This is a genomic window from Pseudomonas sp. GW822-FHT03F04 (genome assembly GCF_058801405.1).
Genome location: NZ_JBXANF010000006.1, coordinates 1 through 57,289, shown reverse-complemented (window position 1 = coordinate 57,289; position 57,289 = coordinate 1). Strand labels below are relative to the sequence as shown.

The following is a 57,289-nucleotide window of genomic DNA, read 5'->3' as shown; positions in this document are numbered from 1 at the left end:
GCTCAGTGCCGGCAAGAGCGACGTGCCGATGCCTGAAATGCGCGACTACACACCGCGTCGCTATGACCTCGACAAGCTTGAGCTAGAGATCGACTTTGTCCTCCACGGAGACGGCCCTGCCTCGACCTGGGCGGAACAGGCCAAGCCTGGGCAATTCCTGCACATCGGCGGCCCGCGCGGTTCGATGATCGTGCCGGACATCTTCGACAGCTACCTGCTGATCGGCGACGAAACCGCCCTGCCCGCCATCGCCCGCCGCCTCGAAGGCTTGGCGGCCAATCGCAAGGCGCTGGTGGTGATCGAAGTGGAAAACGGCAAGGAGCAGCAAACGCTGGAAAGCGCGGCGCAGGTCAACGTGATCTGGGTGTTGCGCGGAGACAACAAGGACAGCCTGCTGACCACCGTGAAACAGTTGCAGGTGCCCAAAGGCAATCTGTATGCGTGGGTGGCGACCGAGACGAAGGTTTCGCGGCAGATTCGCCGGGTATTGCTCGATGAGCATGGGCTGGACGAGCAGTTCGTCAAAGCCGTCGGTTACTGGCGCGCCGAAGGCTCCGAAGAGGAGTGAATACGAGCGGCGGCGCTGTTAAAGGCGCCGCCCTTGCCAGCGATCAATTCCGATCACCAACAACGCCATCAGCACAAACCCCAACAGAATCCCTCCTGCATTGACGAACACCTGTGGATAACCCAGCAGCGCCACGTCAATGAACGGATAGGCGTAAGCCCCCAGCAGATGCCCGCGCAACAGCGCATAGGCGAAGTACACCAGCGGATAGATCAGCCACAGCGGCAGGTGCTTCAGACGCAAGCTGCCCTTCGGCACGCAAAACCACCAATAAGCCAGGAACAGCAGCGGCATCACGTCGTGGAGCAATTCATCGGCGATAAACTGCCAGCCCTGCGGATGCCACAGATGCCGCAGCAAAAGGCTGTAGGCCAGGCCCACCACGGCAATGCTCACGGCAATCCCGCTGCTGACCCAGGGTTGCAGAAACCAGCGGCGCGCAGCGGATTCGCGATTCGTTACCGCGCAGGTCAGCACCACCGCCACCAGGGTGTTGGTGATCACGGTGAAGTAACTGAAGAAACTCACCAGCCCGCCCAGCAGACTGGCGCCAACGCTCAGGCGAGCGAAGAAAATCAGGTACAGCTGAATCCCCAGCCCGGCCCAACCCAGCACCGCGGCCGAAGTGATCAGGCGTCGCCGCCGCACGGCGTTCATCTCAGAGCGGGCGCTTGGTGCGCATCAGCTTCACGTACAGACGTTCGACTTTCTCCCGTGCCCATGGCGTCTTGCGCAAAAAGGTCAGGCTCGACTTGATGGTCGGATCGCTCTTGAAGCAACGGATGTCGATGCGCTCGGCCAGGCCCGACCATTCGTAGTGGGTCACCAGTGCATTGAGGATCTGTTCGAGAGTTACGCCGTGCAGCGGATCGGGGTTGTGGTCGTTCATGCCGGGCCTTTGGGCGAAGTGAAAATGCAGAAGCCGCGCACCTTAGCCGAGGGGCTGTGCCGGTGGAAGGCCTTCCTTCAAATGTAGGTGAACCGTGCAAGATCGCAGGCTCGATCAACCCCGGCAATGTGATCGATTGCCGCACTGTTACCGAATCCGAAAGGGTTCATGTCTGCAAAAGCACTTTGTGTTTTTGTAACGGGACATTATCCTGCCGCCCTTCTGCTGAATCGCTTCACTGCCTGCGTCAAATCGTAGCGGTCAGCCCATCCCCCCAAAAAGATCAAGAAAGACCCATTTCATGCCTGATTTTCCGTTCTCCCGAGACAGCGCTATCTCAACCCTGCGCCTGATCGGCGGCTGCACCGCCCTTGGCCTCGCCACCTGCACCCAGGCCGCTCCGGCCTTCGACAGTGAATCACCGTATATGCTCGGTGACTGGAACGGCACCCGCAGCGAACTCTCGGCCAAAGGCATCGACTTCAAGCTCGACTACACCGGCGAAATGGGCAGCAACCTGCACGGCGGCTACGACCACGACCGCACCGCACGCTACAGCGATCAATGGGGCCTCGGTACGCATCTGGACCTGCAAAAGCTGCTGGGCTGGAACGACGCCGAATTCCAGTTGACCGTGACCAAGCGCAGCGGCAACAACATCAGCAATGACCGCATCAACGACCCGCGCGTCGGCGGCTTCACCTCGGCCCAGGAAGTCTGGGGCCGTGGCCAGACCACCCGCCTGACGCAGATGTGGTACCAGCAGAAATTCTTCGACCAGAAGCTCGACATCAAGGTCGGCCGCTTCGGCGAAGGCGAAGACTTCAACAGCTTCCCGTGCGACTTCCAGAACCTGGCGTTCTGCGGCTCGCAGGTCGGCAACTGGGTGGGTGGCATCTGGTACAACTGGCCGGTCAGCCAATGGGCGCTGCGCGTCAAATATCACCTGACACCAGAGTTGTACGCGCAGGTCGGCGCCTATGAGCAGAACCCGTCGAACCTCGATCGCGGCAACGGCTTCAAACTCAGCGGCAGCGGCACCCAGGGCGCGATCCTGCCGATCGAACTCGTGTGGACGCCGAAACTGAACGGCCTGCCGGGCGAATACCGCGCCGGTTACTACTACAGCAACGCCAAGGCCACTGACGCCTATAAAGACAGCAACGGCCAGCCGGCGGCCCTGAGCGGCGAGGCCTATCGCAGCGCCTCGAGCAAACACGGCGTGTGGCTCGGCGTGCAGCAGCAGATCACCAGCGTCGCCAGCGACAACTCTCGTGGCCTGAGCGTGTTTGCCAACGGCACGATGCACGACAAGAAGACCAACGCCGTCGACAACTACGTTCAGGCCGGCGTGGTCTACAAAGGCCTGTTCGACGCTCGCGCCAAGGACGACATCGGCTTTGCCCTGGCTCGCGTCCACGTCAACCCGGCCTACCGCAAGAACGCCGAGGCGACCAACCAGGCCCGCGCCGTCTACGACTACGACGATCCGTCCTACCTGCCGCCGCAGGACACCGAATACAGCGCCGAACTCTATTACGGCGTGCACGTCACCAATTGGCTGACCGTGCGCCCGAACCTGCAATACATCCGCCATCCGGGTGGTGTGGACAAGGTCGATGACGCGCTGATCGGCGGGATCAAGATCCAGTCGTCGTTCTGACCGGTACCCGCAGAAGATTCACTTAGCTGAACAAGTTTTATATGAACCATGCCCGCGCCCAATCGTCATCTACAGTGACTACAGCGCGGGACTACTTGAAACGTCACGGAGAACCACACTATGAGCACCGAAAGTGCTTCGAGTCGAGGCCGTCTGCTTCCGAGCCTGCTCGGCATTCTGCTTCTACTGATGGGCCTGGCCATGCTGGCCGGGGGAATCAAGCTGAGCACGCTCGGCGGCTCGCTGTACTACCTGCTGGCCGGTATCGGCATCACGCTGACCGGCATTCTGATGCTGATGCGTCGCCGCGCAGCACTGGGCCTGTACGCCATCGTGCTGTTTGCCAGCACCGTATGGGCGCTGTGGGAAGTCGGTCTGGACTGGTGGCAACTGGTGCCGCGTCTGGCACTGTGGTTTGTCCTCGGCTTCGTGATGCTGCTGCCGTGGTTCCGTCGTCCGCTGCTGCTCAACGGTCCTGCACCGATGGGCACCGGCGGCCTGACCGTGGCCGTGATCCTGGCCGGCGTCACCGCCCTGGCCAGCCTGTTCACCCACCCGGGCGAAACCTTCGGCGAACTGGGTCGCGACACCGCCGACACCACCAGCACCGCGCCAGCCATGCCCGATGGCGACTGGCAGGCCTATGGCCGCAGCGAATTCGGTGACCGCTACTCGCCACTGAAGCAGATCACCCCGGCCAACGTCGGCAAGCTGCAAGAAGCCTGGCGCATCCAGACCGGCGACCTGCCGACTGCTGATGACCCGGTCGAGCTCACCAACGAAAACACTCCGCTGAAAGCCAACGGCATGCTCTATGCCTGCACCGCTCACAGCAAAGTGCTGGCGCTGGACCCGGACACCGGCAAGGAACTGTGGCGCTTCGACCCGCAGATCAAAAGCCCGGTCGGCTTCAAGGGCTTCGCCCACATGACCTGCCGTGGCGTGTCGTACTACGACGAAGCCGCGTACGCCAAGTCTGCAACTGCCGCTTCCGCCGTCATCTCCGAGGCCGGCAAAGCCGTCGCCCAGGCGTGCCCGCGTCGCCTGTACCTGCCGACCGCCGATGCGCGCCTGATCGCACTGAACGCCGACACCGGCAAGATCTGCGAAGGCTTCGGCAACAAAGGCGTGGTTGACCTGACCCAGGGCATCGGCCCGTTCACCCCGGGTGGCTACTACTCCACCTCGCCAGCCGCGATTACTCGTGATCTGGTGATCATGGGTGGCCACGTGACCGACAACGAATCGACCAACGAGCCGTCCGGCGTGATCCGCGCCTACGACGTTCGCGACGGTCACCTGGTGTGGAACTGGGACAGCAACAACCCGGACGCCACCGAACCGTTGGCCCCGGGCCAGATCTACAGCCGCAACTCGGCGAACATGTGGTCGCTGGCCAGTGTTGATGAAAAACTCAACATGGTTTACCTGCCACTGGGCAACCAGACCCCAGACCAGTGGGGCGCCGACCGCACCCCGGGCGCCGAGAAATTCAGCGCCGGCGTCGTCGCCCTGGACCTGACCACCGGTAAAGTGCGCTGGAACTACCAGTTCACCCACCACGACCTGTGGGACATGGACGTTGGCAGCCAGCCAACCCTGCTGGACATGAAAACCGCCGACGGCATCAAGCCTGCGCTGATCGCCCCGACCAAACAGGGCAGCCTGTACGTCCTCGACCGTCGTGACGGCACGCCGATCATCCCGATCAAGGAAATCCCGGTTCCGCAAGGCGCCGTGAAAGGCGACCACACCGCACCAACCCAGGCCCGTTCGGACCTGAACCTGCTGGCCCCGGAACTGACCGAAAAAGCCATGTGGGGCGCCAGCCCGTTCGACCAGATGCTGTGCCGCATCCAGTTCAAGGAACTGCGCTACGAAGGCCAATACACGCCTCCGTCGGAACAGGGCAGCCTGATCTATCCGGGTAACGTCGGCGTGTTCAACTGGGGCGGCGTCTCGGTCGACCCGGTTCGCCAGATGCTGTTCACCAGCCCGAACTACATGGCCTTCGTCTCGAAAATGGTGCCACGCGCCGAAGTTGCCGCCGGCAGCAAGCGCGAGAGCGAAACCGCTGGCGTGCAACCAAACACCGGCGCGCCTTATGCGGTGATCATGCACCCGTTCATGTCGCCACTCGGCGTACCGTGCCAGGCCCCGGCCTGGGGCTACGTCGCCGGTATCGACCTGACCACCGGCAAAGTCGTCTGGAAACGCAAGAACGGCACCAGCCGCGACAGCTCGCCAATCCCGATCGGCTTCACCCTGGGTGTGCCTAGCATGGGCGGCTCGATCGTTACTGCTGGCGGCGTCGGCTTCCTCAGCGGCACCCTCGACCAGTACCTGCGCGCCTACGACGTGAACTCTGGTAAAGAACTGTGGAAATCGCGCCTGCCTGCGGGCGGCCAAGCGACCCCGATGACCTACACCGGCAAGGACGGCAAGCAATACGTCCTGCTCGTGGTGGGTGGTCACGGCTCGCTGGGCACCAAGATGGGTGACTATGTGATTGCGTACAAACTGCCGGAATAAGTTGTAACGGCAGTAAGGAAAAAGGCGATGCCCTGTGAGGGGTGTCGCCTTTTTTTGTGGACTGCGTTTTTACACGGGGTGTGTATGTCCTACAGACAGGGTGTTTGGAGGGGATGTTTCTGACATGTCGCGTCGGTTGTGGCTCGGAAACGGGGTGGATAGGCTTTGGGGGTCGCTGCAAATTCAGCGAACGGGCGTCGCGGCCCGACTTCTGAGGCATAATTGCCGCCGCTTAACAGCAGCACCTCAAGTGCTTGTTTATGGTGGCTGTGCGCGGGATACCTTTGGGTATGCCGAATGCCTCAGGTCGGTCCGCGAACCCGCGTACAGCTGCCACCCCTCTTTTTGCGTCGCGGCAATTAGAGGAATGGACCAATTCCTGAGGAGTAAAAAATGAAAAAACCAACACCCAATCCCCCCGAATCAAACGACGCATCGCCCTACGAATCGCCAGACTCCAAAAAACTCCACGACGCTGCCGAGCGCGCGCTCGACCACTACCTGAAACCCAACACCACCACCCTGCGCTTCCATAAACCCAGCACCATGTTCCAGGTCGCACCCGATCAGGACAGTGAAAGCCTGCTGGTCCACGCCTGCGAATCACTGGCACAGGCCAGCCTCATGACCAGTGACATCGCCTCACACATCGACCTCCCGCAGCGGCGGACAATTCTGGCCATTCAGCAAATCATCATGCTGGCTGAACTGGCGGTGAATCGGGTGCTGGATAACGTCGAAGTACAGCGCTACCCAACACACAGCTGAATCGCCCTGACGAAATCGACCTGCCAGCCACAGACCACATTCGCTGGCAGATCGATTGGGACGCGGAGCGTCCCGGGCTGCATTCCTACGCGGAGCGTGGGAACGATCACGTTACAGCCATGCGCGGGAGGGCCTACGCCCTGCCAGGTTCCATTCCCCGGTCGACCAACCCGCGCATGGCTCCCCCAAACAAACCGGATGAGCGTTAGCTCGACAACGCTTTTGATCTTGATCCACCCGCCCCTTCGGAAGGCTGAGTGGAGGTGTTCATCCGGGGATTGGCGCGCAGCGCCGTTTGGCGAAGCCGAACTCATCGACGAAGTCGATGCCCCCGGAGGGACGCCGGAGCGAAGGGACCCGAGCTTGCGAGGGCCGAACGCCGGGGCGAGACCTTTTGGTTCCTTTTGGGGCGTTTGCCAAAAGGGACTCGCCGTAAGGGCGAAACCGCCAGCCGCAGCACCCGAAGCAACGGATATTCACCCAAAACACCCAGAGCATGGTCGGCCCAGAGGCCGCCAAGCCCAAAGCCCAAACCCTGTCAAAACCCTGAACACACAACCAGAAACACCCACCCCCATTGAAACCACCAAAACCCTGCCCCATCTAACACCCATACCCCATTGCGCAGGTGCCCCATGAGCGACCAGCAAGAATTCCCCGAGAACCCCGACGACATCACCGAAACCGACGCCGAACACATCGAACACCACGTCCCCGGCAAAGGCCTCGCCCTGCCCGGCCAGAACCTGCCGGACAAGGTCTACATCATCCCGATCCACAACCGCCCGTTCTTCCCGGCCCAGGTCCTGCCGGTCATCGTCAACGAAGAACCCTGGGCCGAAACCCTCGAACTGGTCAGCAAATCCGACCACCACTCCCTGGCCCTGTTCTTCATGGACACGCCCCAGGAAGACCCGCGCCATTTCGACACCAAGGCATTGCCGCAATACGGCACCCTGGTCAAGGTGCACCACGCCAGCCGCGAAAACGGCAAACTGCAATTCGTCGCTCAGGGTCTGAGCCGCGTCCGCATCAAGACCTGGCTCAAGCACCATCGCCCGCCGTACCTGGTGGAAGTCGAATACCCACACCAGCCCACCGAGCCGACCGACGAGGTCAAGGCCTACGGCATGGCGCTGATCAACGCGATCAAGGAACTGCTGCCGCTCAACCCGCTGTACAGCGAAGAGCTGAAGAACTACCTCAACCGCTTCAGCCCCAACGATCCGTCGCCGCTGACCGACTTCGCCGCCGCCCTGACCTCCGCCACCGGCCCCGAGCTGCAGGAAGTGCTCGACTGCGTGCCGATGCTCAAGCGCATGGAAAAAGTCCTGCCAATGCTGCGCAAGGAAGTCGAAGTCGCGCGCCTGCAAAAAGAAATCTCCGCCGAGGTAAACCGCAAGATCGGCGAGCATCAGCGCGAGTTCTTCCTTAAAGAACAGCTCAAGGTCATCCAGCAGGAACTCGGCCTGACCAAGGACGACCGCAGCGCCGACCTCGAGCAGTTCGAGCAGCGTCTGGAGGGCAAGGTCCTGCCGACGCAGGTGCAAAAGCGCCTCGAAGAAGAGATGAACAAACTGTCGATCCTCGAAACCGGATCGCCGGAGTACGCGGTCACCCGCAACTACCTCGACTGGGCGACCTCGGTGCCGTGGGGCGTGTACGGCGAGGACAAACTCGACCTCAAGCACGCGCGCAAGGTGCTGGACAAACACCACGCCGGTCTGGACGACATCAAGGACCGCATCCTCGAATTCCTCGCGGTCGGTGCCTACAAAGGCGAGATCAGCGGTTCCATCGTGCTGTTGGTCGGCCCGCCCGGCGTGGGTAAAACCAGCGTCGGCAAGTCCATTGCCGAATCCCTCGGCCGGCCGTTCTACCGCTTCAGCCTCGGCGGCATGCGCGACGAAGCCGAGATCAAGGGCCATCGCCGCACCTACATCGGCGCGCAGCCGGGCAAACTCGTGCAGGCGTTGAAAGACGTCGAAGTGATGAACCCGGTGATCATGCTCGACGAGATCGACAAGATGGGCCAGAGCTACCAGGGCGACCCGGCCTCGGCGCTGCTGGAAACCCTCGACCCGGAACAGAACGTCGAATTCCTCGACCACTACCTCGATCTGCGGATGGACCTGTCGAAAGTCCTGTTCGTCTGCACCGCCAACACCCTGGATTCGATTCCCGGCCCGTTGCTGGACCGGATGGAAGTGATTCGCCTGTCGGGTTACATCACCGAAGAAAAAGTCGCCATCGCCAAGCGTCACCTGTGGCCGAAACTGCTGGAAAAGGCCGGCGTGTCCAAGGGCAGCCTGAGCATCAGCGACACGGCGCTCAAAGCCTTGATCGACGGCTACGCCCGTGAAGCCGGCGTGCGCCAGCTGGAAAAGCAGATGGGCAAACTGGTGCGCAAAGCGGTGATGAAGCTGATTGATGAGCCGAAAGCGGTGATCAAGATCGGCCCGAAAGACCTCGAAGCGTCCCTCGGCCATCCGGTGTTCCGCAACGAGCAAGTGTTGTCCGGCACCGGCGTGATTACCGGTCTCGCCTGGACGAGCATGGGCGGCGCGACCTTGCCGATCGAGGCCACGCGGATTCATACCCTGAACCGAGGTTTCAAACTTACCGGGCAATTGGGCGATGTGATGAAGGAGTCGGCGGAGATCGCCTACAGCTACGTCAGTTCGCACCTGAAATCCTTCGGTGGCGATCCGAAATTCTTCGACGAGGCTTTCGTCCACCTGCATGTGCCGGAAGGCGCAACACCGAAAGATGGCCCGAGCGCCGGCGTGACCATGGCCAGTGCCCTGCTCTCCCTCGCACGCAATCAGCCGCCGAAAAAAGGCGTGGCGATGACCGGCGAATTGACGCTGACCGGGCATGTACTGCCGATTGGCGGGGTGCGTGAGAAGGTGATCGCGGCGCGGCGGCAGAAGATTTTCGAGCTGATTCTGCCGGAGCCGAATCGGGGTAACTTCGAGGAACTGCCGGATTACCTGAAGGAAGGGATCACCGTGCATTTCGCCAAGAAGTTTGCGGATGTGGCGAAGGTGCTTTTCTGATTACGACTTGAGTTAAAGATCGTTCCCACGCAGAGCGTGGGAACGATCACACCCTCCCCCGACTGTCACACTTTGTCTCATCTTCAGTTATGCTCGCCGTTCGTCGCCAACGCCGGAGCCGCTGAGCCTATGTCCCCCACTCGCCTGTTTGTCCCGCTGTCCCTCGCCCTGCTGGCCGCCTGCGCCACGCAACCGAAAACCAACGTGACCGTGGAAAAACAGAGCGAATGCCCGGTACGGCTGACCAACGGGCAAAACCTGATCGTCATGCTCCCGAGCAACCCCACCACCGGCTATCGCTGGGCCATTCAAGACTCGGCCGGCGGCGTGCTGCATGCGCTGAGCCCCGAGGTTTACAGCAGTCCGAAAGATTCCGGCATGGTCGGCGCGGGCGGTTTCTCCACCTGGCGCTTCCAGGCCTTTGCTCCCGGCACCGGGCGCTTGCGTCTAACGTCACAGCAACCCTGGGAGCCAGAAGTCGAGCCGGTGGAAACCTTTGACTGCGCGATCTCGGTGAACTGACCGTGGGCTGGCTGATCCTCGCGCTGATGGGCGCAGCGACCTTTCTCTATGGCGTGAGCACCCACGCGGCGTTGCTCTGTCTGCTGGTCAAACCGCTGCCGGTACTGGCGTTGCTGGGCTGGCTGCATGATGCACCGCCCAGCGACTATCGCCGCTGGATCAGCCTCGGTCTGATTTTCTCGTTGATCGGCGATGTGTTGCTGGCGTGGCCGGGGGATCTGTTCGTGTTCGGCCTCGGTGCGTTTCTGGTCGCGCATCTGGCGTATCTCAAGGCTTACCTCAGCGATTGCCGACGCTTGGCCCTGCTCCCGCTGATCCTGGCGCTCAGCGTCGGCGCCGTGCTGTTGGGCATATTGATCGGCAGCGGACTCGGTCCGTTGACCGTGCCGGTGATCGTTTACGGAACAGCCATCAGCGCCATGCTCTGGCGCGCACTGGCCCGACTCGGCAGCGGCGTACCGCAACGTTCGGCGCTGCTGGCGGCTGGCGGCGCGGTAGCGTTCGTGTTCTCCGACAGCGTGATCGGCATCAATCGGTTTGTCTCCCCTTTCAATGCAGCGCCCTACATCATCATCCTCAGCTATTGGCTAGGGCAGTGGGGGATTGCGGCATCAGCGTTTTCCCAAAGCAAACGTCCGGAGCTGTGAGACGGCGGTTTATCAGACAACCCGCGCATCTGCGCGCCAGTTTGGCTAAAATGCCGGCCTTTTCATCGACACCGCCGGAACCGCCGTGAGCAAAGAACCCGATCGCATTTTCGCCCAGCCGATGGCCCAGGTGCCTGACTTCGCCTTCAACGAAGACGTGGTGCGGGTGTTCCCGGACATGATCAAGCGTTCGGTGCCGGGCTACCCGACCATCGTCGAGAACCTCGGCGTGCTTGCGGCGCAGTTCGCTCAGCCAAACAGCGTGCTCTACGACCTCGGCGCTTCGCTGGGTGCCGTGACTCAGGCCCTGCGCCGACATGTACGCACAGACGGTTGCCGGGTGATCGCGGTGGATAACTCGGCAGCGATGGTCGAGCGCTGCCGTGAATACCTCAACGGTCAGGATTCGATGTTCCAGGAGTTGCTACCGGTCGAGGTGATTGAAGGCGATATCCTCGCCCTCGATTTCAAACCGGCCTCGGTGGTGGCGCTGAACTTCACCCTGCAATTCATCGCCCCGGAACAGCGCACGGCGTTGCTGTCGCGCATTCGCCAATCGTTGCTGCCGGGCGGCGCGTTGATTCTGTCGGAGAAGCTGCGCTTCAACGATGCCGAAGAACACGCGCTGCTGACCGATCTGCACGTCGCGTTCAAACGCGCCAACGGCTACAGCGAACTGGAAATCGCCCAGAAGCGCAGCGCCATCGAAAACGTCATGAAGCCCGACAGCCTCGAAGAACACCGCGAACGCCTGCTGGCCGCCGGGTTCTCGAAAGTCGTGCCGTGGTTCCAGTGTCTTAACTTTGCCTCGTTGATTGCCTTGCCATGATTGATCTGTCCCCCCTCGCCCGCCGTCTGGCCGGCTCGCCGCTGGCCGAATGGGCCAACACCCTGCAAGCACAGCTCGACAAGAAAATGGAGAAGGGCCACGGCGATCTGGAGCGCTGGCAAAGTGCGCTGGACGCCTTGCCGAAAATCCAGCCGACCGAAGTCGACCTGCTCGATGGCCTGAAGCTGGACACCGATTGCGACGACGAAACCCGCGCGCAGATGCGCACCGCGCTGATGGGCCTGTCGCCGTGGCGCAAGGGGCCGTTCGATCTGTTCGGCGTACACGTCGACACCGAATGGCGCTCGGACTGGAAGTGGTCGCGAGTCGCTCCGCATCTGGACCTGAAAGGCAAACGCATCCTCGATGTCGGTTGCGGTAACGGCTATTACATGTGGCGCATGCTCGGTGCCGGCGCCGACAGCGTGATCGGCGTCGATCCGAATTGGCTGTTCTTCTGCCAGTTCCAGGCGGTGCAGCGTTATCTGTCAGAGCCGAATGCCTGGCACTTGCCGTTCCCGTTTGAAGACCTGCCGCCGAATCTGGAAGGCTTCGACACGGTGTTTTCCATGGGCGTGTTCTATCACCGTCGTTCGCCGATCGAGCATTTGCTGGCGCTGAAGGATTGCCTGGTCAAGGGTGGCGAGCTGGTGCTGGAAACGCTGGTGGTCGAAGGCGACAAGCATCAGGTGCTGGTGCCGGAAGACCGTTATGCGCAGATGCGTAACGTGTGGTTCTTGCCGTCGGTGCCGGCGCTGGAATTGTGGCTGCGTCGTGCCGGTTTCACGGATGTGAAATGCGTGGACGTGAGCACCACCACTGTTGAAGAGCAGCGCGGGACCGAATGGATGAAGTATCAGTCGCTGAGCGATTTCCTTGATCCGGAAGATCACAGCAAGACGATCGAAGGGTTGCCGGCGCCGATGCGGGCGGTGATTGTCGCGAAGAAGTAAATCCTCCGAACACCAAAACACCTGTGGGAGTGGGCATGCTCGCTCCCACAGGTATTTTTTCAGTCTGCCGGTTTCGCGCGTCGCGCCCTGAAGAACTCGGTCAGCACGGCGCCACACTCTTCCGCCAACACCCCGCCTTCATACAGCACTCGATGGTTGAGAAAGCCCTGGGTGAAGAACTGTCCCTGACTCTGCACAATCCCGGCCTTGGGCTCTAATGCGCCATAAACCACGCGAGCAATCCGCGAATGCACGATCAGCCCGGCGCACATGCTGCACGGCTCCAGCGTCACGTAGAGCGTGCTTCCCGGCAGGCGATAATTGCTGACTGCCTGAGCGGCGGCACGGATAGCAACCATCTCCGCATGCGCGCTCGGATCGCTCCCCGTGATCGGGCAGTTGAAACCGCGACCGATGATCTCGCCGTCCTGCACCAGCACCGCGCCCACCGGCACTTCGCCGAGGGCTGCGCCTTGTGCCGCCAACGCCAGGGCCTCGCGCATGAAGTCGCGATCACGGCTGCGGTCGATGATCGCCGCTGGGCGAATCTGACGCATTACTTCACCTCGATGGCGGCCATCAGGCCGGTTTCCATGTGGTCGATCACGTGGCAGTGGAACATCCATACCCCCGGGTTATCCGCCACTAGCGCCACTTGCGCGCGCTCGTTCTTGCCCAGCAGATAAGTGTCGGTGAAATACGGCACGATCTTGTGCCGGTTCGACGCAATCACCTTGAAGCTCATGCCGTGCAGGTGGATCGGGTGCTGGTACTGGGTCATGTTCTTCAATTCGAAAATATAGCTCTGGCCCAGTTTCAGGCTGGCAATCGGCCGGTCGGCGCAAGTCTTGTCGGTGATGTCCCAGGCCTTGCCGTTGATCTGCCACAGGCTCGGCGGCTTGCCGTTGTCGACATTCACCGACACCGAACCGACCCATTCGAAATTGAAGTTGAGTTTCTCGGCATTGGCCAGGTCCGGCTCGGCGACCGGGTTGGCGGGTAATGCCTTCGGCCAGTCGGTCGGCGCGTCATTGTTGGCTACCGAACGCAGAGTGCCCAGACGCACCGGGCCGTTACGCAGCGACAGTTCCTCACCGGCCGGCGGTGCCTTGATCGCCAGGCAGATGCGCATGCCCGGGCCGAGCCAGTATTCCTTGCCCAACGGCCGCGGCTCGACCGGGTTGCCGTCCAGCGCATAGATCTGCGCTTCGACACCGGGAATATTGATGCGATAGGTCAGGGTGTTGTCAAGATTGAGCAGGCGCACGCGGGTGATCTGCCCGGCCGGCAGCTCGATGACCGGCGCAGGCACGCCGTTGATGGTCGACAGTCGCCCCGCCGTACCGCCACGGGCCGCTTCGCGCGGAATGCTGAACTCGACGAAGTTGCCCTCGTCGTCGATGTGCCAGTTTTTCAGGCTCAGGGTTTTTTCGTATTTGAATCCGGTCGGTTCGCGCTCTTCGACAATCAACGGCCCGACCAACCCACGACCGAGTTCCTCGCTGCTGCTGACGTGCGGGTGATACCAATAGCTGCCGGCATCCGGCACACGGAATTTGTAATCGAAGTATTCGCCCGGCAGTACCGGCAATTGCGAGACGTATGGCACACCGTCCATTTCCAGCGGCAGGCGAATGCCGTGCCAGTGAATGGTCGTCGCGACCGGCAGATGGTTGATGAACCGTACCCGCAACCACTCGCCCTGGCGCACGCGCAATTCAGTGCCCGGCGCCGACGGGCCGAACGCCCAGGCTTCGGTCTTGTGCCCTGGCACCAGCTCGACGTCCAGTGGCGCGGCAATCAATTCGTAGTCATGCCCCGCGTCGGCATCGGCCATTTTGCCCAGCCAGTAACGCGACGCGCCCCCCGCGCCAACGCCAACGACAACAAGACCGGCCAGGCCACCGAGGATTTGGCGACGGGTAAAGGACATGAACTCAACTACCTCACGTATCTGCGGCGGGCCCGCAGGCCCGTAAAGGGCGAATACGATACACCTGCAATTGCGAAACAGTAAGGGCAGCGCGGCGACTGGCCGCAGTTCCTCAAGATGCCAAACGGGACTCAAGCGCCCATTCCCCAGAGCTTTCGTACCCTGGCCCGATCGTTTTCCCATACGTCATGCCTATTGTTCCGACACTTGATACACCCAACTGCCGACAGACCCGTCCTACGTCCCCTGAAATGATCCGGTCCCTATCCGTACCACCCTCAAGGAAAGACCGTGGACACATCTGAAAACACTGCATTACCCAACGTTGCCGACAAACTGGCACTCAAGAACCTCGTGCCCGCCCTGGTTCAGGCATGTCCCGACATGTACGAAATGGCCTGCGATGTCGCCAGAGATATCTTGCTTAAACATGGCGTGAATCATCTGGACCCAGAACAGGTTTACTGGCATCGCTTCAAATATTCCGCCAGCAGCTGGAAGGCATTCACCGGCTGGGAACACAACGGCAACAGACCCATCGAGTCCATGACCTTGCCGCAACTAGTGATCCAGCGGTTTCGCGTCGGGGATCAGGACAACGCCGATATGCTGGACGTGTATGGCGGTTTCTATACCGCGGGTCCGGACGCTGAGGATTTCAACGACACCAATGAAGTGCGGCTGCATGGCAACGAGGTGTTGAAGGATTTCTGGGCGATCAACTTTGCCGATCTTTTCAATCAGAAGGTCGCCTCGTTCTGGAAAAAGCACACCCGCACATTCCGCAGCCTGGCCAAGTGCACCTTTCTCGCCCAGGCCATGGAGGATCGCGAGGGAGGCCGGTTGTCGGACGATAACTTCCGAACCGTGATCAAGGCTATCGCCAGCAATGTGAGCTGGCCCGTCACACTGCAGATGTTGGAAGAGGATGCGGCGCCCGCCAAGGGAATGAATCTCAGCCTGCTGAAAGTCGGCGGTTACGTGGCGACCGATATCCTGTGCATCACCGACGGCAACGGCCGCAAAATCCTTTACACCCCAGGGGAAGTCTGGGGCCTGCACGCTTTCGATACCGTCAGGGATTTGCACTGGTGGGTGCTGTCGCAAACCCGTAAACCAGAAGACCGCAAACGCTTTCTCGCGCACTTTCAGGTGGCCGACCACGACATCATGGAGGACACCTCGTGGCGGGATGCGGCGAAAACGCAGTGGCTTTCGGTATTCAATCCCGGGGTGAGTCTCCTCGTTGAGATATTCCGCCCACCGCATATCGAAAACGTCGGACTCAATCATGTCCTGGATCTATTGGTCAGCACCTGGGACTGCGCCGATCACTCTCTGATCGAACACACGAGCGACACGCTCAAGAACGATGCCTTCACCTTCCTCGCCAGCGCCACGCACACCCGAATGATCAGCGACGCCACGTTCATGATGCACACCAATGGCGATCTGCGGAAAAAGCTGTGGATCGGCTACCTGAATGCTTTCGGTCGCCTGTTCGGCCCGATGGCCGCTGTCGGCTGGCCCGTGGCGCTGGCTGTCGTGGGTGCCGGCATTGCCAACGTCGGGTTGCAGATTGATCAGGCGGTCAATGGCAAGACACCCGGCGAGCGCAAGGCTGCCGTGACGGGCGCCATCTTCGCGACAATCGATACCCTGTTCAACGCCACCTTCCTCAAGGGCAGCGGCCGTCTGCCGGAAATAGCCGAGGCCAGTACGGTCTTCGAACCGGAAGAAAAACTCGCCGAAGCGGTGCTTGCCCGTCCCTCTCTGCCCCCGCTGGAAGAGATCGCCCCGACACGTATCCTGCCCCCGCAGCCAGAGGATTTTCTCGCCTCATTCAAGACTGAAATCACGGAGGGCACCCGCGCCGAAACCGGCGATCCCAAATTGCAGGAGATCATCCTGACCGCGTCGGGCAAACGGTACATTTACATGCGCCGCGCGGGGAGCGACGGCTTTTACCAGGTGCGCTATGTCGAACAACTATGCGGCTGGGTGATTATCGATCCCGCCAATCCTTTCTCGTTTTACCGCAATGTCCCGGTCCGTTTGAACGAAGCGCTCAGGTGGGAACCCATCGCACGCCCTGGCCTCAAGGGCGGCATGAAGATTTTCGGCAAGTGGCCCTTCGGACACACTGCCGATCCACTGCCCGAAGTGGTCGTGCAGCCGCTGGCGTACGACGTGCCGCAGACCTCGCGGCCAGCGTTGCAACCTGTGGCCGAAGCGCAGGTGGACGATTTCCCCCTGGATCCTCAGGACAGCAGCGACCGCTTCTATCAAGACTTCAAAACCCTGCGTCGCGGCCTGTATGACGATGCCATAGACGCCTATGCCACCGCCGAATTCCCGCCTCGACCGCTGGTCCCAGCCTTCAAACCCACGACACCGTTCACTGAAATGACCAAGCGCCTGTTCAAGGACGGCACCGGTCTGGTGATCGGTCAGGACAGCTCGGTAATCGGTGCCCGACGGCTACTTGTCGACAACCTCAAAGCGCTGAACAAGCAAAAGATCAGAACCCTTTATCTGGATCACTTGCTCACGGATTTCCATCAAACGGATCTGGATGTTTTCCATCAGACCGGCAAGATGCCGCCCGCCCTCGAACGATATCTGAAGGCTTTGGACGTCCGGTTCAAGACTGATCCGGCCGGGCCGCACTCCTACACCGAGCTGGTAAAAGCCGCGCAGAAAAACCACATTCGCGTGCAGGCCATCGACAGCATGGCCACCCGGCGCTTTCCAGAGATGGAAGGCACCACGGAGGTCAGCAACCGGAAAATGATGAATTACTACTCGGACACCGTGATTCAAGCCGATCAAGCCGCACGAGGTGCTCATCGCTGGGTCGCACTGGTTGATGAAGCCCGCGCCAGCCGCTTCGACAAGGTCGCCGGGTTGAGTGAACTGGAAGGGGCGGTGGCACTGCGTGTCGAGGAAAGCGCGCTGGGTCAGAATCGGGGACTGACCACCGACCCGGGAAAAAAGATCAAGGACATCCTGGGACGTCCCTTGGACGAGTTGAAAAGTGACCTGCGCCTGCAACTGGGCGCCCCGCCACCGACGGCAACCGCTCGCTCACTGGAGGAGGCGTTGCCCAAGCCTGGCATGTTCATGGTGCAGGAGCCTTCCACCCTTGTTCACCGAAGCGGCGATGGCAGCCTGGTGCGCACGCCGATCCAGCAGGACACCGCCGGTTTCTCCATCCTCCGGCCTAAGTGGTCAGCCGTCAGCGGACGTCACTTCGACAGCCTGCATGAATTGCTGGAAGCCATTGAACATGAAGGTCTCACACAGGTACGCGTGCGTATTGACCCAACCGCCACGCCCGGTCAGTTGCCAGACATTCAACCGTCCATCCCGGTGACAGAAGCGCCGCCCGCCCCCGACTTGATGGTCAAGGATCCACCTCGCTTTACCTCGCCGTATGAGATTCCGGTGCAGGCGCGGGCGGAACTGAAAAATGTTGCCCGGGGCAACGACAGCCATCTGCTGGGCGACGCCTTCAAGTCATGGAGCGGCAACTCGCCTCTCGACACGTTCAAGACGCTGCGAGGGCAACTGCACGAGGCGGCGGTGCGCTTCTATGCCGAATTGCGCCTGCCGGTGCGCCCATCGATGGAACCATTGAAATCAGGACTGTCGGGAGAAACCTTCATCGAACAGGTATTCGCGGAGTTTCGAGGACTGGTCATAGGTGAGAGTCATTCCGGTGTCGGCAGCAAACAATGGCTGATCGACAATATGCAAACCCTGGCCAACAAAGGTGTGAAGACCCTCTACTCCGAGCACCTGCTCACGGACTTTCACCAGGCCGCGCTGGACAATTACGCCAGGACTTCGGTCATGCCGCGGGATCTGGAGAACTACCTGATTCAGCTCGACAACGGTCACATGACCGATCCGCTGCAACGCTACACCTTTCTCAATCTGGTCAAGGAAGCCAATCGCAACGGAATACGCGTTCAGGCCCTCGATTGCCTGGCCAGCTATCGGGTTGAAGGAATGAGAACGGCTGACCTGTCGGCGCGCCAAAGAATGATGAACTACTACGCTCACACCGTGATCGAGGCCGACCAGGCCGCTCGTGGGCCGCACAACTGGGTGGCGCTGGTGGGAAATTCCCACTCCAACACCTTTGAAGGCGTTGCCGGTGTCAGTGAGCTGGAAGGCGCCGTCGGTCTGCGCGCCGAAGATGTCGCTGAAGGTCAGTCCGGTGGTATCGAAGCGGATCCCGGTAAAAGTCTCGGCGATCAAATGGGCAAGAATGAGGCGCTCGTCAAAGGCGACCTGCGCCTGCAAGTCGAAACGCCGTGGTATGCGCGGACGAACTCAGAGATTGAACAGTTACTTTCCCGACCTGGCATGTATACCTTGACCAAGAAACTGCGCAACACACTCCTGGTTCATCGCAGCCGCACCAACCTGATCGTGGAAACTGATATTCGCTTCGAATCCGACCGCGTATTCATTGAACGGCCCGAATGGCCCACCGTGCATGAAAAACGCTTCGCCAATCTCCAGGCGCTGCTGAAGGCCCTCGATGGACGAGGCATGAAGCTGGCCGGCTGGTCCAAGCCGTTGTAATCGACGTCTGATCGCCAGAAACAGAAAAGCCGCGTGAAACATTGTTTCACGCGGCTTTTTGTTGATCCGGCTTCAAGCCATCACGGCTTGCGCGAGATCACTCCCACTCAATGGTCGCCGGCGGCTTGCTCGACACGTCGTAAGTGACGCGGGAGATGCCTTCGATTTCATTGATGATGCGGCCGGAAACGGTTTCCAGCAGTTCGTAAGGCAGGTGTGCCCAACGCGCGGTCATGAAGTCGATGGTTTCCACGGCACGCAGGGCCACGACCCAGGCGTAACGACGGCCGTCACCGACAACACCAACCGACTTGACCGGCTGGAACACTACGAACGCCTGACTGACCTTGTGGTACCAGTCGGCCTTGCGCAGTTCTTCGATGAAGATGTGGTCGGCGCGACGCAGCAGGTCGGCGTATTCCTTCTTCACTTCACCGAGGATCCGCACGCCCAGGCCCGGGCCCGGGAACGGGTGACGGTAGACCATGTCGTACGGCAGGCCCAGTTCCAGGCCCAGACGACGGACTTCGTCCTTGAACAGTTCGCGCAGTGGCTCGACCAGTTTCAGGTTCATCTCTTCCGGCAGGCCGCCCACGTTGTGGTGCGACTTGATCACGTGAGCCTTGCCGCTTTTCGCGCCAGCCGACTCGATCACGTCCGGGTAGATGGTGCCCTGAGCGAGGTACTTGATGTTGTCCAGCTTGCAGGATTCGGCATCGAACACGTCGATGAAGGTGCGACCGATGATCTTGCGCTTCTTCTCTGGATCGGCTTCGCCGGCCAGGTTGTTCAGGAACTGGTCTTCAGCGTTGGCGCGGATCACCTTGACGCCCATGTTCTCGGCAAACATGGCCATCACTTGCTCGCCTTCGTGCAGACGCAGCAGGCCGTTGTCGACGAATACGCAAGTCAGTTGATCGCCGATGGCCTTGTGCAGCAGCGCCGCAACCACCGAGGAGTCCACACCGCCGGACAGACCCAGCAGCACGTTGTCGGTACCGACCTGTGCGCGGATGTTGGCGATGGCGTCTTCGGCAATCTTCGACGGGGTCCACAGCGCTTCGCAACCGCAGATGTCGAGGATGAAGCGCGACAGGATGCGACCGCCCTGCTTGGTGTGGGTCACTTCCGGGTGGAACTGCACGCCGTAGTAAGCGCGCTCGTCGTTGAACATGCCGGCGATCGGGCAGCTCGGAGTGCTGGCCAGGATGTGGAAGTCTTCCGGCATCTTGGTGACCTTGTCACCGTGGCTCATCCATACGTCGAGGCCGAACAGGCCGTCGGCGTCGATGTGATCTTCGATGCCGTCGAGCAGGCGGCTCTTGCCGACCACGTCAACGCGGGCATAACCGAACTCACGCAGCTCGGAACCTTCAACCTTGCCACCCAGTTGCTCGGCCATGGTCTGCATGCCGTAGCAAATACCGAAGACCGGTACGCCCAGGTCGAACACCGCTTGCGGGCAGCGCGGGCTGTTGGCTTCGTGCACGGACTCGGGGCCGCCGGCGAGGATCACGCCTTTTGGCGCGAATTGGCGAATGGCTTCCTCGTCCATGTCGAACGGATGCAGTTCGCAGTACACGCCGATCTCGCGCACGCGGCGAGCGATCAGTTGGGTGTATTGCGAACCGAAGTCGAGGATCAGGATGCGGTGAGCGTGAATGTCGAGGGCCATGATTCAGTCTCGTCTAAGTAATTCAGAAACAGTCTTGATTCAGAAACGACTCGGGGCTGAATAAAACAGCCCCGGTCATTTAACGTTTTGCTTGAAGCCTCAACCTACGCGGTAGTTTGGCGCTTCTTTGGTGATCTGCACGTCGTGAACGTGGGATTCGGCCATGCCGGCACCGGTGATCCGCACGAACTCAGGCTTGGTGCGCATTTCTTCGATGTTGGCGCTGCCGGTGTAACCCATCGAGGAACGCAGACCGCCCATCAACTGGTGAATGATCGCGCTCAGGGTGCCCTTGTAAGGAACACGGCCTTCGATGCCTTCCGGAACAAGCTTCTCGGCGCCTGCCGAGGAGTCCTGGAAGTAACGGTCGGAGGAACCTTGAGCCTGGGACATGGCGCCCAGCGAACCCATGCCGCGATAAGCCTTGTACGAACGGCCCTGGAACAGTTCGATCTCGCCCGGTGCTTCTTCGGTACCGGCGAACATCGAGCCCATCATCACGCAGGAAGCACCGGCAACGATGGCCTTGGACAGGTCACCGGAGAAACGGATGCCGCCGTCGGCGATCAACGGAACACCGGTGCCTTCAAGGGCAGCGGCGACGTTGGCGATGGCACTGATTTGCGGAACGCCGACACCGGCGACGATACGGGTGGTGCAGATCGAGCCAGGGCCAATACCGACCTTGACGGCGTCGGCGCCGGCTTCGGCCAGGGCCTTGGCGGCTGCGCCGGTGGCGATGTTGCCGCCGATCACCTGCACTTCAGGGAAATTCTCCTTGACCCAGCGAACGCGGTCGATCACGCCTTTGGAGTGACCGTGAGCGGTGTCGACCACCACTACGTCCACACCGGCATTGACCAGCGCGGCAACGCGGTCACCGGTGTCTTTACCGGTACCGACTGCAGCGCCGACGCGCAGACGACCTTGGTCGTCCTTGCTGGCCAGCGGGTAAGCCTTGGCTTTTTCGATATCTTTGACGGTCATCATGCCTTTGAGGGCAAACTTGTCGTCGACGATCAGGACTTTTTCCAGGCGGTGCTTGTGCAGCAACTCGCGGACTTCGTTCTTGTTGGCGCCTTCGCGAACAGTGACCAGACGCTCTTTCGGCGTCATCACTTCACGAACGGTGGCTTCCAGACGGGTTTCGAAACGCACGTCACGGGAAGTGACGATGCCGACCAGGTCGCCATCGTGCAGCACCGGAACGCCGGAAATGTTGTGCATGCGGGTCAGTTCGAACAGATCACGAACCGTGGCGTCAGCCTCGATGGTGATTGGGTCCTTGACCACACCGGCTTCGAACTTCTTGACCTTGCGGACTTCGGCAGCTTGCTGCTCGATGGTCATGTTCTTGTGGATAATGCCGATGCCACCTTCCTGAGCCATGGCGATTGCCAGACGGGCTTCAGTAACGGTGTCCATGGCGGCAGAAACCAGAGGAATATTCAGTTCGATGCCACGGGTGAGGCGGGTCTTGAGACTGACTTCGTTAGGAAGCACCTCGGAATAACCAGGCACTAAAAGAATGTCGTCGAAGGTCAGAGCTTCTTGGCTGATACGCAGCATCGCGGGGGCTCCCGAGCGGGAAAATGGAAGCGCGCCATTATAGTCAGACACCCCTTCGGGTTCAATGTAAAACTTGTCTTATATCAATGTTGCTGATGTACGGGAAAAGCGCACCCTACAACTCGACCTTGACCCAGCTCACCGGTTGATCCAGCCAGTCGGCGAATTCGTCGATGAAACTCTGCTTGAACCCCGCCTCCAGCCAGTTGTTGAAGATGAAACCGAGGTTGGAAAACCCGCACTCCTGCAAATACAGAAAACCGTTGATGTCATCTTCATGCCCGCATTCAGGGCAGGTGAAATTGTCGGTACGGCCCGGCATCCAGTCTTCCAGGCTTTCGAACAGCGCTTCGCCGATCTCCTGACGGCACTCGGCGCAACCGGCCTCTTCGAGAAAGCCTTTGGCCGGGGTGTAGATGCAGCGTTTGGTGACGACCTCCAGACCATTGATCGGCTCACCGAACGGCAGCGCCTCGGGGTGCAGCACCACCGCGCGTGCGCCATCGGCGATGGCGTAGGCCATGCGATTGCCGGTGCGCCCGCAGGTGCTCAGCTCTTCCTTGACGATGTTCTTGCGCACCAGCCAGCGCAGGATCGCCCGGGCCCGGGGTTCGTGCACCGGCAGGTTGGAGATTTTCGGGACGATGATGCTTTGGGAATTCATGGTGCAAGCCTGCTGCGTCAAAGGATGTTCTGCGACGAACGCGGCCGGCAGCTTAATCCCTGAGACAATCCGGTCAAGTGCTTAAATAGCGGCCGATCAGCGCCAGACCGCTCGCCAGCACCAGCCAGGTCACCAGCCGCACGAAGGCCTCGCGGGACAAACGCATGGTCAGCCGCCGTCCAATCCACAGTCCCAGCGCCATGGCCGGCAACAGGCACAGTGCAAGCATCAACAAGGGTAGCTCGGCATACACCCCGGCGATGGCGAACAGGCTCAAACGCACCACCGTGCTGCAACTGATCAGCGCACTTTGCGTGGCCCGGGCCGCGTCCTTGGGCAGTCGGCTGTTGAGGTAGATCGCATAAAGAAAGCCGCCACTGCCGAACAACGCCCCGAACAGCCCGCCCACCGAGCCCATCGGCAACGCCCACATCGCGGACAACTGCGCCGGCCGGGCCTTGATCCACAAGCTGTAAACCGCGTAGGCACTGATGAACAGCCCCATCAACAGCAACAACAGGTCGGACTTGAGGTTAAGCAGGAAAATCACCCCCAGCGTGCACCCCACCGCCATGCACGGCAGCAACCTCAGCAATTCCGGTTTCGCCACATCGCGCCGCGACGGCAGCAGATTGCCGAACGCGGCGACGAAATCCAGCAGCACCAGCAACGGCACGATCTTCGACAACGGCATGAACAGAATCAGGATCGGCCCCGCCACCAGCGCCGTGCCGAAACCGGCAATGCCGAACACGATGTAGGCCAGCGCGATCGCCAGTCCGATCACCACCCAGCCCTGCACGCCCCACGACCATTCGCTCAACAACCCCGCCACACTCATTCGCTCGCTTCCTATATAAGCCTGCGATGACTTTAGCCAGCGCCGAGGGTTGCGACTAATATCATCGAAACCACCAAGCCATCTCGAAAAGGCATGTCTCGTGCTTTCAACCCGTCAATTGCGTTACTTCGTGGAAATCGCCGAGAGCGGCAGCTTCAGCGCTGCGGCCGAACGCCTGTTCATCGCCCAGTCGGCACTGAGCCGGCAGATCAAGGACATGGAAACCCGCCTGCAGACGCCGCTGTTCGAACGCACGGCGCGCCAGCCCCGGCTCACCGCCGCCGGCGAAGCGTTCTTGCCCCGGGCGAGAAACCTGCTCAACGAATTGAACAAGGCCAGCACCCTGGCCACGGAAATCGGCCAGGGCCAGCGCGGCACCTTGCGCCTGTCTCACTCCAGCACCGTACCGATCAGCGGCCGACTGTTGCGCGACATGAGCACTTACCTGGAGCAACAGCCCGGGGTTTCGCTGGACATCGGCACGTTGTCTTCGGAGGCACAGCTTGAAGAACTGGCCGAGGGCCGGCTCGATATCGGCCTTCTACGCCTGCCGGTTTTGCGTCAGCGCGAGGGCGTTCAGGTTGTGCCGCTCTACACCGAACGCTTGCTGCTTGCCGTGCCAGCGGAGCATCGACTGGCTTTGGCGGAGGCAGTCGATCTGGCGCAATTGAAGGACGAAGCGTTCATCTCCATCCCCCATCCGCAACGGGGCGGGCTGAGCTATTTGTGCGCGGACCTGTGCATGCGTCACGGTTTTTTCCCTCAGGCTGCGCGAGTGATGTCGCGCAAGACCACACAGTTGCAATTGATCCAGGCGGGATTTGGCATTGCTCTGCTGCCGGAATCGATGCAGGACATCGCGCCCGCCGGTGTGAGATTTCTGCCACTGACCGGCGATTGCCAGAGCACCGTCGCCCTCGCCTTTCGGCAGAATCCCACACCGTTGGTGCAACACTTCCTCCAGACATTCACCGGCGAAAGCCTTTAAACTGCGCCCCATGATTAAAGATCCCTTTGCAAGACTCGGCCTGGACCGCGAAGTCCTGACCGTCAGCCAGCTCAACGGCCGCGCGCGGGTGTTGCTCGAAGACGTGTTCAGCAACATCTGGGTCGAAGGCGAAATTTCCAACCTCGCCCGCCCGGCGTCCGGCCACGTGTACTTCACGCTCAAGGACAGCGGCGCCCAGGTGCGTTGTGCGCTGTTCCGCCAGAATGCTGCTCGCGTGCGTCAGGCGCTGAAGGATGGCCTGGCGGTCAAGGTGCGTGGCAAGGTCTCGCTGTTCGAAGGACGTGGCGACTATCAACTGATCCTCGACACGGTAGAGCCTGCCGGCGACGGTGCGCTGCGTCTGGCCTTCGATGCCTTGAAGGAAAAACTCAGCGCCGAAGGTTTGTTCAGTGCCGAACGAAAAGTCCCGCTGCCAGCCCATCCGCAACACGTCGGCATCATCAGTTCGCCGACCGGCGCGGTGATCCGCGACATCATCAGCGTGTTCCGCCGCCGTGCGCCGCAGGTCAGACTGACGCTGATCCCCACCGCTGTTCAGGGCCGCGAAGCCACGGCGCAGATCGTCCGCGCTCTTAAACTCGCGGACGCCCGGGGTTTCGATGCGCTGATCCTGGCTCGCGGCGGTGGCTCGCTGGAAGATCTCTGGTGCTTCAACGAAGAGGCCGTGGCCCGGGCAGTGGATGCCTGTGTGACACCGATCGTCAGCGCGGTCGGTCATGAAACCGATGTGTCGATCAGCGACTTTGTGGCTGACGTTCGCGCACCGACGCCCTCTGCGGCGGCCGAATTGCTCGCCCCGGATTCCAGCCACCTGATCCGTCAGGTCGAAAGCCTGCATCGCCGGCTGGTGATGCGCATGCGTGACCGCCTGATGCGTGATCGTCTGCGTCTTGAGGGCATGGCTCGTCGTCTGCGCCATCCCGGCGAGCGACTGCGCCAGCAGGCACAACGCCTGGATGACCTGGACATGCGTATGCGCCGGGCGTTCGAGCGCCAGCTCAACACCCGCCGCGAACGCCTGATCCGCCTGGAAACCCGCCTCGCCGGGCAACACCCGGGACGGCAACTGGCCCTGTTGCGCCAGCGTCTCGACAGCCTCGCCGAGCGCCTGCCACGCGCAATGAACGAAGGCCTGAAACGGCGCCGTTTACAGTTGCAAAGCCAGATGCAGACCCTGCATGTGGTCAGCCCGCTGGCGACCCTTGGCCGTGGCTACAGCATTCTGCTCGACGAGCGTGGCAATGCGATCCGCGACGCGGCGCAAACCCACACCGGCCAGCGCTTGAAGGCCAGACTGGGCGAAGGCGAACTGCAAGTGCGCGTCGAGGACAATCACCTGACGCCCGTCACCCTCTCTTTACTGGACTGATCCATGCCGCGTTTTCTCGCTCCGCTGTTGTTGCTGTGCCTGACCTTCAACGCCCACGCCGACAGCTACATCACCCGGCTGCTGAACAAACCGGTGCCGGGCGGCGTTGCTGTCGTCGATCTGGGCACTGCCGCGCAAGCGCCGAAAGCCACGTATCAGGGCAAACCGGTGCTGGTGGTCAAGGAACAGAACAACTGGCTGGCGATTGTCGGCGTACCGTTGACCGTCAAACCCGGCACCCAGCAGATGAACAGTGGCGGCAAGAATCTGAACTTCACCGTCGGCAACAAGAAGTACCCGGAACAGCACATCACCCTGAAGAACACGCAACAGGTCAATCCGAACCCGGCGAACCTCAAACGCATCGAGGGTGAGCTGGCCGAGCAGATCAAGGCCTACCGCAGTTTCAGCCCGAACACGCCGAGCAACCTGTTGCTGGACAAACCGGTCAACGGGCCGTTGTCGAGCAAGTTTGGCGTGCGCCGTTTCTTCAACGGTGAAGAGCGCAACCCTCACGCCGGCCTCGACTTCGCGGTGCCGGCCGGCACACCGATCAAGACCCCGGCGGCGGGCAAGGTGATCCTGATCGGCAATTACTTCTTCAATGGCAACACCGTGTTCGTCGACCACGGCCAGGGCTTCATCAGCATGTTCTGCCACATGTCGAAGATCGATGTGCAGAACGGTCAGCAACTGGCGCGCGGTGCGGTAGTCGGCAAGGTGGGTGCCACAGGTCGGGCGACAGGGCCGCACATGCACTGGAACGTCAGCCTGAACGACGCGCGGGTCGATCCGGCGATTTTCATTGGTGCATTCCAACCTTGATTCCGGGCTGAGCCTACTCCCGCGGGGATTGCGCACGACGAATGGTCTGCGCAATCCCCGTCAACAATTACCGCCATATCAAGAATAAAATCTCGGAAAAAACCGCTTTCCGGGTATTCCTCTCAATTTTTTTCGACTGCTTGCCATCCTCATCCCCCGCGGTTAGGGTTGAAGGCATGAAAACCTCTCACACCCTTATTCAGCTTCGCCAGCACCGCAGCCTGTGCCTCGTCAGCGCACGACTGCCGGGCTGAATCGCTGCGCCTCGTCCCAAGCTTCTCCCCGAACATTCGTTCCACCGGCAGGCCGCCTCTTTTCGGCCCAGACAATAAGGAATTTCCCGATGAGCATGCTCAAAGACCCGTCTTCGAAATACCGCGCGTTTCCTGTGATCAACCTGCCGGATCGCACCTGGCCGTCGAAAACCATCGATGCCGCGCCGATCTGGTGCAGCTCCGACTTGCGTGACGGCAACCAGTCGCTGATCGAGCCGATGGACGCGGTGAAAAAGCTGCGCTTCTGGAAAACCCTGGTGCAAGTGGGCGTGAAGGAAATCGAGGCGTCGTTCCCGGCCGCTTCGCAAACCGACTTCGACTTCGTGCGGACCCTGATCGAAGAAGGCCACATCCCGGACGACACTACCATCCAGGTGTTGACCCAGGGCCGTGAAGACCTGATCGAGCGCACCTTCGAATCCCTGCGCGGGGCGAAGAAAGCCATCGTTCACCTGTACAACGCCACCTCCCCTTCTTTCCGTCGCATCGTGTTCAACCAGGACAAGGACGGGATCAAGGCCATCGCCGTGAACGCCGCCAAGCTGTTCGTCAAATACGCAGCCATGCAGCCGGACACCGAATGGACTTTCGAGTACTCGCCGGAAACCTTCAGCGCCACCGAGCTGGAATTCGCCAAGGAAGTCTGTGACGCCGTGATCGAGGTCTGGAACCCGACGCCTGAGCACAAGATCATCCTCAACCTGCCGGCCACCGTTGAATGCGCGACCCCGAACGTCTACGCCGACCAGATCGAGTGGTTCCACCGCAACATCAACCGTCGTGACAGCGTGATCATCAGCCTGCACACCCACAACGACCGTGGCACTGGCGTGGCCGCCACCGAGTTGGGCCTGATGGCTGGCGCCGACCGTGTCGAAGGCTGCCTGTTCGGCAACGGCGAGCGTACCGGTAACGTCGACCTCGTCACCGTGGCACTGAACATGTACACCCAGGGCCTCGACCCGCAACTGGACTTCTCCGACATCGACGGCGTGCGCAAAGTCGTCGAAGAGTGCAACCAGATTCAGGTTCACCCGCGTCACCCGTACGTCGGCGACCTGGTGCACACCGCGTTCTCCGGCTCCCACCAGGACGCGATCCGCAAGGGTTTCGCCCAGCAGAAATCCGACGAGCTGTGGGAAGTGCCGTACCTGCCGATCGACCCGGCCGACATCGGTCGCAGCTACGAGGCGGTAATCCGCGTCAACAGCCAGTCGGGCAAGGGCGGCATCGCCTACCTGCTGGAGCAGGAATATGGCATCAGCCTGCCACGTCGCATGCAGATCGAATTCAGCCAGGTCGTGCAGCGTGAAACCGATCGCCTGGGCCTGGAGATGACTGCCAAGCAGATTCACTCGCTGTTGATCAGCGAATACCTGCAAGCCAACACTCCGTACGCGCTGGTCAGCCATCGCCTGCAGGAAGAAAACGGCAACAGCGCCGTCGAAGTCGAAGTCGCGAGCAAGGGTCAGGGCGAAACCAACCTGCATTGGCGCGGCAAGGGCAACGGCGCGCTGGAAGCGCTGGTGGCCGGTCTGCCGATTCCGGTGGAGATCATGGACTACAACGAACACGCCATCGGCGCGGGCACCAACGCCAAGGCAGCGGCGTACATCGAGTTGCGTGTGAACGGTGAGCGTGCGGTACACGGCGTGGGCATCGATGAAAACATCACCACGGCCAGCTTCAAGGCACTGTTCAGCGCGCTGAACCGTTCGCTGAGCCAGCCGGAAGCGAAAGCGGCGTAACTCACCGCTGAAATACAAAAGGCCCCGGGGTTTGCACCTCGGGGCCTTTTTCGTTCTGAACCGACTATCAGGTGAACTCGAAAGTATCCGCGTCCAGATTCGCCGGAAACCGCTCTCGGTAAGCCGCCAGCGATTCCGCCTCCAAAACTACCTTGAACACCCCGTCCGCCTCCCCCGCCGCGAGCAACGTTTCGCCCTGGAAATCCAGCACCTGACTGTCGCCGGTGTAGGCAAAGCCCTTGCCGTCAGTACCGACTCGGTTGACCGCCGCTACATAACACAGGTTTTCAATGGCCCGGGCCGGCAGCAGCCGGTTCCAGTGCTGACGCCGTGCACCCGGCCAGTTGGCGGTGTACAGCAGCAGGTCGGTGTCTTGCGCATCACGGCTCCACACCGGGAAGCGCAAGTCGTAGCAGATCAGCGGACGCACCCGCCAGCCTTTGAGCTCGAACTGCACCTGCCGTTCGCCGGGGGTGTAGTGGTTGTGCTCGCCGGCCATGCGAAACAGGTGGCGCTTGTCGTAGTGCAGCACTTCGCCGTCCGGTCGCGCCCACAGCAAGCGGTTGCGGTGGCTGCCGTCGGCGGCCTGGATGATCACGCTGCCAGTGACCACGGCATCCAGTTTCGCCGCCTGGGCCCGCAGCCATTTGCTGGTCGGGCCGTTTTCGGCTTCGGCCAGGGTTTCGGATTCCATGGAGAATCCGGTGGTGAACATTTCCGGCAGGATAATCAGATCCGCACCGCGCGCCTGCTCCAGCAAAGCGTCGAAATGCTCAAGGTTGGCCTGACGATCATGCCAGGCCAGGCTGGTCTGGATCAGCGCCAGATTGAGATCGGGTAAAGCACTCAGATCACGCATAGTTTTGCCGCCGCTTCCCGCAGCGTCTCCTCGCGTTTGGCAAAGCACAGACGCACCAGGCGCTGGCCTTCGGGTGGATTCTGGTAGAACACCGACACCGGGATACTGGCTACGCCATGCTCGCGGGTCATCCACATCGCCATCTCGACATCGTTCAAGTCAGGACGGATCTGCGAGTAATCGACCAGTTGGAAATAGGTGCCGGTGACCCGGGTGAAGCTGAATCGCGAAGGCTCCAGCAAATCGCAGAACAGATCACGCTTGGCCTGATAGAAACCCGGCAGTTCTTCGACGTGTTCCGGATGCTCGGCCATGTAATCGGCCAGAGCGTACTGCAGCGGCGTCACACCACAGAAGCTGACGTACTGGTGCACTTTGCGCAGCTCGGCTGTCAGGGCCGGAGGTGCCACGACGTAGCCGGTTTTCCAGCCAGTGACGTGATAGGTCTTGCCGAACGAACTGACCACGAACGCCCGCTGATACAGCTCTTCATGAGCCAGCACACTGACGTGCGGCACACCGTCGAACACCAAGTGTTCGTACACTTCGTCGCTGATCACATAGATGTCGCGGTCACGGATCAACGCCGCCAACTGGTCGAGCTCGGCACGACTGATCAGCGCGCCGCTCGGGTTGTGCGGGGTGTTGAGGATGATCATCCGCGTACGCGGGCTCAGGGCTGCACTGAGCTTGTCAAAGTCGATGGAAAAATCATTCAGGCCCAACTGCACATGCACGCAGCGCCCGCCGGCCAGCTCCACCGACGGCTCATAGCTGTCATAAGCCGGGTCGAACACGATGACTTCGTCGCCGCTGTGGATAACCGCCTGGATCGCACAGAAGATCGCCTGGGTCGCACCGGGGGTCACGGTCACTTCAGTGTCGGCATCGACGTTGGCGCCATAGCTGCGAGCGATTTTGGCCGCGATCTGCTGACGCAACGCCGGCAGGCCGGTCATCGGCGAATACTGGTTATGGCCACTGGCAATGTGCCGACCGACCGCATCGCGCAGCGACTGCGGGCCGTCGAAATCGGGAAAACCCTGGGACAGGTTGATGGCTCCGGTCTGTGCCGCGAGCTGAGACATCTGCGTGAAAATAGTGATGCCGACATTCGGCAGCTTGCTGGTAATCATCGGGGTTCCCTGCTCTGCCCCGGCACTGACGACGGCGCGGGAGAGCCCGAGGATAGCCCATCCGGCGCCCATAAAAAAAGGGCGCCAAACGGCGCCCCTTCTCTCTCGATGATCGTTCCTGTGCTGTGCATGGAAACGATCAACGGGCAGCGACCTTACTTCTTGTCGCGGCGCTTCTTGCTGGCCTTCTTGTTGTGCGACATCAAACGACGCTTCTTGTTGACCTGGCGGTCGGTCAGCGTGTTCTTGTTGCCTTCGTACGGGTTCTCGCCACCCTTGAACTCGATACGGATCGGCGTACCGACCAGTTTGAGCACACGGCGGTAAGTGTTTTCCAGATAGCGCACGTAGGACTTCGGCACTTTCTCGATCTGGTTACCGTGGATCACGATGATCGGCGGGTTCGCACCACCCAGGTGAGCGTAACGCAGCTTGATCCGGCGGCTGTTGACCATCGGCGGCTGGTGCTCGCTGACTGCGTCTTCGAGGATCTGCGTCAGGCGGCTGGTCGGCCAGCGGGTGACCGCAGACTTGAACGAGTTCTGCACCGAAGCGTAGAGGTTGCCCACGCCGGTACCGTGCAGTGCCGAGATGAAGTGGATGTCGGCGAACTCGACGAAGAACAGGCGACGTTGCAGCTCGATCTTCACGAAGTCGCGCTCGCTCGGCGTCATGCCGTCCCACTTGTTGATCGCGATCACCAGCGCACGACCAGCTTCAAGGGCGAAGCCCAGCAGGTTGAGGTCGTGATCGACCACGCCTTCGCGGGCGTCCATCACGAAGATCACCACGTTGGCGTCTTTGATCGCCTGCAGGGTTTTGACCACGGAGAACTTTTCGACTTCTTCGTGGATCTTGCCGCGCTTGCGCACACCGGCGGTGTCGATCAGCGTGTACTTCTCGTCGTTACGCTCGAACGGGATGTAGATACTGTCGCGGGTGGTACCGGGTTGGTCATAGACGATCACCCGGTCTTCACCGAGCATGCGGTTGACCAGCGTCGACTTGCCAACGTTAGGACGACCGATGATGGCGATCTTGATGCCGTCTTTTTCGCTCGGGCCAGGAATGCGCTTGGCTTCCTCGCCTTCGGCAACGATCTCTTCCTCTTCGCCTTCCGCCGGTTCGTCATCATCGCGCGGGAAATCGCTCAGGGCGGCTTCCAGCAATTGAGTGATGCCGCGGCCGTGGGCGCCAGCGATCGGAATCGCGTGGCCCATGCCCAGCGGGGCGAATTCGGCGCGGGCCATTTCCGGGTCGATGTTGTCGACCTTGTTGGCGACCACGTGGGAACGCTTGTTACGTTTGCGCAAGTGTTCGGCGATCATCTGGTCGGCGGCGGTGAAACCGGCCTTGGCATCTACCAGGAACAGAACGACATCCGCTTCTTCAATGGCCAGCAGCGACTGCTCGGCCATTTTTTCGTCCATACCATGTTCGTCACCGGAGATACCACCGGTGTCGATCAGAATGTAGGAACGCCCTTGCCATTTGGCCTCACCGTACTGGCGATCACGGGTCAGACCGGACAAGTCGCCGACGATGGCGTCGCGAGTCCTGGTCAGGCGGTTGAACAAGGTGGACTTGCCGACGTTCGGTCGGCCCACCAGGGCGATTACGGGAACCATGCGGCTCTCCACTTCGTTATTTCAGAAAATACAAAAGCCGCTGCGAGGCAGCGGCTGGTGCTCGGGGCAACGCCAGAAAGCGCTGCAAGCCCCGAAAATCCGGGGCCGCCTGGGGGGTTAACCCCAAGCATAGCTAAAGGGCCTGCGCTCGATCATGCGGCGTTAAAAATCAGCTCGGGATGCTCATTGACTAAAGTCAACTCCGCTCCCTCGCTGATTTTTGCCTTGCCTGATCTTCGCTCGGCTCCTTTAGTGAATTGTTACTTGATGGTCAGGGCTTCCAGTTTGCCGCTGTTGCCATACACATAAATCGTGTCACCCACCACCAGCGGACGGGCACGCAGGCCGTCGCTGTCGATGCGCTCGCGGCCGACGAAACGACCGTCCACCTGACTCAGCAGATGCAGGTAACCTTCCAGGTCACCGACTGCAACGTAGCTGGAGAACACTTCCGGTGCCGACAGTTGACGACGGGCCAACGAATCGTTGGTCCACAGTGCAGTGGTCGAACGCTCGTCGACGCCTTCAACGGTGCCCGAAGACAGGCTCACGTAGACGTTGCCGAAGCCCTGGGCGATACCGGCGTAGCTCGACGCGTCGCGCTGCCACAGTTGACGGCCGCTTTCCAGGTCCAGTGCCGCAACGCGACCCTGATAGCTGGCAACGTACAGCGTGCCGCCGGACAGCAGCAGACCGCCGTCGATATCGACCACGCGCTCCAGCTCCGAACGACCTTGCGGAATCGCGATCCGCTGTTCCCAGACCGGCACGCCGTTGGAAATGTCCAGAGCGATCACTTTACCGGTCGACAGGCCAGCCACCGCGAGGCGGTTGGTCACGAGCGGTGCACTGGTGCCTCGCAGAGTCAGCACGGCTGGCGTGCTGTCATACACCCAACGCTGTTGACCGGTGGAGGCATCCAGACCGATCAGACGATCGTCCTGGGTCTGCACGACCACGATGTCACCGTTGTTGGCAGGTGGCGCCAGCACTTCACTGGTCACGCGAGCACGCCATTTCTCTTCACCGTTGATGGTGTCGAGTGCAATGACTTCGCCTCGCAGCGTGCCGACCAGCACCAGACCGTAACCCACGCCAACGGCGCCGGAGACAGGCAGGTCAAGTTCCTTTTTCCACTTCACGTCGCCGTTGCTGCGATCCATGGCCATCACGATGCCGGTAACGTCGGCCGCGTAGATGGTGTCACCATCGATTGCCGGCACCAGCATGTTGTAGGTTTCGCCCTGACCGTCACCGATCGAGCGGCTCCACTGCTTGTGCAGAACCACTTCTTCCTTGAAATCGGTCAGTTCGGCCGGTGGCAGTTCTTTTTTGCTGTTGCTGCTGCAACCCGCGGCCAGAAGGGCCAGAGCCAGCAATGCTGCATGCTTCCAACGGATCACGTCACGCATCCCCTTTGGCCAGGTCGTCCAGCTTGATTTGAAGGCCACCGACCGCCGCTTCATCCGACAGTGCCGCCTTGGCTTTTTGATACGCCGTGTTCGCTTCATCAGTGCGGCCCAGCTGTACCAGCAGGTCGCCCTTGAGTTCTTCGCGAGTGGCCAGGAACGACTTGTCGGCATCGCCTTCAAGCAGTTTCAGAGCCTCATCAGCCTTGTTCTGTGCACCCAGCACCTGCGCCAGACGCTGACGGGCGATTTCGCCCAGTGCTGCGTTGGCCGGTTTGGCAACGATGGTTTTCAGCTCGGTCGCCGCGTCGTCCAGCTTGCCGCTGTCGACCGCTACCTTGGCCACGAACAGGCTGCCGTACTGCGCGTAGGCAGTCCCGCCGAATTCGCTGTTGAGCTTGCCGGCCAGATCCGCAACGCGCGCGGCATCAGGCTTGCCATCCGGGGTCAGCGTGGTTTCCAGCAATTGCTGATAGAGCACCGAGGCGCCTTGCGACTGGTTGCTCTGATACTTGTGAAAAGCCTGCCAGCCGAACACGATGACCAGCGCCAACAGGCCGCCAGTGACCAGAGGTTTGCCGTTGCGTGTCCACCAGTCCTTCAAATCCGCCAACTGTTCGTCTTCGGTACTCGACACCCCAATACTCCTTAATCGCTAAATCGGCTGTTTAGACAGCTTCAACCCTGCACGACGCAGGTGGCCAGGTGTGCAGCGAGCGCATCCCAGGCAATGCTTTGTTGTTCGCCCTGGCCACGCAGGGGTTTGAAACCTACCACTTGCTGGGCCATTTCGTCGTCACCGAGGATCAGTGCGTACAGCGCACCGCTCTTGTCGGCTTTCTTGAACTGGCTCTTGAAGCTGCCGGCGCCGGCATTGACTTGCAGGCGCAGGTTGGGCAGTTGGTCGCGTACACGCTCGGCCAGAGCCAGACCGGCCAGCTCTGCTGCTTCGCCGAAGGCGCAGAGATAGACGTCGACCTGACGGGAGATTTCTTCCGGAATCTGCTCCAGGGTTTCCAGCAGCAGCACCAGACGCTCGATCCCCATGGCGAAACCGACACCCGGGGTTGGCTTGCCGCCCATCTGCTCGACCAGACCGTCATAACGGCCGCCCGCGCACACGGTGCCCTGGGCGCCGAGCTTGTCGGTGACCCATTCGAATACGGTTTTGCTGTAGTAATCGAGGCCGCGTACCAGTTTCGGGTTGAGCACGTAAGGAATGCCGACGGCATCCAGACGGGCCTTCAGGCCTTCGAAGTGGGCACGGGATTCATCATCCAGGTAGTCGGCCATCTTCGGCGCATCGACCAGTACCGCCTGCGTGTCGGCGTTCTTGGTGTCGAGCACGCGCAGCGGATTGGTCTTCAGGCGACGCTGGCTGTCTTCGTCCAGTTTGTCGTGGTGCGCCGAGAGATACTCGACCAGCGCTTCACGATAACGGCCACGGGACTCGCTGGTGCCCAGGCTGTTGAGCTCGAGCTTGACCGCATCGCGGATACCCAGCTCGCCCCACAGACGCCAGGTCAGCACGATCAGTTCGGCGTCGATGTCCGGACCGTCGAGATTGAAGACTTCCAGACCGATCTGGTGGAACTGGCGATAACGGCCTTTCTGCGGACGCTCGTGACGGAACATCGGGCCGATGTACCAGAGTTTCTGCACCTGGCCACCACCGGTGATGCCGTGTTCGAGCACTGCACGCACGCACGCGGCGGTGCCTTCCGGACGCAGGGTCAGGGAGTCGCCGTTGCGGTCGTCGAAGGTGTACATCTCTTTTTCGACGATGTCGGTCACTTCACCGATGGAGCGCTTGAACAGCTCGGTGAACTCGACGATCGGCATGCGGATCTGCTTGTAACCGTAGTTATCCAGCAAACGCGAAACAGTACCTTCGAAGTAGCGCCATACCGGCGTCTGTTCCGGCAGGATGTCGTTCATGCCACGAATGGCTTGCAGAGACTTGCTCACAGAAATTCCTTAATTCGTTCGATCAGCCGCGCGCGATAACCGCTGCGTCAGCTTCGACCTTCTCGGCCGCTTTCTCGCGGATCAGCCTTTCGAGCTCGTCCACCAGATTGTCATTCGTCAGTTTCTGCGACGGCTTGCCGTCGATGTAAATCAGGTTCGGCGTGCCGCCAGTCAAGCCGATATGGGCTTCCTTGGCTTCGCCGGGGCCGTTGACCACGCAACCGATCACCGCGACATCCAGCGGCACCAGCAGGTCTTCAAGGCGCCCTTCCAGCTCGTTCATGGTCTTGACCACATCGAAGTTCTGCCGCGAGCAGCTCGGGCAGGCGATGAAGTTGATGCCACGGGAACGCAGATGCAAAGACTTGAGAATGTCGTAACCGACCTTCACTTCCTCGACCGGATCGGCCGCCAGCGAGATGCGGATAGTATCGCCAATCCCCTCGGCGAGCAGCATACCTAGGCCCACGGCGGATTTCACTGTACCGGAGCGCAATCCACCGGCTTCAGTGATGCCCAGGTGCAGCGGCTGGACGATTTCCTTGGCCAGCAAACGATAGGCTTCGACGGCCATGAACACGTCGGAAGCCTTCACGCTGACCTTGAAGTCCTGGAAATTCAGGCGTTCGAGGTGCTCGACGTGACGCAGTGCCGACTCGACCAGCGCGGCCGGGGTCGGTTCGCCGTATTTCTTTTGCAGGTCCTTTTCCAGGGAACCGGCGTTGACGCCGATGCGGATCGGAATCCCGCGGTCACGGGCGGCATCGACCACCGCACGCACACGGTCTTCACGACCGATGTTGCCCGGGTTGATCCGCAGGCAATCGACACCCAACTCAGCCACGCGCAAAGCGATGCGGTAGTCGAAATGGATGTCGGCAACCAACGGCACCTTGACCAGTTGCTTGATCTTGCCGAATGCCTCGGCCGCGTCCATGTCCGGCACCGAAACCCGCACGATGTCGACACCGGCGGCTTCAAGGCGATTGATCTGGGCGACGGTGGCAGCGACGTCATTGGTGTCGCTGTTGGTCATGCTCTGCACAGCGATAGGCGCATCGCCGCCGACAGGCACGTTACCGACCCAGATCTTGCGGGATTCGCGACGTTTGATTGGAGATTCGCCGTGCATGACTTATTGACCCAACTTCAGGCGAGCAGTCTCGCCACTGGTGAACGGAGCGATATCGACCGGTTGGCCGTTGTAGCTGACCTGCGCGGCCCGGGCAACGCCCAGACGAACAGCCAGCGGTGGCTTGCCAGCCACGGAGACGCTGTCGCCCTTGTGCTTGAGACCGCTGAACAACACTTTGCCGCTGCCGTCAGTGACCTGAGCCCAGCAATCGGCGGTGAATTGCAGTTGAACCTGGCCCTGGCCGGCAACCGGAGCTGCCGGGGCAACTGGCGCGGGTGCTGGAACAACAGCGGTCGGAGCGACAGGAGCCGTGACGACAGGTGCTGGTGTAGCCGGAACGTTTGGCGCAGGTGTGGCCGGAGCAGCCACCACCGGAGCCGGTGTGTGAACCGGAGCAGCGGCGGTTACGGCTGGAGCAGGCGTCACGGGAGCAGCGGCTGGCGCAGCAGCCTCGGCACCCGTCGACTCGGCGGCGGTTTCCGCTTGTGGCAGTGCCAGGGCGGTTGAGCCCTCGGCTTCGCCTTCCGCGACGGCCTGGTCTTCCGGCTCGTCCAGCGGGTGAATCTGGGTAGTGCCGTCAGCGCCTTCTACTTCGACGTGCTCAGGCGCCAGCGTGGTCAGATCCTTGGTCCGCAGCGAGGTCTGATCCTGCCACCAGACGAAACCGCCGCCGATGACCGCAATCAGCAGCAACAGGCTGACGATCCGCAAAATGGTGTGGGAAACCCGGACCGGCTCTTCGATCCGACCCAGGGCGTGGACGTTGCTGCCCTGGGAGTCGGTACCGGTTGACTGGTCGAATTGCTGGACCAGAACCGCCTGATCCATGCCGAGCAATTTGGCATAGGCGCGAATGTAACCGCGAGCGAAGGTATGCCCCGGCAACTTGTCGAACGCACCGGCTTCGAGGTTGGTCAGGGAAGTCACGGTGAGGTTGAGCTTGAGGGCCACTTCGGCCAGCGACCAGCCATTGCTTTCGCGGGCCTGGCGCAAGGTCTCACCGGGGTTAACGCGATTCGCTGCTACAACTTCGGGATGCGCCGCTTTCATCATTGCTCCGACAGGTATTGCTGATATTCCGGCGTACCGGGATAGAGTCGTTTTAATTGCAGGCCCGCACTGGCGGCCTTGTCGCGATCTTCAAACACTTTTGCCAACCGAACCGCGAGCAACAGACTACGTGCATTTTGCTCGGACAGCTGGCTGAAACGATCGTAATAGTCACGCGCGGGCACATAATGCCTGTCTTCGAATGACAACTCAGCCATTTCCAGCAATGCCCGTGGTTGCTGACGGTTCAAACGCAATGCTTTTTCCAGTTGCTGCTGGGCCAGATCACGCTGACCAAGCTTGGACGCCGTCATGCCGAGGTTCTCGAACACGCGCGAACGCTCAGGATACAGGGTATCGGCGGCGGCCTGTTCAAAACGCTCGTAGGCTTCCTTGTAACGCTTTTCTTCGTAGAGAAAACTGCCGTAATTGTTGAGGATGCGGGCATCGGCGGGACGGGAGGACAGTGCCTTGCGAAAGTGCTCATCCGCCAGTGCAGGCTCCATCTCGGACTGGAAAACCAGCCCGAGGGCCGCGTTGGCGTCAGGATCCGAACTGTCCAGCTCGAGGGCCTTTTTCAACGGCACCTTGGCCCGTTCGGTCATGCCTTGCTGCAAGTATCCCAGTCCCAGCTGCACGTAGGCAGCCCGCGCTTCATCGCGGCCCTTGCTGGTCTTCATCGGGTTGTAATCGCCCGACAGGACACAGCCAGCACACAGGCTGGCCAACAGCAACAGCAGCGCAAAGCGCAGGGACATAGAGATCCTCTCTTAGTTAGTGTTCGCGGCGTTCTGTGCCAGATCGCTGTCGGCGCTCAATTCGCGCACGGCGATGTAACGTTCGCTGCGACGGGTGCGATCCAGCACCTGCCCTACCAATTGACCGCAAGCCGCGTCGATGTCTTCACCACGGGTGGTGCGCACGGTCACGTTATAGCCTGCCTGGTGAAGCTGATCCTGGAACCGGCGGATGGCGTTGTTGCTCGGCCGCTCGTACCCGGAATGCGGGAACGGGTTGAACGGAATCAGGTTGATCTTGCAGGGAATATCCTTGAGCAGCTCGATCATTTCCACGGCGTGCTCAAGCTTGTCGTTGACGTCCTTGAGCAAGGTGTACTCGATGGTCAGCACGCGCTTCTCGCCCAGTTCGGACATGTAGCGCTGGCACGACTCGAGCAGCATCTTAAGCGGATATTTCTTGTTGATCGGCACCAATTGGTTACGCAATGCGTCATTCGGTGCGTGCAGGGACAACGCCAGGGATACGTCGATGTGCTTGGCCAGCTCATCGATCATCGGCACCACACCCGACGTGGACAGGGTCACGCGGCGCTTGGAGATCCCGTAGCCCAGGTCATCCATCATCAGATGCATGGCGGCCACGACGTTGTCGAAGTTCAGCAGCGGTTCGCCCATGCCCATCATCACCACGTTGGTGATGGCGCGGTCGATGGTAGCCGGAACACTGCCGAAGGATTTGTTGGCAATCCACACCTGACCGATGACTTCGGCGGCGGTGAGGTTGCTGTTGAAGCCTTGCTTGCCGGTGGAGCAGAAACTGCAGTCCAGGGCACAGCCTGCCTGGGACGAAACGCACAGAGTGCCGCGTTTGCCCTGGGGAATGTAAACGGTCTCGACACAGCTGCCGGACGCCACGCGCACCACCCACTTACGGGTGCCGTCGCTGGAGATGTCCTCGCTGACCACTTCGGGACCACGGACTTCAGCAATAGCCTTGAGCTTGTCGCGCAAGGCCTTGCTGACGTTCGTCATGGCGTCGAAATCATCCACGCCAAAGTGGTGAATCCATTTCATTACCTGACCGGCACGGAAACGCTTCTCCCCGATTGAGTCGAAGAATTTTTCCATTTCCGGCTGGGTCAGACCCAGCAGGTTGGTTTTAACAGTCGATGTAGTCATGGATTCACCTTCACTCTTTAAGCCAATGCTTAGCGAGTGGTTACTTCAGTAGCTGCGAAGAAGTACGAGATTTCACGAGCAGCAGCGGCTTCGGAGTCCGAACCGTGTACAGCGTTGGCGTCGATGGAATCAGCGAAGTCAGCACGGATGGTGCCGGCAGCAGCTTCTTTAGGGTTGGTAGCGCCCATCAGCTCACGGTTCAGAGCGATAGCGTTTTCGCCTTCCAGAACCTGAACAACAACAGGACCGGAGATCATGAAGGCAACCAGGTCGCCGAAGAAACCACGAGCGCTGTGCTCAGCGTAGAAGCCTTCAGCTTCGGCTTTGGACAGTTGCTTCAGTTTCGAAGCTACAACGCGCAGGCCTGCTTTTTCGAAACGAGTGGTGATCTCGCCGATGACGTTTTTTGCAACAGCGTCAGGCTTGATGATGGAGAAAGTACGTTGAACAGCCATGGTGTAACTCCAGAAACAGTAATTTGCGAAAAATTAAACCCGCGAATTATACGCGGGTTCTTGGGTATTGCCTAACCTGCAAGGACGATCAGTCTACTTCTTCGATCCAGAGGGCCTGGACCGCTTCCAACACCTTCTCGCCGACACGGCCAGAGGTGTTGTCGAAATCAGGCAGTTCCATGATCCATCGTTGCAGGTCGACGAAATTGACAGAGAGCGGATCGACATCCGGCTTGGCTTCGGCCAGCTCTTCTGCAATACGTTGAACATCATTCCAACCGTAGCTCATGACAGTCTTACCAGTCAGTGCGGCGCTTCGGCCGCATGGTTAAGCGAATATTTCGGGATTTCGACGGTGATGTCTTCTTCACCCACGATCGCCTGACAGGCCAGACGCGACTGCGCCTCCAGACCCCACGCACGATCAAGGAAATCTTCCTCCAACTCGTCGGCTTCTTCCAGCGAGTCGAACCCCTCGCGAATGATGCAGTGACAAGTGGTGCAAGCGCAGACGCCGCCGCAGGCGCTTTCCATCTCGATATGGTGTTCGTGGGCCAGATCGAGAATCGAAGTGCCGGGCTCAGCCTCGACAACCATGCCTTCAGGGCAGAACTTCTCGTGTGGCAGAAAAATGACCTGCGGCATCAGATATCCTCGATTTCATTCAGGTTGCGCCCCGACAGAGCGGCTTTCACCGTCTGATCCATACGGCGGGCAGCAAAAGCATCGGTCACTTGCGACAGACGCTTGGTCTGCTGCTCGATGGCGTAACCATCGGTACCTTTCATCAGTTCGGCCAGTTCCTGCACCTGCAGATCGATGACCAGGCGCTCTTCGGCGTCGAGCAAACGCTCGCCATCCGCCTCCAGAGCGCCCTGCACCGCTTCGATCAGGCGCTGGGCATCAACTTGTTGCTCGCGCAGAACGCGGGCGACCTTGTCGTCATTGGCGTGCTGGAACGAATCTTTCAGCATCTTGGCGATTTCGCCGTCGGTCAAACCATAGGACGGCTTGACCTGGATGCTGGCTTCAACGCCCGAACCCAATTCACGGGCGGAAACGCTGAGCAGACCGTCGGCATCGACCTGAAAGGTCACGCGAATTTTCGCCGCGCCTGCGACCATTGCCGGAATGCCGCGCAACTCAAAGCGTGCCAGGGAGCGGCAATCGCTGATCAATTCGCGCTCGCCCTGCAACACGTGGATCGCCATGGCCGACTGGCCGTCTTTATAAGTCGTGAAGTCCTGGGCGCGAGCGACGGGAATGGTGGTGTTGCGCGGAATCACCTTCTCCATCAGGCCGCCCATGGTTTCCAACCCCAGGGACAGCGGAATCACGTCGAGCAGCAGCAATTCGCCGCCATCGCGCTTGTTGCCAGCCAATGTATCCGCCTGGATCGCGGCCCCGATGGCCACCACTTGATCCGGGTCGATTTCAGTCAGTGGCTGACGACCGAAGGCTTCGGCGACGGCTTCGCGAACGCGTGGAACGCGAGTCGAACCACCCACCATGACCACGGCGTGCACGTCTTCCAGCTCGACGCCGGAATCGCGGACGGCGCGGCGGCAGGCTTTCAGGCTGCGAGCGACCATTGGTTCGATCAGTGCATCGAAAGCTTCGCGGGTCAGTTGTGCTTTCCAGTCGCCGTAGGCCACTTCAACACTGTCGGCATCCGTCAGGGCTTCTTTGGCTGCGCAAGCGGTTTGCAGCAGGCTGCGCTGTGCGCCCGGATCGAGGTCGGCGGACAAACCGGCGCTCTCGATGATCCAGCCGGCAATCGCGTGATCGAAGTCATCGCCACCCAGCGCGCTGTCGCCGCCGGTTGCCAGGACTTCGAAGACACCGCCGGTCAGACGCAGAATCGAAATATCGAAAGTGCCGCCACCCAGGTCATAAATCGCGACCAGGCCTTCGGCATGCTGGTCCAGACCGTACGCCACCGCCGCCGCCGTCGGCTCGTTGAGCAGACGCAGCACATTCAGACCGGCGAGTTTCGCCGCATCCTTGGTGGCCTGGCGCTGAGCATCGTCGAAATACGCCGGAACGGTGATCACCGCGCCGACCAGTTCGCCACCAAGGGTCGCCTCGGCGCGCTGACGCAACACCTTGAGGATATCAGCGGACACTTCGACCGGGCTTTTCGGACCCTGCACGGTGTCGATGAACGGCATGTGCGATTCGCCGCCGACAAAGCGGTACGGCAGTTGATCGCCCAGTTGCTTGACGTCGGACAGACCACGGCCCATCAGGCGCTTGACCGACAGCACGGTATTCAGGGGATCGGAGGACGCGGCCAGCTTGGCCGACTCGCCGACTTCGACGCGATCGGCGTGATAGCGCACGGCAGAAGGCAGGATGACCCGCCCTTCGGCGTCGGCCAGCGGCTCGGAAAGACCACTGCGCAACGCAGCGACCAGCGAATTGGTAGTACCCAAGTCGATCCCCACAGCCAGACGACGCTGGTGCGGTTGAGGACTTTGGCCGGGTTCGGCGATCTGCAGTAGGGCCATCGTGATCAGGACTTATCTGTATATCAGGCGTGCGACCGGAGCGGCACTGGGTTAATCGTCGAGGCGCTCTTCTAACTGGCGCACTTCGTAGGTGAGCTTGTCGAGGAACTGCATGCGCCGCATCAGGCGTTCGGCCTGTTCGCGTTGCGCTGCATCATCCCAACAGGCTGCGAAGCTTTCGTTCAGCTCGTCCTGGGCGGTTTTCAGGCGACGCTTGAAGGCCGCAACACCGTCCAGGTCGGCACTGTCCTGCAGATCTTCGAGTTCTTCGCGCCATTGCATCTGCTGCAGAAGAAACTCGGGATCATGGACCGTGACTTCCATCGGCACTTCATGCCCGCTGATGGTCAGCAGGTAACGTGCGCGCTGGGCCGGACTCTTGAGCGTCTGATAGGCGTCGTTGAGCCGCGCGGACTGCTCAAGAGCGGAGCGCTGCTCTCGCTCGGAAGCGTCGGCGAAGCGGTCAGGGTGAACGCCGCGCGCCAGCTCGCGATAGCGCGTGGCCAACTGTTCGAGATCCAGACGAAAGCCCGGTTGCAGCTCGAATAAAGCGAAATGACAAGGAATACCCACGACAAGCCTCAGATGTTGAAGCTTTCGCCGCAGCCACATTCACCGCGCACGTTGGGGTTGTTGAACTTGAAGCCTTCGTTCAACCCTTCCTTGACGAAATCGAGCTCGGTGCCGTCGAGGTAAGCCAGGCTTTTCGGGTCGATAATCACCTTTTCGCCGTGACTTTCGAACACCTGATCTTCTGCAACCACCTCGTCGACAAACTCCAGCACGTAGGCAAGGCCGGAACAGCCCGTGGTGCGAACACCCAGACGAATCCCTTCACCCTTGCCGCGCCCGTCGAGGGAGCGTCGCACGTGTCGAGCAGCCGCTTCTGTCATGCTGATAGCCATCGTTGACTCCTTACTCGTCGCCCAATGCTTAGATCAAGCCTTTCTTCTGCTTGTAATCGCGAACAGCCGCCTTGATGGCGTCTTCAGCGAGTACCGAGCAGTGGATTTTCACTGGCGGCAGGGCCAGTTCTTCGGCCAGCTGGGTGTTCTTGATGGTTTCAGCTTCGTCCAGGGTCTTGCCCTTCATCCACTCGGTGGCGAGGGAGCTGGAGGCGATAGCCGAACCGCAGCCGTAAGTCTTGAACTTGGCGTCTTCGATAACGCCCTGATCGTTGACCTTGATCTGCAGACGCATCACGTCGCCGCATGCCGGGGCGCCGACCATGCCGGTGCCGACATCCGGGTCTTCGGCATTCATCTTGCCGACGTTACGCGGGTTTTCGTAGTGGTCGATGACCTTTTCGCTGTAAGCCATGATTCTCAATCCTCACTCATCAGGGCCGCTCTTGAGACCCTGCAACTGCGCTGCGTAAACCGCCGCGTCGCTACAGGATCTGTATCCGGCGGCTTCTATATTTAGTGTGCCGCCCACTCGATCTTCGAGATATCGACGCCGTCTTTGTACATGTCCCACAGCGGCGACAGAGCGCGCAGCTTGGTAACGGCCTCGCAGACTTTCTGCGCGGCGTAGTCGATTTCTTCTTCGGTGGTGAAGCGGCCGAAGGTGAAACGGATCGAGCTGTGTGCCAGTTCGTCGTTGCGGCCCAGGGCGCGCAGTACGTACGAAGGCTCAAGCGACGCCGAGGTGCAGGCCGAACCGGACGAAACCGCCAGATCCTTGAGCGCCATGATCAGCGACTCGCCTTCAACGTAGTTGAAGCTCAGGTTCAGGTTGTGCGGAACGCGGGCGGTCAGGCTGCCGTTGACGTACAGCTCTTCCAGGTGCTCGACCTGCTTGTAGAAGCGGTCGCTCAACGCCTTGATGCGGACGTTTTCGGCAGCCATGTCTTCCTTGGCCACACGGAACGCTTCGCCCATGCCGACGATCTGGTGGGTCGCCAGGGTGCCGGAACGCATGCCACGTTCGTGACCGCCACCGTGCATGGTCGCTTCGATGCGCACACGCGGCTTGCGGCTCACGTACAGCGCGCCGATGCCTTTAGGGCCGTAGGTCTTGTGGGCAGAGAACGACATCATGTCGACTTTCAGCTTCTGCAGGTCGATCTCGACCTTGCCGGTGGACTGAGCGGCGTCGACGTGGAACAGGATGCCTTTCGAACGAAGCAGTTCGCCGATGGCGGCGATGTCGTTGACGGTGCCGATTTCGTTGTTCACGTGCATTACCGACACCAGGATGGTGTCTTCACGCAGTGCAGCTTCGATCATGGCCGGCGTGATCAAACCGTCTTCGGTTGGATCGAGGTAGGTCACTTCAAAACCTTCACGCTCCAGCTGGCGCATGGTGTCGAGGACAGCCTTGTGCTCGATCTTGGAGGTGATCAGGTGTTTGCCCTTGGAGGCGTAGAAATGTGCCGCACCCTTGATTGCCAGGTTGTCGGACTCGGTGGCACCGGAGGTCCAGACGATTTCACGCGGGTCGGCATTGACCAGATCGGCCACCTGACGACGAGCGTTTTCGACGGACTCTTCGGCCTTCCAGCCGAACACGTGGGAACGGGACGCCGGGTTACCGAAGTTTCCGTCGACCAGCAGGCATTCACTCATTTTTTGCGCAACGCGCGGATCGACCGGGGTGGTCGCAGAGTAATCAAGGTAAATCGGCAATTTCATGGACTATCTCCTAAATCAGGCTGGCTGGCGTGCCGCTAGCTCTCTGGCTGTCATTCGACGGCGGACGCTTCAATCTTGTCCAGGCGCGGCGCCTTGCCATTGCAACGACGCTGATCCTGACGCTGGGCCACTTCCTGCACCTCACGGCGAGTTACGAGGTCGGCCAAGCTGATACCGCTGAGAAATTCGTGAATCTGCAGGCTCAGGTCGCACCACAGGTGATGGGTCAGGCAGGTGTCGCCGGAATGGCAATCGCCCTGGCCCTGGCATTTTGTTGCATCGACCGATTCGTTCACCGCATCGATCACCTGAGCGACCTGGATGCCCTGCATGTCGCGGGACAACTGGTAGCCACCGCCCGGACCGCGAACACTGGAAACCAGGTTACTGCGGCGCAGCTTGGCGAACAGCTGTTCGAGATAGGACAGGGAGATGCCTTGGCGCTCGGAGATATCGGCCAGGGACACCGGCCCGTGCTGCGCGTGCAACGCCAGGTCAAGCATGGCGGTCACGGCGTATCGGCCTTTTGTAGTCAGTCGCATGGACAATTACCACGGAGTTCGGAATGGGCGGGAGTATGCAATTCCCGAGCATTTAAGTCAACTATAAGACCTAGTGCTTTAGTCGGGTTTACCCGCAAAAGAGCGCGCGAATGATAGCAGGGTCTGCGGCTTAATGGCACACCGGTCAGCAGCAGCCCCTGCCGGGGCGTCAGTGGAGCTTGGATTCGTCCTTGCCCTTGACGCAGGCGAAGTCTTCTTCACGCAGTTCAGGCAGATCTTTCGCACAATAATTGCTGCCCAGATCCTTCAACGCACCGCACATCCCTTCCAGACGGCCATCCACCGCCTGCAGGTGATCGAGTAGCTGACCAATGGCACGTGCCACCGGGTCCGGCATGTCTTCGCTCACACCGTAAGCATCAAAACCGATCTTCTCGGCCATCGCTTTACGCTTGGCGTCGGCTTCATCATCGGACTTGACGATGATCCGGCCAGGGATGCCCACCACCGTGGCACCTGGCGGCACTTCCTTGGTCACTACGGCATTGGAGCCGACCTTGGCACCAGCACCGACCGTGAACGGGCCGAGCACCTTCGCACCCGCCCCTACCACCACGCCATCACCCAGCGTCGGGTGACGCTTGCCCTTGTTCCAGCTGGTGCCGCCAAGGGTCACACCCTGATAGATGGTGACGTCATCGCCGATTTCAGCGGTTTCGCCAATCACGATGCCCATGCCATGGTCGATGAAGAAGCGACGACCGACCTTGGCGCCCGGATGAATCTCGATACCGGTCAACCAGCGACCGAAGTTCGACACCAGCCGCGCCAGCCATTTCAGATCGTTGCGCCAGAGCATGCCGGCCAGTCGATGAATCCAGATTGCATGCATGCCGGGGTAGCAGGTCAGGACTTCAAAAGCGTTACGCGCCGCCGGGTCTCGGTGGAATACGCTCTGGATATCTTCACGCAAACGCTCAAACATCATTAATCCTTCCGTTTAAGGAGCTCGCCACGGGCCGCTTTCTGGGTTTCCGTGAGGATGCCACGCAAAATATTCATTTCCGCCCGGCTGACCGAGCTGCGTCCGTACAACCGGCGCAGGCGCGCCATCAAGTGCCGCGGTTTTTCCGGATCGAGGAATTCGATGGCCACCAGGGTCTGTTCCAGGTGCTCGTAGAATCGCTCCAGCTCATCCATGGTCGCCAGCTCGGCGCTTTTCACGGAGGCCACTTCTTCCTTCTCGATCTTGGTCGGCTGACCTTGTGCGGCCAGCCAGGCCATGCGCACTTCATAACTCAACACCTGCACCGCCGCCCCGAGGTTCAGCGAACTGAATTCAGGATCGGAGGGGATATGCACGTGATAGTGACATCGCTGCAGCTCGTCATTGGTCAGGCCGGAATCTTCACGACCGAACACCAGTGCGATTTCCGCGCCCTGCCCGGCCTCCTCGACCACTTTGGTTCCGCACTCGCGCGGGTCCAGCAATGGCCAGGGAATGCGCCGGTCGCGGGCACTGGTGCCGAGCACCAGATTGCAGCCGACCAGGGCGTCTTCCAAGGTGGCGACGACTTGTGCGTTTTCAAGGATGTCACCGGCACCCGAGGCGCGAGCGTCGGCTTCGTGATGCGGGAAGACTCGCGGATCAACCAGCACCAACCGCGACAGGCCCATGTTTTTCATGGCGCGCGCGGTCCCGCCGATGTTTCCCGGATGGCTGGTATTGACCAGGACGACACGAATATTTTGCAGCACGGCGGGCGCTCTCGGACTCGGCAAAGGGGTGCAAATCTTACAGAACAGCCTACCGTTAAGCTATGAAAGCGAACAGCGACCTTCACCTGAAGAAAAGTTCTGATAGAATGCGCGGCTTTCTTTAACAACCTTAGGTGACACATCCATGCAGCCCATGCTGAATATCGCGCTGCGCGCCGCCCGCAGCGCCAGTGAACTGATCTTCCGCTCCATCGAGCGCCTGGATACCATCAAGGTCGACGAAAAAGACGCCAAGGATTATGTATCCGAGGTCGATCGCGCCGCCGAACAGAAAATCATCGATGCTCTGCGCAAGGCTTACCCGAATCACTCGATCATGGGTGAAGAGACCGGCATGCACGCCGGTAACGGCATCGAAGGCGAAGAATACCTGTGGATCATTGACCCACTGGACGGCACCACCAACTTCCTGCGCGGCATTCCTCACTTCGCTGTCAGCATTGCCTGCAAATACCGTGGTCGCCTGGAACACGCCGTTGTTCTGGATCCGGTTCGCCAGGAAGAATTCACCGCCAGCCGTGGTCGCGGCGCTCAACTGAACGGTCGTCGCCTGCGTGTCAGCGGTCGTACCAGCCTGGACGGCGCTTTGCTCGGCACCGGTTTCCCGTTCCGTGACGACCAGATGGACAACCTCGACAACTACCTGGGCATGTTCCGCGCCCTGGTTGGCCAGACTGCCGGCATCCGCCGCGCCGGTTCGGCGAGCCTGGACCTGGCTTACGTGGCCGCCGGTCGTTTCGACGCGTTCTGGGAGTCGGGCCTGTCCGAGTGGGACATGGCCGCTGGCGCCCTGCTGATTCAGGAAGCAGGTGGCCTGGTGAGCGACTTCACCGGCGGTCACGACTTCCTTGAAAAAGGCCACGTCGTTGCCGGCAACACCAAATGCTTCAAGGCAGTTCTGACGGCGATCCAGCCGCACCTGCCGGCTTCGCTGAAGCGCTAAGCTTTTCGCGAAACTCCAAAAAGCACCCTTCGGGGTGCTTTTTTTATGCCTCCAATTCGATCCCCCCCCTGCATTTCTCGCTCAAATCGCAGACATAAAAAAGCACCCCGAAGGGTGCTTTCTTATCAGCTTTCAGCAGATCACTGCCCCGGCTGCGCCTGAGACAGGATCAGTTTGCCTTCCTTGTCGACCGGAATCTGGTTGCCCGGATCACGATCCATTCGCACTTTGCCTTCCTTGCCGTCCAGCGAATAGCGGACGTCATAGCCTACGACCTTGTCGCTGATGTCATTCACCGTATTACAGCGAGTCTGGGTAGTGGTGTAGGTATCGCGATTCTGCATGCCTTCCTGCACCTTGTTGCCGGCATAACCGCCACCGACCGCACCGGCCACCGTGGCAATCTTCTTGCCGGTGCCGCCGCCGATCTGGTTACCCAGCAAACCACCCGCCACGGCACCGATGGCGGTACCGAGAATCTGGTGTTGATCCTTGACCGGCGCCTGCCGGGTCACAGCGACATCCTTGCACACTTCACGTGGAGTCTTGATCTGTGTCTTGACCGGTTCGACGGCCAACACTTGCGCATACTCAGGGCCGCTTTTAACCAGGCTGTAGGTGGCAACAGCACCCCCGGCAGTCACACCGACAGCACCCAATACCGCACCAACCAGTAACGACTTGTTCACATGAACCTCCTGACCATCACATGCGGGACAAGCCCGCGCTTCTCCCAGCCTTGGAGCAAAAAAAAAGACGCGAGTTCAACTCGCGTCTTTTTTGTCTTGTACCACCGGGAGAATGCTATGGAAGCAGGGCCTCAAGGACGGTCGTCGACTTCCTTCTCGGTGTTGGCCGGAGGAATCAGGTCTTCCGTGGACAGGTTCAGCCAGATCAGCACCACGTTGGCGATGTAGATCGACGAGTAGGTACCCGCCAGAACACCCACCAGCAGCGCCAGGGAGAAGCCGTGCAGGTTGTCACCACCGAAGAACAGCAGCGCCGCGATGGCCAGCAAGGTGGAAACCGAAGTCGCGATGGTCCGCAGCAGAGTCTGGGTGGTCGAGATGTTGATGTTCTCGATCAGCGTAGCCTTGCGCAGCACACGGAAGTTCTCACGTACCCGGTCGAATACGACGATGGTGTCGTTCAGCGAGTAGCCGATGATCGCCAGTACCGCCGCCAGCACCGTCAGGTCGAAGGTGATCTGGAAGAACGACAGGATACCGACGGTCACGATCACGTCGTGAATCAGCGAAACGATGGCGCCGACCGCGAATTTCCACTGAAAGCGGAAAGCCAGGTAGATCAGGATGCCGCCGAGTGCCAGCAGCATGCCGAGGCCGCCCTGGTCACGCAGCTCTTCACCGACCTGCGGGCCGACGAACTCGACGCGCTTGACCGTCGCCGGGTTGTCGCCACCGACCTTCTGCAGCGCTTGCGCTACCTGATGGCCCAACTGTGGATCTTCACCCGGCATACGCACCAGCAGATCGGTGGTAGCACCGAAGTTCTGCACGATAGCTTCGTGATAGCCGGCGGTGGTCAGTTGATCACGCACCTTGGTGACATCGGCCGGACGCTCGTAGGTCAGCTCGATGAGCGTACCGCCGGTGAAGTCCAGACCCCAGTTCATGCCCTTGTGGAATACGCTGAAAACAGCCAGCAAGGTCAGGAACACTGTGACGCCGAACGCGAAGTTGCGGACGCCCATGAAGTTGATTGTACGTAACATGGCAGCCCCTTAAATCCACAACTTCTTGAAGTCACGACCGCCGAAGATCAGGTTGACCATCGCGCGGGTGACCATGATGGCCGTGAACATCGAAGTCAGAACCCCGAGGGACATGGTTACTGCGAAGCCCTTCACCGGGCCGGTGCCCATGGCGAAGAGAATGCCGCCGACCAGCAATGTGGTCAGGTTGGCGTCGAGAATCGCAGTGAATGCCCGACCGAAGCCTTCGTTGATTGCACGCTGCACGGTCATGCCGGCGGCGATCTCTTCACGGATCCGCGAGAAGATCAGCACGTTGGCGTCGACCGCCATACCCATGGTCAACACGATACCGGCGATACCCGGCAGGGTCAGCGTGGCACCCAGCAGCGACATCAGTGCCAGCAGCAGCACCATGTTCACCGCCAGTGCGACGGTGGCGATCAGGCCGAAGAAGCGGTAGATGGCGATGATGAACAGCGAGACGAACAGCATGCCCCACAGCGATGCATCGATACCCTTGGTGATGTTGTCCGCACCCAGGCTCGGGCCGATGGTGCGCTCTTCAGCGAAGTACATCGGAGCGGCCAGACCACCGGCACGCAGCAGCAGCGCCAGTTCGGACGACTCGCCCTGGCCGTTCAGGCCGGTGATACGGAATTGCGCACCCAGCGGCGACTGAATGGTCGCCAGGCTGATGATCTTCTTCTCTTCCTTGAACGTCTGTACGGCAACGTCTTTCTCGACGCCGTCGGCCATTTGCTTGGTGTACGTGGTCACCGGACGCTGTTCGATGAAGATCACCGCCATGCTGCGACCGACGTTGCTGCGGGTCGCGCGGCTCATCAGTTCGCCACCGTGGCCATCCAGACGGATGTTCACTTCAGGGGTGCCGTGCTCACCGAAACCGGCCTTGGCGTCAGTCACCTGGTCACCGGTGATGATCAGGCCACGCTCGATCTGTGCAGGAGGACGCTTGCCTTCGCGGAACTCGAACGTCTCGGAAGTGGCTTTCGAAGCACCCGGCTCGGCGGCCAGGCGGAACTCGAGGTTGGCCGTCTTGCCGAGGATACGCTTGGCTTCGGCAGTGTCCTGTACGCCCGGCAGCTCAACCACGATACGGTTGGCACCCTGACGCTGGACGATCGGTTCGGCAACACCCAGCTCGTTGACGCGGTTACGTACCGTGGTCAAGTTCTGCTTGATGGAGTATTCACGGATTTCCGCCAGCTTGGCCGGGGTCATCGCCAGACGCAGCACCGGTTGACCGTTGAGGTCGGCCGGAACAATGTCGAAATCGTTGAAGTTCTTGCGGATCAGCACACGGGCCTGTTCGCGGGAGTCTTCATCGCTGAAGCCCAACTGAATGGCACCGCCCAGTTGCGGCAGGCTGCGATAGCGCAGCTTTTCTTTACGCAGCAGACTCTTGACGTCGCCTTCATAGACTTTCAGGCGTGCATCGAGGGCTTTTTCCATGTCCACTTCCAGCAGGAAGTGCACACCACCGGACAAGTCCAGACCCAGCTTCATCGGGTGCGCGGCCACGCTGCGCAGCCATTGCGGGGTGGTCTGTGCCAGGTTCAGCGCGACGACGTAGTCATCACCCAATGCCTTGCGCACAACGTCCTTGGCCGGCAGCTGGTCTTCAGCCTTGGTCAGACGGATCAGACCGCCCTTGCCGTTTGCAGCCAGGCTCGAGGCCTTGACGTTGATCCCGGATTCCTTGAGCGCGGTGCTCACGCGATCCAGATCGGCCTGATTGACCTGCAGGGCCGTGCTGGCGCCGCTGATCTGAATGGCCGGGTCATCGGGGTATAGATTGGGAGCGGAATAAATCAGACCGATCGCCAGCACCGCCAGGATCAGAATGTATTTCCACAGAGGATATTTGTTCAGCATCACGCCGCCCGTTATGACGCGGGGCGCCTTGCGCGCCCCGTCGATTGAGTAGAAGTTGAAACTTAGATCGCTTTCAGCGTGCCTTTTGGCAGCGTGGCAGCGATGGCGCCCTTCTGGAACTTCATTTCCACGGTGTCGGAAACTTCCAGAACCACGAAGTCGTCGGCCACTTTGGTGATCTTGCCGGCGATGCCGCCGGTGGTAACCACTTCGTCACCCTTCGCCAGGCTGCTCAGCAGGTTTTTCTGCTCTTTGGCGCGCTTGGCCTGTGGGCGCCAGATCATCAGGTAGAAGATGACCAGGAAGCCAACCAGGAAAATCCACTCGAAGCCGCCACCCATTGGGCCGGCTGCTGCCGGTGCAGCCGCGTCAGCCATGGCATTAGAGATAAAAAAGCTCATTTAGCACTCCAGTTGCAAATGTTGAATCTTGGGGTCAGAAAACTCAGTCCAAAGGCGGAACGGGAAGCCCGCGTTTGGCGTAGAAGGCATCGACAAAGGCGGCCAATGTACCCTGTTGAATAGCCTCGCGCAAACCAGCCATCAGCACCTGATAATGGCGCAAATTGTGGATGGTATTGAGCATGCTGCCGAGCATTTCGCCGCACTTGTCCAGATGATGCAGATAAGCGCGCGAGAAGTTCTGGCAGGTATAGCAATCGCAGGTCGGATCCAGCGGCGAATCATCATGGCGATGGAACGCGTTACGGATCTTCAGCACACCAGTATCAATGAACAGATGCCCATTGCGGGCATTACGGGTTGGCATCACGCAATCGAACATGTCCACACCGCGGCGCACACCCTCAACCAGATCTTCCGGTTTGCCAACGCCCATAAGGTAACGAGGTTTGTCAGCCGGCATCATGCCCGGCAGATAATCCAGCACCTTGATCATTTCATGCTTGGGCTCGCCCACCGACAGGCCGCCGATGGCCAGACCGTCGAAGCCGATCTTGTCCAGGCCTTCCAGAGAACGCATGCGCAGGTCCTGGTGCATGCCGCCCTGAACGATACCGAACAACGCCGCCGTGTTGTCGCCATGGGCATTCTTCGAACGCTGGGCCCAGCGCAACGACAGCTCCATGGAAACACGGGCAACGTCTTCGTCGGCCGGGTACGGGGTGCATTCGTCGAAGATCATCACAATGTCCGAGCCCAGATCACGCTGGACCTGCATCGACTCTTCCGGCCCCATGAACACTTTCGAGCCGTCGACCGGGGAGGCGAAGGTCACGCCCTCCTCCTTGATCTTGCGCATGGCGCCGAGGCTGAACACCTGAAAACCGCCGGAATCGGTGAGGATCGGGCCTTTCCACTGCATGAAATCGTGCAGGTCGCCGTGTTCCTTGATCACTTCAGTACCAGGACGCAGCCACAGGTGAAAGGTGTTGCCCAGAATGATCTCAGCGCCCGTGGCGACGATGTCACGCGGCAACATGCCCTTGACCGTGCCGTAGGTGCCAACCGGCATGAAGGCCGGGGTCTCGACGGTGCCACGGGGGAAGGTCAGGCGACCACGACGAGCCTTGCCGTCGGTGGCCAGGAGCTCGAAGGACATGCGGCATTGGCGACTCATTCTGTTTCCTCGGGGCCTGTTTCTTTAGGGGCAGTAGGTGCGGGGTTACGGGTGATGAACATCGCATCACCGTAGCTGAAAAAGCGGTATTCGTTTTCGACGGCGGCCTTGTAGGCAGCCATGGTTTCCGGATAGCCGGCGAACGCCGAAACCAGCATCAACAGCGTGGATTCGGGCAAATGGAAATTGGTGACCAAGGCGTCGACCACATGGAACGGCCGGCCCGGGAAGATAAAGATATCGGTGTCGCCACTGAACGGCTTGAGCACGCCATCGCGAGCGGCGCTCTCCAGCGAACGTACGCTGGTGGTGCCCACGGCAATCACCCGACCGCCACGCGCACGGCAGGCAGCGACTGCATCGACCACGTCCTGGCCGACTTCCAGCCATTCGCTGTGCATGTGGTGATCTTCGAGCTTTTCGACACGCACCGGCTGGAACGTACCCGCACCGACGTGCAACGTAACGAACGCGGTCTCGACGCCCTTGGCGGCGATCGCTTCCATCAGCGTCTGGTCGAAGTGCAGCCCGGCGGTCGGCGCTGCCACCGCTCCGAGCTTCTCGGCGTACACGGTCTGATAACGCTCACGATCCGAGCCTTCGTCCGGGCGGTCGATATAAGGCGGCAGCGGCATGTGCCCGACGCGGTCGAGGAGCGGCAGCACTTCTTCAGCGAAACTCAACTCGAACAGGGCATCGTGGCGAGCCAGCATTTCGGCTTCGCCTCCACCGTCGATGAGGATCTTCGAACCCGGCTTGGGTGACTTGCTGGAGCGCACATGGGCCAGCACGCGGTGCGTGTCGAGCACTCGCTCGATGAGGATTTCCAGCTTGCCGCCAGACGCCTTCTGACCGAACAGCCGTGCCGGAATCACCCGGGTATTGTTGAACACCATCAGATCGCCCGGGCGCAAATGCTCAAGCAGATCAGTGAATTGACGGTGTGCCAGGGCGCCGCTGACACCATCCAGGGTCAACAGGCGACTACCGCGACGCTCGGCCAAAGGGTGGCGGGCGATCAGCGAATCAGGAAGCTCGAAGGTAAAGTCAGCAACGCGCATGATGGAGTTCGTCTAGCAGGGCCGGAAAGTCTAGCGGAAATATCGAAAATTGACCATGAAACGTGATTGACCAACGGTAGGTACCTCTCTATACTTCGCCGCCATTGAGCCCTGATGGCGGAATTGGTAGACGCGGCGGATTCAAAATCCGTTTTCGAAAGGAGTGGGAGTTCGAGTCTCCCTCGGGGCACCAAAATTAAGAAAGGTCTTGCTTTGCAAGGCCTTTTTTTTCGCCTGCCGGAAAGTAGCTGCCGTAGTAAGAGCTGCCGAAGGCTGCGATCTTTTGATCTTCCTCTGTTTCACCGACAGGACATCTCAAAGGATTCACTGCATGGAAACGTCACTGGAAACCGTCGCCCTGTTCTCCCTCAAGCTCGCTTACGAGGAAGAAGGCCTTAGCCCGATTCTGCGGGATGACATGGTCATGGGTGATTATCAGAAAGACGTATTCGAGTTGCTGGTGCGACGTGGGGATGTCGAAACCATCCAGTTCAAGATGAACGAGTGCCTGGAATTGGCGATGGATGCGTTGGGTGGCGTTGAGAAACCGTTGGGGCGGGAACTGCACAAGTTGTCGACCGACTTCAGTCACGCGCAGTCGCTGGAGCAGCTGGATCAGCCGCTCCTCGCGCTGAAGGGTTATTTGAAGGACATTCTGTAATCAGACGCGGGATCTGAAGAAACAGCCCCTCGGATTACTTCCGCACTTTTACCACTTGAATGTCGACGGGGAACCCACCTGCCCCTTCCAGTTTCTTCCATCCCACGTATTGAAAAATCGCGTCCCGATCGATGGTATCACCCCTCTCCACCATTGCTCCGCCCAGCACCGCGACCTCTCTATAGATTGCGCAACTGCCCTCATCGGGATGAGCGGTGTAGATCACATAGGGTTTGACGTATCGCACGGCACGAAAATGTCGGCCGCAACCCCAGTCGACCATGATCATCAATGTCTTCAGTAACGCTTCGCCATCCGTTTCCGAATCCTCGGCGATCTCGTGGAGCTTGCCGAGTTTGCCGACGTCGCTAAAGCCAAGAGCGCGGGCGCGCTTGTATTCCGGGGACTCCAAATGTTCGGCCTCAGCCTTTAAGGCTTGCTGCAGAATCTCTTTGTCCTGGACGTTATGTTCGTTGTTCGAGATCTCGGTCGCTTGGGCAATGACGTTTTCGCAACGGGCATAATCGGGAGAGGCAAGGCTTGCTTGGGTGAGGTGCCTGCGATGGATGAAAACAGGTCGTATCAAGCTATCGATGTGGAACATCGCTTCCCTGGCAGTAATTGTCCCGTTTTGAACGTTGTTCACCACTTGCTGAAAACGCCCACAATCGGAGAGGTATCCCTTCCAGGCGACCTCCGGGGTTTCGGCGGCAAGTGCCGGGGTCATTCCGATCGATAGGAGGAAAGCGCCGAGCAGGCGCGAGACAGAAGAAACGCCAGGCATGTGTAGTCCGTTACGCAGATGAAGAAAGTGGCGCGAAGCTACTATCTTGCCATCTTGCCGTCCACTCTCGCTGGAGGCCTATCAACCGCCTCTGTTATCACGCACTCGGGAATAAACCAATGGATGCTTTGCTGTGCTTGATGGTGATGGTCGGAACCTGGTGGTGGGTGGTGAAGCAACGGGGTGAGTGGAACTTGCTACTTGGCAACCTTGCTGGCGCCGGAAGTAGCGTGGTAACCGGTATTGTGTTCACGCTGATATACGACGGGGTCATTCTCGCTTATGAGGAAGACGGCCTGAGCCCGCCCCTGCGCGATGACCTTGTCATGGGTGATTACCAGCGGGCTTTTTGCTGCCTGGGATAATGTCCCTACCTCTTCAAGATAGCTCCACCCTCACCTGTCGAGACAGTCTCAACGGCAGCTTATCGATTTCGTGTTGCCACGCCCCTAGCAGCTTGACGGCATCATCGTTGACTGCAAAACCATCGCAATACATCCGGCACTGGCAAGGCCGAGAAAGCGCCGTAGCCAGCCTCCAATGCGACTCAACCCAACAAGTCTCACAAGGTAGTCCAGCTCTTCAGGAGCGCCCTGGAGGGCCTCTCATGAGATACCGACACCCCGGCGGCAAATGGCCGCCAATCGCACTGTGTCCGGCATGAAGGCTTCCTTGGAAAAGTACAAAAGCTAGGGCTGAACCTTAGCATTGTCGGCAGGCGAGGACAG

At 60.3% G+C, this 57,289-nt stretch carries 53 protein-coding genes and 1 tRNA gene (1 of these 54 cut by a window edge); 18 read left to right on the top strand and 36 right to left on the bottom strand.

Translation table 11 applies throughout. From position 1 onward, the window contains the following. A protein-coding gene (locus AC1RMX_RS15300; RefSeq protein WP_493072492.1) for a siderophore-interacting protein crosses the window boundary here: on the top strand, positions 1-568 show its 3' portion. The gene continues 218 nt to the left of window position 1, outside the view; 568 of the gene's 786 nt are visible here — the last part of the coding sequence; its start codon lies off the left edge, out of view; it ends in the stop codon at positions 566-568. An 18-nt stretch (positions 569-586) separates the two neighbouring features. On the opposite strand, the gene AC1RMX_RS15295 is transcribed toward AC1RMX_RS15300, so the two are convergent. Together AC1RMX_RS15295 and AC1RMX_RS15290 are read right to left on the bottom strand one after the other, a co-directional pair. Next, positions 587-1,225, bottom strand: coding sequence for a Pr6Pr family membrane protein (locus AC1RMX_RS15295; protein ID WP_096818555.1), 639 nt, complete (start codon positions 1,223-1,225; stop codon positions 587-589). A gap of 1 nt (position 1,226) precedes the next feature. Then, complete coding sequence (locus AC1RMX_RS15290) at positions 1,227-1,457, bottom strand: VF530 family protein (protein WP_007956650.1); 231 nt, start codon at positions 1,455-1,457, stop codon at positions 1,227-1,229. A 301-nt stretch (positions 1,458-1,758) separates the two neighbouring features. Here AC1RMX_RS15290 and AC1RMX_RS15285 point away from each other — a divergent pair, with 301 nt between their 5' ends. The 8 genes from AC1RMX_RS15285 (at position 1,759) to cmoB (ending at position 12,430) form a co-directional block, all read left to right on the top strand. Further along, entirely contained in the window at positions 1,759-3,120 is a 1,362-nt protein-coding gene (locus AC1RMX_RS15285) for a carbohydrate porin (RefSeq protein ID WP_102620806.1), read from the top strand. A 120-nt stretch (positions 3,121-3,240) separates the two neighbouring features. After that, positions 3,241-5,652, top strand: coding sequence for a glucose/quinate/shikimate family membrane-bound PQQ-dependent dehydrogenase (locus AC1RMX_RS15280; RefSeq protein WP_493072491.1), 2,412 nt, complete (start codon positions 3,241-3,243; stop codon positions 5,650-5,652). A 393-nt stretch (positions 5,653-6,045) separates the two neighbouring features. Then, complete coding sequence (locus tag AC1RMX_RS15275; RefSeq protein WP_102620808.1) at positions 6,046-6,420, top strand: DUF6124 family protein; 375 nt, start codon at positions 6,046-6,048, stop codon at positions 6,418-6,420. A gap of 635 nt (positions 6,421-7,055) precedes the next feature. Next, on the top strand, positions 7,056-9,479 hold the full coding sequence (gene lon, locus AC1RMX_RS15270) for an endopeptidase La (RefSeq protein WP_096818563.1): 2,424 nt from the start codon (positions 7,056-7,058) through the stop codon (positions 9,477-9,479). A 129-nt stretch (positions 9,480-9,608) separates the two neighbouring features. Further along, entirely contained in the window at positions 9,609-10,001 is a 393-nt protein-coding gene (locus AC1RMX_RS15265) for a protease inhibitor I42 family protein (RefSeq protein ID WP_249490523.1), read from the top strand. 2 nt (positions 10,002-10,003) lie between these two features. After that, positions 10,004-10,648: a lysoplasmalogenase gene (locus AC1RMX_RS15260; RefSeq protein ID WP_176504805.1), complete on the top strand. Its 645-nt coding sequence runs from the start codon at positions 10,004-10,006 to the stop codon at positions 10,646-10,648. A 121-nt stretch (positions 10,649-10,769) separates the two neighbouring features. Continuing rightward, entirely contained in the window at positions 10,770-11,477 is a 708-nt protein-coding gene (gene cmoA / locus AC1RMX_RS15255) for a carboxy-S-adenosyl-L-methionine synthase CmoA (protein WP_219737186.1), read from the top strand. Continuing rightward, positions 11,474-12,430: a tRNA 5-methoxyuridine(34)/uridine 5-oxyacetic acid(34) synthase CmoB gene (gene cmoB / locus AC1RMX_RS15250; protein WP_102620813.1), complete on the top strand. Its 957-nt coding sequence runs from the start codon at positions 11,474-11,476 to the stop codon at positions 12,428-12,430. Before cmoA ends, cmoB begins: the two co-directional genes overlap by 4 nt. Positions 12,431-12,489: 59 nt before the next feature. On the opposite strand, the gene tadA is transcribed toward cmoB, so the two are convergent. Continuing rightward, the gene (gene tadA / locus AC1RMX_RS15245; protein ID WP_096818572.1) at positions 12,490-12,987 is read right to left on the bottom strand and encodes a tRNA adenosine(34) deaminase TadA; all 498 of its coding nucleotides are present in this window, start codon (positions 12,985-12,987) and stop codon (positions 12,490-12,492) included. After that, a complete protein-coding gene (locus tag AC1RMX_RS15240) occupies positions 12,987-14,363 on the bottom strand; it encodes a multicopper oxidase family protein (RefSeq protein WP_025109201.1) in 1,377 nt (458 codons plus the stop codon). The genes tadA and AC1RMX_RS15240 overlap by 1 nt, the downstream gene beginning before the upstream one ends. 291 nt (positions 14,364-14,654) lie before the next feature. Here AC1RMX_RS15240 and AC1RMX_RS15235 point away from each other — a divergent pair, with 291 nt between their 5' ends. Next, positions 14,655-18,959: a membrane-targeted effector domain-containing toxin gene (locus tag AC1RMX_RS15235; RefSeq protein WP_493072490.1), complete on the top strand. Its 4,305-nt coding sequence runs from the start codon at positions 14,655-14,657 to the stop codon at positions 18,957-18,959. A 97-nt stretch (positions 18,960-19,056) separates the two neighbouring features. On the opposite strand, the gene guaA is transcribed toward AC1RMX_RS15235, so the two are convergent. The 4 genes from guaA to AC1RMX_RS15215 all read right to left on the bottom strand — a co-directional run bounded on the left by guaA (position 19,057) and on the right by AC1RMX_RS15215 (position 23,708). Then, the gene (guaA, locus tag AC1RMX_RS15230; protein WP_096818575.1) at positions 19,057-20,634 is read right to left on the bottom strand and encodes a glutamine-hydrolyzing GMP synthase; all 1,578 of its coding nucleotides are present in this window, start codon (positions 20,632-20,634) and stop codon (positions 19,057-19,059) included. A gap of 99 nt (positions 20,635-20,733) precedes the next feature. Further along, entirely contained in the window at positions 20,734-22,203 is a 1,470-nt protein-coding gene (gene guaB, locus AC1RMX_RS15225) for an IMP dehydrogenase (protein WP_085709413.1), read from the bottom strand. A gap of 115 nt (positions 22,204-22,318) precedes the next feature. Further along, complete coding sequence (locus AC1RMX_RS15220; protein WP_192558923.1) at positions 22,319-22,867, bottom strand: sugar ABC transporter ATPase; 549 nt, start codon at positions 22,865-22,867, stop codon at positions 22,319-22,321. Between the two features lie 73 nt (positions 22,868-22,940). Further along, positions 22,941-23,708 carry a sulfite exporter TauE/SafE family protein gene (locus AC1RMX_RS15215; RefSeq protein WP_493072489.1) on the bottom strand — a complete coding sequence of 256 codons (768 nt, stop codon included), beginning with the start codon at positions 23,706-23,708 and terminating at the stop codon, positions 22,941-22,943. Positions 23,709-23,808: 100 nt separating this feature from the next. Here AC1RMX_RS15215 and AC1RMX_RS15210 point away from each other — a divergent pair, with 100 nt between their 5' ends. The 4 genes from AC1RMX_RS15210 (at position 23,809) to leuA (ending at position 28,934) form a co-directional block, all read left to right on the top strand. Beyond that, positions 23,809-24,696 (top strand): LysR family transcriptional regulator, encoded by an 888-nt coding sequence (locus AC1RMX_RS15210; RefSeq protein ID WP_096818579.1) that lies wholly within the window; start codon positions 23,809-23,811, stop codon positions 24,694-24,696. A 10-nt stretch (positions 24,697-24,706) separates the two neighbouring features. Continuing rightward, the gene (xseA, locus tag AC1RMX_RS15205) at positions 24,707-26,086 is read left to right on the top strand and encodes an exodeoxyribonuclease VII large subunit (protein ID WP_096818581.1); all 1,380 of its coding nucleotides are present in this window, start codon (positions 24,707-24,709) and stop codon (positions 26,084-26,086) included. Between the two features lie 3 nt (positions 26,087-26,089). After that, complete coding sequence (locus tag AC1RMX_RS15200; RefSeq protein WP_493072488.1) at positions 26,090-26,911, top strand: peptidoglycan DD-metalloendopeptidase family protein; 822 nt, start codon at positions 26,090-26,092, stop codon at positions 26,909-26,911. Between the two features lie 343 nt (positions 26,912-27,254). After that, the gene (leuA, locus tag AC1RMX_RS15195) at positions 27,255-28,934 is read left to right on the top strand and encodes a 2-isopropylmalate synthase (RefSeq protein ID WP_493072487.1); all 1,680 of its coding nucleotides are present in this window, start codon (positions 27,255-27,257) and stop codon (positions 28,932-28,934) included. Between the two features lie 67 nt (positions 28,935-29,001). Here leuA and AC1RMX_RS15190 read toward each other — a convergent pair whose 3' ends face one another. The 21 genes from AC1RMX_RS15190 to trmJ form a co-directional block, all read right to left on the bottom strand. Further along, a complete protein-coding gene (locus AC1RMX_RS15190) occupies positions 29,002-29,793 on the bottom strand; it encodes an amidohydrolase (RefSeq protein ID WP_493072486.1) in 792 nt (263 codons plus the stop codon). After that, positions 29,781-30,929 (bottom strand): pyridoxal phosphate-dependent aminotransferase, encoded by a 1,149-nt coding sequence (locus tag AC1RMX_RS15185; RefSeq protein WP_096818588.1) that lies wholly within the window; start codon positions 30,927-30,929, stop codon positions 29,781-29,783. The genes AC1RMX_RS15190 and AC1RMX_RS15185 overlap by 13 nt, the downstream gene beginning before the upstream one ends. A 155-nt stretch (positions 30,930-31,084) precedes the next feature. Next, positions 31,085-32,557, bottom strand: coding sequence for a ribosome biogenesis GTPase Der (gene der, locus AC1RMX_RS15180; protein ID WP_096818590.1), 1,473 nt, complete (start codon positions 32,555-32,557; stop codon positions 31,085-31,087). A 260-nt stretch (positions 32,558-32,817) separates the two neighbouring features. Then, on the bottom strand, positions 32,818-33,969 hold the full coding sequence (gene bamB / locus AC1RMX_RS15175; protein WP_096818592.1) for an outer membrane protein assembly factor BamB: 1,152 nt from the start codon (positions 33,967-33,969) through the stop codon (positions 32,818-32,820). Then, on the bottom strand, positions 33,962-34,603 hold the full coding sequence (locus tag AC1RMX_RS15170) for a tetratricopeptide repeat protein (protein WP_096818595.1): 642 nt from the start codon (positions 34,601-34,603) through the stop codon (positions 33,962-33,964). Before AC1RMX_RS15170 ends, bamB begins: the two co-directional genes overlap by 8 nt. A gap of 41 nt (positions 34,604-34,644) precedes the next feature. Then, positions 34,645-35,934: a histidine--tRNA ligase gene (gene hisS, locus AC1RMX_RS15165; RefSeq protein WP_096818596.1), complete on the bottom strand. Its 1,290-nt coding sequence runs from the start codon at positions 35,932-35,934 to the stop codon at positions 34,645-34,647. 22 nt (positions 35,935-35,956) lie between these two features. After that, positions 35,957-37,066, bottom strand: a complete 1,110-nt coding sequence (ispG, locus tag AC1RMX_RS15160; protein WP_020795607.1) for a flavodoxin-dependent (E)-4-hydroxy-3-methylbut-2-enyl-diphosphate synthase — start codon at positions 37,064-37,066, stop codon at positions 35,957-35,959. A gap of 3 nt (positions 37,067-37,069) precedes the next feature. Continuing rightward, positions 37,070-38,119: a RodZ domain-containing protein gene (locus AC1RMX_RS15155; protein ID WP_493072485.1), complete on the bottom strand. Its 1,050-nt coding sequence runs from the start codon at positions 38,117-38,119 to the stop codon at positions 37,070-37,072. Then, positions 38,119-38,877 (bottom strand): type IV pilus biogenesis/stability protein PilW, encoded by a 759-nt coding sequence (gene pilW, locus AC1RMX_RS15150; RefSeq protein WP_096818600.1) that lies wholly within the window; start codon positions 38,875-38,877, stop codon positions 38,119-38,121. The genes AC1RMX_RS15155 and pilW overlap by 1 nt, the downstream gene beginning before the upstream one ends. 12 nt (positions 38,878-38,889) lie before the next feature. Next, on the bottom strand, positions 38,890-40,038 hold the full coding sequence (gene rlmN, locus AC1RMX_RS15145) for a dual-specificity RNA methyltransferase RlmN (RefSeq protein ID WP_096818602.1): 1,149 nt from the start codon (positions 40,036-40,038) through the stop codon (positions 38,890-38,892). 29 nt (positions 40,039-40,067) lie between these two features. Further along, a complete protein-coding gene (gene ndk / locus AC1RMX_RS15140; RefSeq protein WP_007916882.1) occupies positions 40,068-40,493 on the bottom strand; it encodes a nucleoside-diphosphate kinase in 426 nt (141 codons plus the stop codon). A gap of 88 nt (positions 40,494-40,581) precedes the next feature. Next, entirely contained in the window at positions 40,582-40,782 is a 201-nt protein-coding gene (iscX, locus tag AC1RMX_RS15135) for a Fe-S cluster assembly protein IscX (RefSeq protein ID WP_027619659.1), read from the bottom strand. A 14-nt stretch (positions 40,783-40,796) separates the two neighbouring features. Beyond that, complete coding sequence (gene fdx / locus AC1RMX_RS15130; protein WP_003227897.1) at positions 40,797-41,138, bottom strand: ISC system 2Fe-2S type ferredoxin; 342 nt, start codon at positions 41,136-41,138, stop codon at positions 40,797-40,799. Continuing rightward, positions 41,138-43,003 (bottom strand): Fe-S protein assembly chaperone HscA, encoded by a 1,866-nt coding sequence (gene hscA / locus AC1RMX_RS15125; protein ID WP_096818604.1) that lies wholly within the window; start codon positions 43,001-43,003, stop codon positions 41,138-41,140. Before hscA ends, fdx begins: the two co-directional genes overlap by 1 nt. A gap of 51 nt (positions 43,004-43,054) precedes the next feature. After that, positions 43,055-43,576 (bottom strand): co-chaperone HscB, encoded by a 522-nt coding sequence (gene hscB, locus AC1RMX_RS15120; protein WP_457382498.1) that lies wholly within the window; start codon positions 43,574-43,576, stop codon positions 43,055-43,057. An 8-nt stretch (positions 43,577-43,584) separates the two neighbouring features. Further along, positions 43,585-43,908: an iron-sulfur cluster assembly protein IscA gene (gene iscA, locus AC1RMX_RS15115; RefSeq protein ID WP_003227904.1), complete on the bottom strand. Its 324-nt coding sequence runs from the start codon at positions 43,906-43,908 to the stop codon at positions 43,585-43,587. A 28-nt stretch (positions 43,909-43,936) separates the two neighbouring features. Next, positions 43,937-44,323 carry a Fe-S cluster assembly scaffold IscU gene (iscU, locus tag AC1RMX_RS15110; RefSeq protein WP_003227907.1) on the bottom strand — a complete coding sequence of 129 codons (387 nt, stop codon included), beginning with the start codon at positions 44,321-44,323 and terminating at the stop codon, positions 43,937-43,939. A gap of 101 nt (positions 44,324-44,424) precedes the next feature. Continuing rightward, the gene (locus tag AC1RMX_RS15105; RefSeq protein ID WP_007956689.1) at positions 44,425-45,639 is read right to left on the bottom strand and encodes an IscS subfamily cysteine desulfurase; all 1,215 of its coding nucleotides are present in this window, start codon (positions 45,637-45,639) and stop codon (positions 44,425-44,427) included. A gap of 50 nt (positions 45,640-45,689) precedes the next feature. Further along, positions 45,690-46,181 (bottom strand): Fe-S cluster assembly transcriptional regulator IscR, encoded by a 492-nt coding sequence (gene iscR / locus AC1RMX_RS15100; RefSeq protein ID WP_007956690.1) that lies wholly within the window; start codon positions 46,179-46,181, stop codon positions 45,690-45,692. A gap of 169 nt (positions 46,182-46,350) precedes the next feature. Next, complete coding sequence (gene cysE / locus AC1RMX_RS15095) at positions 46,351-47,127, bottom strand: serine O-acetyltransferase (protein WP_007956691.1); 777 nt, start codon at positions 47,125-47,127, stop codon at positions 46,351-46,353. A 2-nt stretch (positions 47,128-47,129) separates the two neighbouring features. Then, complete coding sequence (gene trmJ / locus AC1RMX_RS15090; protein WP_007956692.1) at positions 47,130-47,900, bottom strand: tRNA (cytosine(32)/uridine(32)-2'-O)-methyltransferase TrmJ; 771 nt, start codon at positions 47,898-47,900, stop codon at positions 47,130-47,132. A gap of 145 nt (positions 47,901-48,045) precedes the next feature. Here trmJ and suhB point away from each other — a divergent pair, with 145 nt between their 5' ends. Continuing rightward, entirely contained in the window at positions 48,046-48,864 is an 819-nt protein-coding gene (suhB, locus tag AC1RMX_RS15085; RefSeq protein ID WP_007903571.1) for a type III secretion system regulator SuhB, read from the top strand. Positions 48,865-49,004: 140 nt separating this feature from the next. Here the strand turns inward: suhB and AC1RMX_RS15080 are convergent, their stop codons facing one another. The 6 genes from AC1RMX_RS15080 to queA form a co-directional block, all read right to left on the bottom strand. Further along, positions 49,005-49,553: a glycine zipper 2TM domain-containing protein gene (locus AC1RMX_RS15080; RefSeq protein WP_085709392.1), complete on the bottom strand. Its 549-nt coding sequence runs from the start codon at positions 49,551-49,553 to the stop codon at positions 49,005-49,007. Between the two features lie 131 nt (positions 49,554-49,684). Beyond that, complete coding sequence (gene secF, locus AC1RMX_RS15075; RefSeq protein ID WP_096818609.1) at positions 49,685-50,599, bottom strand: protein translocase subunit SecF; 915 nt, start codon at positions 50,597-50,599, stop codon at positions 49,685-49,687. Positions 50,600-50,608: 9 nt separating this feature from the next. Continuing rightward, a complete protein-coding gene (gene secD / locus AC1RMX_RS15070) occupies positions 50,609-52,477 on the bottom strand; it encodes a protein translocase subunit SecD (RefSeq protein WP_493072484.1) in 1,869 nt (622 codons plus the stop codon). Positions 52,478-52,539: 62 nt separating this feature from the next. After that, positions 52,540-52,878 carry a preprotein translocase subunit YajC gene (gene yajC, locus AC1RMX_RS15065; RefSeq protein ID WP_003227923.1) on the bottom strand — a complete coding sequence of 113 codons (339 nt, stop codon included), beginning with the start codon at positions 52,876-52,878 and terminating at the stop codon, positions 52,540-52,542. A 43-nt stretch (positions 52,879-52,921) separates the two neighbouring features. Further along, a complete protein-coding gene (tgt, locus tag AC1RMX_RS15060) occupies positions 52,922-54,037 on the bottom strand; it encodes a tRNA guanosine(34) transglycosylase Tgt (RefSeq protein ID WP_161794909.1) in 1,116 nt (371 codons plus the stop codon). Between the two features lie 14 nt (positions 54,038-54,051). Further along, the gene (queA, locus tag AC1RMX_RS15055; RefSeq protein WP_102620826.1) at positions 54,052-55,116 is read right to left on the bottom strand and encodes a tRNA preQ1(34) S-adenosylmethionine ribosyltransferase-isomerase QueA; all 1,065 of its coding nucleotides are present in this window, start codon (positions 55,114-55,116) and stop codon (positions 54,052-54,054) included. Positions 55,117-55,224: 108 nt separating this feature from the next. On the opposite strand from queA, the gene AC1RMX_RS15050 reads away from it, so the two are divergent. Both AC1RMX_RS15050 and AC1RMX_RS15045 read left to right on the top strand, forming a co-directional pair. Beyond that, positions 55,225-55,309, top strand: a tRNA-Leu gene (locus AC1RMX_RS15050). A 138-nt stretch (positions 55,310-55,447) separates the two neighbouring features. Continuing rightward, positions 55,448-55,777: a hypothetical protein gene (locus AC1RMX_RS15045; RefSeq protein ID WP_493072483.1), complete on the top strand. Its 330-nt coding sequence runs from the start codon at positions 55,448-55,450 to the stop codon at positions 55,775-55,777. A gap of 34 nt (positions 55,778-55,811) precedes the next feature. Here AC1RMX_RS15045 and AC1RMX_RS15040 read toward each other — a convergent pair whose 3' ends face one another. Beyond that, the gene (locus AC1RMX_RS15040; RefSeq protein WP_493072482.1) at positions 55,812-56,561 is read right to left on the bottom strand and encodes a hypothetical protein; all 750 of its coding nucleotides are present in this window, start codon (positions 56,559-56,561) and stop codon (positions 55,812-55,814) included. Between the two features lie 119 nt (positions 56,562-56,680). On the opposite strand from AC1RMX_RS15040, the gene AC1RMX_RS15035 reads away from it, so the two are divergent. Beyond that, positions 56,681-56,926, top strand: coding sequence for a hypothetical protein (locus AC1RMX_RS15035; protein ID WP_493072481.1), 246 nt, complete (start codon positions 56,681-56,683; stop codon positions 56,924-56,926). Positions 56,927-57,289: the final 363 nt, after the last annotated feature.

What these genes read in the sequence shown, in the direction of transcription:
- AC1RMX_RS15295 (WP_096818555.1), bottom strand. Translation starts at nt 1,225, where the DNA reads ATGAACGCCGTGCGGCGGCGACGCCTGATCACTTCGGCCGCGGTGCTG.
- AC1RMX_RS15290 (WP_007956650.1), bottom strand. Translation starts at nt 1,457, where the DNA reads ATGAACGACCACAACCCCGATCCGCTGCACGGCGTAACTCTCGAACAG.
- AC1RMX_RS15285 (WP_102620806.1), top strand. Translation starts at nt 1,759, where the DNA reads ATGCCTGATTTTCCGTTCTCCCGAGACAGCGCTATCTCAACCCTGCGC.
- AC1RMX_RS15280 (WP_493072491.1), top strand. Translation starts at nt 3,241, where the DNA reads ATGAGCACCGAAAGTGCTTCGAGTCGAGGCCGTCTGCTTCCGAGCCTG.
- AC1RMX_RS15275 (WP_102620808.1), top strand. Translation starts at nt 6,046, where the DNA reads ATGAAAAAACCAACACCCAATCCCCCCGAATCAAACGACGCATCGCCC.
- lon (WP_096818563.1), top strand. Translation starts at nt 7,056, where the DNA reads ATGAGCGACCAGCAAGAATTCCCCGAGAACCCCGACGACATCACCGAA.
- AC1RMX_RS15265 (WP_249490523.1), top strand. Translation starts at nt 9,609, where the DNA reads ATGTCCCCCACTCGCCTGTTTGTCCCGCTGTCCCTCGCCCTGCTGGCC.
- cmoA (WP_219737186.1), top strand. Translation starts at nt 10,770, where the DNA reads ATGGCCCAGGTGCCTGACTTCGCCTTCAACGAAGACGTGGTGCGGGTG.
- cmoB (WP_102620813.1), top strand. Translation starts at nt 11,474, where the DNA reads ATGATTGATCTGTCCCCCCTCGCCCGCCGTCTGGCCGGCTCGCCGCTG.
- tadA (WP_096818572.1), bottom strand. Translation starts at nt 12,987, where the DNA reads ATGCGTCAGATTCGCCCAGCGGCGATCATCGACCGCAGCCGTGATCGC.
- AC1RMX_RS15240 (WP_025109201.1), bottom strand. Translation starts at nt 14,363, where the DNA reads ATGTCCTTTACCCGTCGCCAAATCCTCGGTGGCCTGGCCGGTCTTGTT.
- guaA (WP_096818575.1), bottom strand. Translation starts at nt 20,634, where the DNA reads ATGGCCCTCGACATTCACGCTCACCGCATCCTGATCCTCGACTTCGGT.
- guaB (WP_085709413.1), bottom strand. Translation starts at nt 22,203, where the DNA reads ATGCTGCGTATCAGCCAAGAAGCTCTGACCTTCGACGACATTCTTTTA.
- AC1RMX_RS15220 (WP_192558923.1), bottom strand. Translation starts at nt 22,867, where the DNA reads ATGAATTCCCAAAGCATCATCGTCCCGAAAATCTCCAACCTGCCGGTG.
- AC1RMX_RS15215 (WP_493072489.1), bottom strand. Translation starts at nt 23,708, where the DNA reads ATGAGTGTGGCGGGGTTGTTGAGCGAATGGTCGTGGGGCGTGCAGGGC.
- xseA (WP_096818581.1), top strand. Translation starts at nt 24,707, where the DNA reads ATGATTAAAGATCCCTTTGCAAGACTCGGCCTGGACCGCGAAGTCCTG.
- AC1RMX_RS15200 (WP_493072488.1), top strand. Translation starts at nt 26,090, where the DNA reads ATGCCGCGTTTTCTCGCTCCGCTGTTGTTGCTGTGCCTGACCTTCAAC.
- leuA (WP_493072487.1), top strand. Translation starts at nt 27,255, where the DNA reads ATGAGCATGCTCAAAGACCCGTCTTCGAAATACCGCGCGTTTCCTGTG.
- AC1RMX_RS15190 (WP_493072486.1), bottom strand. Translation starts at nt 29,793, where the DNA reads ATGCGTGATCTGAGTGCTTTACCCGATCTCAATCTGGCGCTGATCCAG.
- AC1RMX_RS15185 (WP_096818588.1), bottom strand. Translation starts at nt 30,929, where the DNA reads ATGATTACCAGCAAGCTGCCGAATGTCGGCATCACTATTTTCACGCAG.
- der (WP_096818590.1), bottom strand. Translation starts at nt 32,557, where the DNA reads ATGGTTCCCGTAATCGCCCTGGTGGGCCGACCGAACGTCGGCAAGTCC.
- bamB (WP_096818592.1), bottom strand. Translation starts at nt 33,969, where the DNA reads ATGCGTGACGTGATCCGTTGGAAGCATGCAGCATTGCTGGCTCTGGCC.
- ispG (WP_020795607.1), bottom strand. Translation starts at nt 37,066, where the DNA reads ATGCACGGCGAATCTCCAATCAAACGTCGCGAATCCCGCAAGATCTGG.
- AC1RMX_RS15155 (WP_493072485.1), bottom strand. Translation starts at nt 38,119, where the DNA reads ATGAAAGCGGCGCATCCCGAAGTTGTAGCAGCGAATCGCGTTAACCCC.
- pilW (WP_096818600.1), bottom strand. Translation starts at nt 38,877, where the DNA reads ATGTCCCTGCGCTTTGCGCTGCTGTTGCTGTTGGCCAGCCTGTGTGCT.
- rlmN (WP_096818602.1), bottom strand. Translation starts at nt 40,038, where the DNA reads ATGACTACATCGACTGTTAAAACCAACCTGCTGGGTCTGACCCAGCCG.
- ndk (WP_007916882.1), bottom strand. Translation starts at nt 40,493, where the DNA reads ATGGCTGTTCAACGTACTTTCTCCATCATCAAGCCTGACGCTGTTGCA.
- iscX (WP_027619659.1), bottom strand. Translation starts at nt 40,782, where the DNA reads ATGAGCTACGGTTGGAATGATGTTCAACGTATTGCAGAAGAGCTGGCC.
- fdx (WP_003227897.1), bottom strand. Translation starts at nt 41,138, where the DNA reads ATGCCGCAGGTCATTTTTCTGCCACACGAGAAGTTCTGCCCTGAAGGC.
- hscA (WP_096818604.1), bottom strand. Translation starts at nt 43,003, where the DNA reads ATGGCCCTACTGCAGATCGCCGAACCCGGCCAAAGTCCTCAACCGCAC.
- iscA (WP_003227904.1), bottom strand. Translation starts at nt 43,908, where the DNA reads ATGGCTATCAGCATGACAGAAGCGGCTGCTCGACACGTGCGACGCTCC.
- iscU (WP_003227907.1), bottom strand. Translation starts at nt 44,323, where the DNA reads ATGGCTTACAGCGAAAAGGTCATCGACCACTACGAAAACCCGCGTAAC.
- AC1RMX_RS15105 (WP_007956689.1), bottom strand. Translation starts at nt 45,639, where the DNA reads ATGAAATTGCCGATTTACCTTGATTACTCTGCGACCACCCCGGTCGAT.
- iscR (WP_007956690.1), bottom strand. Translation starts at nt 46,181, where the DNA reads ATGCGACTGACTACAAAAGGCCGATACGCCGTGACCGCCATGCTTGAC.
- cysE (WP_007956691.1), bottom strand. Translation starts at nt 47,127, where the DNA reads ATGTTTGAGCGTTTGCGTGAAGATATCCAGAGCGTATTCCACCGAGAC.
- suhB (WP_007903571.1), top strand. Translation starts at nt 48,046, where the DNA reads ATGCAGCCCATGCTGAATATCGCGCTGCGCGCCGCCCGCAGCGCCAGT.
- secF (WP_096818609.1), bottom strand. Translation starts at nt 50,599, where the DNA reads ATGTTACGTACAATCAACTTCATGGGCGTCCGCAACTTCGCGTTCGGC.
- secD (WP_493072484.1), bottom strand. Translation starts at nt 52,477, where the DNA reads ATGCTGAACAAATATCCTCTGTGGAAATACATTCTGATCCTGGCGGTG.
- yajC (WP_003227923.1), bottom strand. Translation starts at nt 52,878, where the DNA reads ATGAGCTTTTTTATCTCTAATGCCATGGCTGACGCGGCTGCACCGGCA.
- tgt (WP_161794909.1), bottom strand. Translation starts at nt 54,037, where the DNA reads ATGTCCTTCGAGCTCCTGGCCACCGACGGCAAGGCTCGTCGTGGTCGC.
- queA (WP_102620826.1), bottom strand. Translation starts at nt 55,116, where the DNA reads ATGCGCGTTGCTGACTTTACCTTCGAGCTTCCTGATTCGCTGATCGCC.
- AC1RMX_RS15045 (WP_493072483.1), top strand. Translation starts at nt 55,448, where the DNA reads ATGGAAACGTCACTGGAAACCGTCGCCCTGTTCTCCCTCAAGCTCGCT.
- AC1RMX_RS15040 (WP_493072482.1), bottom strand. Translation starts at nt 56,561, where the DNA reads ATGCCTGGCGTTTCTTCTGTCTCGCGCCTGCTCGGCGCTTTCCTCCTA.
- AC1RMX_RS15035 (WP_493072481.1), top strand. Translation starts at nt 56,681, where the DNA reads ATGGATGCTTTGCTGTGCTTGATGGTGATGGTCGGAACCTGGTGGTGG.